At 67.6% G+C, this 57,671-nt stretch carries 52 protein-coding genes and 7 pseudogenes; 28 read left to right on the forward strand and 31 right to left on the reverse strand.

The genetic code is table 11. The features are described 5' to 3' along the window. Positions 1-222: 222 nt before the first annotated feature. Positions 223-651 (reverse strand): hypothetical protein, encoded by a 429-nt coding sequence (locus BFF77_RS38075; RefSeq protein WP_425424349.1) that lies wholly within the window; start codon positions 649-651, stop codon positions 223-225. Between the two features lie 129 nt (positions 652-780). Further along, positions 781-912 carry a hypothetical protein gene (locus BFF77_RS38080; protein ID WP_425424350.1) on the reverse strand — a complete coding sequence of 44 codons (132 nt, stop codon included), beginning with the start codon at positions 910-912 and terminating at the stop codon, positions 781-783. A gap of 8 nt (positions 913-920) precedes the next feature. On the opposite strand from BFF77_RS38080, the gene BFF77_RS38085 reads away from it, so the two are divergent. From BFF77_RS38085 to BFF77_RS07205, 3 genes are read left to right on the forward strand one after another with little or no spacing between them, the layout of a single operon-like run. After that, positions 921-1,196, forward strand: a complete 276-nt coding sequence (locus BFF77_RS38085; protein ID WP_425424351.1) for an ABC-three component system protein — start codon at positions 921-923, stop codon at positions 1,194-1,196. After that, a complete protein-coding gene (locus tag BFF77_RS07200) occupies positions 1,193-1,459 on the forward strand; it encodes an ABC-three component system middle component 6 (RefSeq protein ID WP_066945089.1) in 267 nt (88 codons plus the stop codon). Before BFF77_RS38085 ends, BFF77_RS07200 begins: the two co-directional genes overlap by 4 nt. After that, positions 1,449-3,185 (forward strand): ABC-three component system protein, encoded by a 1,737-nt coding sequence (locus BFF77_RS07205; RefSeq protein WP_245703296.1) that lies wholly within the window; start codon positions 1,449-1,451, stop codon positions 3,183-3,185. The genes BFF77_RS07200 and BFF77_RS07205 overlap by 11 nt, the downstream gene beginning before the upstream one ends. A gap of 458 nt (positions 3,186-3,643) precedes the next feature. Here the strand turns inward: BFF77_RS07205 and BFF77_RS07210 are convergent, their stop codons facing one another. From BFF77_RS07210 to BFF77_RS35090, 4 genes and pseudogenes are all read right to left on the reverse strand, one after another. Further along, entirely contained in the window at positions 3,644-4,876 is a 1,233-nt protein-coding gene (locus tag BFF77_RS07210; RefSeq protein WP_245703297.1) for a hypothetical protein, read from the reverse strand. Between the two features lie 16 nt (positions 4,877-4,892). Beyond that, entirely contained in the window at positions 4,893-5,477 is a 585-nt protein-coding gene (locus tag BFF77_RS36630; protein WP_066945096.1) for a hypothetical protein, read from the reverse strand. A gap of 45 nt (positions 5,478-5,522) precedes the next feature. Then, a pseudogene (locus BFF77_RS38090) lies at positions 5,523-5,891 on the reverse strand (AbiJ-related protein); the annotation flags it as partial. Beyond that, complete coding sequence (locus BFF77_RS35090; protein WP_141698378.1) at positions 5,827-6,138, reverse strand: hypothetical protein; 312 nt, start codon at positions 6,136-6,138, stop codon at positions 5,827-5,829. The pseudogene BFF77_RS38090 and the gene BFF77_RS35090, both read right to left, overlap by 65 nt. A gap of 261 nt (positions 6,139-6,399) precedes the next feature. Here BFF77_RS35090 and BFF77_RS35485 point away from each other — a divergent pair, with 261 nt between their 5' ends. After that, positions 6,400-7,257: a hypothetical protein gene (locus BFF77_RS35485; RefSeq protein ID WP_169922622.1), complete on the forward strand. Its 858-nt coding sequence runs from the start codon at positions 6,400-6,402 to the stop codon at positions 7,255-7,257. A gap of 589 nt (positions 7,258-7,846) precedes the next feature. Here the strand turns inward: BFF77_RS35485 and BFF77_RS07235 are convergent. The 3 genes from BFF77_RS07235 to BFF77_RS07245 form a co-directional block, all read right to left on the reverse strand. After that, the gene (locus BFF77_RS07235; protein WP_066945103.1) at positions 7,847-8,542 is read right to left on the reverse strand and encodes a DUF6308 family protein; all 696 of its coding nucleotides are present in this window, start codon (positions 8,540-8,542) and stop codon (positions 7,847-7,849) included. Position 8,543: 1 nt separating this feature from the next. Continuing rightward, positions 8,544-10,853 (reverse strand): hypothetical protein, encoded by a 2,310-nt coding sequence (locus BFF77_RS36635; RefSeq protein WP_066945105.1) that lies wholly within the window; start codon positions 10,851-10,853, stop codon positions 8,544-8,546. Positions 10,854-11,162: 309 nt separating this feature from the next. After that, complete coding sequence (locus BFF77_RS07245) at positions 11,163-11,972, reverse strand: hypothetical protein (protein ID WP_066945108.1); 810 nt, start codon at positions 11,970-11,972, stop codon at positions 11,163-11,165. A gap of 138 nt (positions 11,973-12,110) precedes the next feature. Between BFF77_RS07245 and BFF77_RS32890 the strand changes: the two are divergent. Then, positions 12,111-12,989: pseudogene (locus BFF77_RS32890) on the forward strand (IS5 family transposase). 57 nt (positions 12,990-13,046) lie between these two features. Then, entirely contained in the window at positions 13,047-13,499 is a 453-nt protein-coding gene (locus BFF77_RS32895) for a VOC family protein (RefSeq protein ID WP_245703298.1), read from the forward strand. An 18-nt stretch (positions 13,500-13,517) separates the two neighbouring features. Here BFF77_RS32895 and BFF77_RS07255 read toward each other — a convergent pair whose 3' ends face one another. Together BFF77_RS07255 and BFF77_RS32900 are read right to left on the reverse strand one after the other, a co-directional pair. After that, entirely contained in the window at positions 13,518-14,351 is an 834-nt protein-coding gene (locus BFF77_RS07255; RefSeq protein WP_066945114.1) for a hypothetical protein, read from the reverse strand. Between the two features lie 618 nt (positions 14,352-14,969). Continuing rightward, positions 14,970-15,781 (reverse strand): annotated as a pseudogene (locus BFF77_RS32900) (IS5 family transposase). Positions 15,782-16,185: 404 nt separating this feature from the next. Between BFF77_RS32900 and BFF77_RS37705 the strand changes: the two are divergent. The 3 genes and pseudogenes from BFF77_RS37705 (at position 16,186) to BFF77_RS36640 (ending at position 17,030) form a co-directional block, all read left to right on the forward strand. Then, positions 16,186-16,320, forward strand: a complete 135-nt coding sequence (locus BFF77_RS37705; protein WP_281196267.1) for a hypothetical protein — start codon at positions 16,186-16,188, stop codon at positions 16,318-16,320. Positions 16,321-16,328: 8 nt separating this feature from the next. Continuing rightward, positions 16,329-16,676, forward strand: a pseudogene (locus BFF77_RS38095) (Crp/Fnr family transcriptional regulator); the annotation flags it as partial. A 36-nt stretch (positions 16,677-16,712) separates the two neighbouring features. Then, positions 16,713-17,030, forward strand: coding sequence for a Crp/Fnr family transcriptional regulator (locus BFF77_RS36640; RefSeq protein WP_245703299.1), 318 nt, complete (start codon positions 16,713-16,715; stop codon positions 17,028-17,030). Positions 17,031-17,273: 243 nt separating this feature from the next. On the opposite strand, the gene BFF77_RS37870 is transcribed toward BFF77_RS36640, so the two are convergent. Then, the gene (locus tag BFF77_RS37870; RefSeq protein WP_169922623.1) at positions 17,274-17,606 is read right to left on the reverse strand and encodes a hypothetical protein; all 333 of its coding nucleotides are present in this window, start codon (positions 17,604-17,606) and stop codon (positions 17,274-17,276) included. 132 nt (positions 17,607-17,738) lie between these two features. Here BFF77_RS37870 and BFF77_RS37875 point away from each other — a divergent pair, with 132 nt between their 5' ends. The 4 genes from BFF77_RS37875 to BFF77_RS07295 all read left to right on the forward strand — a co-directional run bounded on the left by BFF77_RS37875 (position 17,739) and on the right by BFF77_RS07295 (position 24,747). Continuing rightward, on the forward strand, positions 17,739-18,674 hold the full coding sequence (locus BFF77_RS37875) for a hypothetical protein (protein WP_342671205.1): 936 nt from the start codon (positions 17,739-17,741) through the stop codon (positions 18,672-18,674). Between the two features lie 156 nt (positions 18,675-18,830). After that, a complete protein-coding gene (locus BFF77_RS07280) occupies positions 18,831-23,414 on the forward strand; it encodes a 5'-methylthioadenosine/S-adenosylhomocysteine nucleosidase (RefSeq protein ID WP_066945120.1) in 4,584 nt (1,527 codons plus the stop codon). A gap of 211 nt (positions 23,415-23,625) precedes the next feature. After that, positions 23,626-24,455 (forward strand): IS5 family transposase gene (locus BFF77_RS32910; protein WP_425424352.1). Its coding sequence is split into 2 segments (ribosomal slippage): positions 23,626-23,938 and positions 23,938-24,455, totalling 831 coding nucleotides; the frame shifts between segments, so codons are not numbered across the junction. Between the two features lie 34 nt (positions 24,456-24,489). Next, the gene (locus tag BFF77_RS07295; protein ID WP_141698379.1) at positions 24,490-24,747 is read left to right on the forward strand and encodes a DUF6221 family protein; all 258 of its coding nucleotides are present in this window, start codon (positions 24,490-24,492) and stop codon (positions 24,745-24,747) included. Between the two features lie 19 nt (positions 24,748-24,766). On the opposite strand, the gene BFF77_RS07300 is transcribed toward BFF77_RS07295, so the two are convergent. The 5 genes from BFF77_RS07300 to BFF77_RS07310 form a co-directional block, all read right to left on the reverse strand. Continuing rightward, positions 24,767-24,979 carry a hypothetical protein gene (locus BFF77_RS07300; RefSeq protein WP_066945133.1) on the reverse strand — a complete coding sequence of 71 codons (213 nt, stop codon included), beginning with the start codon at positions 24,977-24,979 and terminating at the stop codon, positions 24,767-24,769. Positions 24,980-25,669: 690 nt separating this feature from the next. Then, positions 25,670-26,122 (reverse strand): DUF6188 family protein, encoded by a 453-nt coding sequence (locus BFF77_RS35095; protein WP_141698380.1) that lies wholly within the window; start codon positions 26,120-26,122, stop codon positions 25,670-25,672. A 186-nt stretch (positions 26,123-26,308) separates the two neighbouring features. Beyond that, on the reverse strand, positions 26,309-27,025 hold the full coding sequence (locus BFF77_RS07305; RefSeq protein WP_066945136.1) for an AAA family ATPase: 717 nt from the start codon (positions 27,023-27,025) through the stop codon (positions 26,309-26,311). A gap of 366 nt (positions 27,026-27,391) precedes the next feature. After that, positions 27,392-27,616: a hypothetical protein gene (locus tag BFF77_RS36650; protein ID WP_245703300.1), complete on the reverse strand. Its 225-nt coding sequence runs from the start codon at positions 27,614-27,616 to the stop codon at positions 27,392-27,394. Positions 27,617-27,619: 3 nt separating this feature from the next. Next, positions 27,620-28,345, reverse strand: a complete 726-nt coding sequence (locus BFF77_RS07310; RefSeq protein ID WP_141698381.1) for a DUF6193 family natural product biosynthesis protein — start codon at positions 28,343-28,345, stop codon at positions 27,620-27,622. Between the two features lie 248 nt (positions 28,346-28,593). Between BFF77_RS07310 and BFF77_RS07315 the strand changes: the two genes are divergently transcribed. Next, the gene (locus BFF77_RS07315) at positions 28,594-29,421 is read left to right on the forward strand and encodes a M55 family metallopeptidase (RefSeq protein ID WP_066945139.1); all 828 of its coding nucleotides are present in this window, start codon (positions 28,594-28,596) and stop codon (positions 29,419-29,421) included. Between the two features lie 101 nt (positions 29,422-29,522). Here the strand turns inward: BFF77_RS07315 and BFF77_RS36655 are convergent. The 4 genes and pseudogenes from BFF77_RS36655 to BFF77_RS07330 form a co-directional block, all read right to left on the reverse strand. Beyond that, positions 29,523-29,732: pseudogene (locus BFF77_RS36655) on the reverse strand (ParA family protein); the annotation flags it as partial. Between the two features lie 156 nt (positions 29,733-29,888). After that, a complete protein-coding gene (mobF, locus tag BFF77_RS36660) occupies positions 29,889-30,542 on the reverse strand; it encodes a MobF family relaxase (protein ID WP_066945142.1) in 654 nt (217 codons plus the stop codon). A gap of 490 nt (positions 30,543-31,032) precedes the next feature. Next, the gene (locus BFF77_RS34270; RefSeq protein ID WP_066945145.1) at positions 31,033-33,141 is read right to left on the reverse strand and encodes a tetratricopeptide repeat protein; all 2,109 of its coding nucleotides are present in this window, start codon (positions 33,139-33,141) and stop codon (positions 31,033-31,035) included. 84 nt (positions 33,142-33,225) lie between these two features. Beyond that, entirely contained in the window at positions 33,226-36,009 is a 2,784-nt protein-coding gene (locus BFF77_RS07330) for a CHAT domain-containing protein (protein WP_066945147.1), read from the reverse strand. Positions 36,010-36,052: 43 nt separating this feature from the next. Between BFF77_RS07330 and BFF77_RS34275 the strand changes: the two genes are divergently transcribed. Beyond that, positions 36,053-36,412, forward strand: coding sequence for a hypothetical protein (locus BFF77_RS34275; RefSeq protein ID WP_066945149.1), 360 nt, complete (start codon positions 36,053-36,055; stop codon positions 36,410-36,412). Positions 36,413-36,416: 4 nt separating this feature from the next. Then, complete coding sequence (locus tag BFF77_RS07340) at positions 36,417-37,328, forward strand: hypothetical protein (RefSeq protein ID WP_066945152.1); 912 nt, start codon at positions 36,417-36,419, stop codon at positions 37,326-37,328. A gap of 271 nt (positions 37,329-37,599) precedes the next feature. Here BFF77_RS07340 and BFF77_RS07345 read toward each other — a convergent pair whose 3' ends face one another. The 4 genes from BFF77_RS07345 to BFF77_RS07360 form a co-directional block, all read right to left on the reverse strand. Then, complete coding sequence (locus BFF77_RS07345; RefSeq protein WP_141698382.1) at positions 37,600-38,829, reverse strand: DUF6236 family protein; 1,230 nt, start codon at positions 38,827-38,829, stop codon at positions 37,600-37,602. 49 nt (positions 38,830-38,878) lie between these two features. Beyond that, positions 38,879-40,042 (reverse strand): hypothetical protein, encoded by a 1,164-nt coding sequence (locus BFF77_RS07350; protein ID WP_169922624.1) that lies wholly within the window; start codon positions 40,040-40,042, stop codon positions 38,879-38,881. Between the two features lie 904 nt (positions 40,043-40,946). Beyond that, on the reverse strand, positions 40,947-42,125 hold the full coding sequence (locus BFF77_RS37710) for a sialidase family protein (protein WP_169922625.1): 1,179 nt from the start codon (positions 42,123-42,125) through the stop codon (positions 40,947-40,949). Beyond that, positions 42,122-43,045: an RICIN domain-containing protein gene (locus BFF77_RS07360; RefSeq protein ID WP_079124917.1), complete on the reverse strand. Its 924-nt coding sequence runs from the start codon at positions 43,043-43,045 to the stop codon at positions 42,122-42,124. The genes BFF77_RS37710 and BFF77_RS07360 overlap by 4 nt, the downstream gene beginning before the upstream one ends. A gap of 502 nt (positions 43,046-43,547) precedes the next feature. Here BFF77_RS07360 and BFF77_RS07365 point away from each other — a divergent pair. Beyond that, positions 43,548-43,955 (forward strand): YciI family protein, encoded by a 408-nt coding sequence (locus tag BFF77_RS07365; RefSeq protein ID WP_066945167.1) that lies wholly within the window; start codon positions 43,548-43,550, stop codon positions 43,953-43,955. 39 nt (positions 43,956-43,994) lie between these two features. Further along, entirely contained in the window at positions 43,995-45,140 is a 1,146-nt protein-coding gene (locus tag BFF77_RS07370) for an RNA polymerase sigma factor (RefSeq protein WP_066945171.1), read from the forward strand. Positions 45,141-45,392: 252 nt separating this feature from the next. Here BFF77_RS07370 and BFF77_RS07375 read toward each other — a convergent pair whose 3' ends face one another. After that, complete coding sequence (locus BFF77_RS07375; protein ID WP_245703301.1) at positions 45,393-46,574, reverse strand: glycoside hydrolase family 43 protein; 1,182 nt, start codon at positions 46,572-46,574, stop codon at positions 45,393-45,395. Positions 46,575-46,902: 328 nt separating this feature from the next. On the opposite strand from BFF77_RS07375, the gene BFF77_RS07380 reads away from it, so the two are divergent. Both BFF77_RS07380 and BFF77_RS07385 read left to right on the forward strand, forming a co-directional pair. Continuing rightward, a complete protein-coding gene (locus BFF77_RS07380) occupies positions 46,903-47,463 on the forward strand; it encodes a cysteine hydrolase family protein (RefSeq protein ID WP_066945173.1) in 561 nt (186 codons plus the stop codon). A 60-nt stretch (positions 47,464-47,523) separates the two neighbouring features. Then, positions 47,524-47,769, forward strand: a complete 246-nt coding sequence (locus tag BFF77_RS07385; protein WP_066945176.1) for a hypothetical protein — start codon at positions 47,524-47,526, stop codon at positions 47,767-47,769. A 27-nt stretch (positions 47,770-47,796) separates the two neighbouring features. On the opposite strand, the gene BFF77_RS07390 is transcribed toward BFF77_RS07385, so the two are convergent. Beyond that, entirely contained in the window at positions 47,797-48,036 is a 240-nt protein-coding gene (locus BFF77_RS07390) for a hypothetical protein (protein WP_066945180.1), read from the reverse strand. A gap of 82 nt (positions 48,037-48,118) precedes the next feature. Continuing rightward, positions 48,119-48,820, reverse strand: coding sequence for a 2-phosphosulfolactate phosphatase (locus BFF77_RS07395; protein WP_342671206.1), 702 nt, complete (start codon positions 48,818-48,820; stop codon positions 48,119-48,121). A gap of 208 nt (positions 48,821-49,028) precedes the next feature. On the opposite strand from BFF77_RS07395, the gene BFF77_RS07400 reads away from it, so the two are divergent. From BFF77_RS07400 to BFF77_RS07410, 3 genes are read left to right on the forward strand one after another with little or no spacing between them, the layout of a single operon-like run. Further along, entirely contained in the window at positions 49,029-49,904 is an 876-nt protein-coding gene (locus BFF77_RS07400; protein WP_066945183.1) for an MBL fold metallo-hydrolase, read from the forward strand. Then, positions 49,901-50,374, forward strand: coding sequence for a MarR family winged helix-turn-helix transcriptional regulator (locus tag BFF77_RS07405; RefSeq protein ID WP_066945186.1), 474 nt, complete (start codon positions 49,901-49,903; stop codon positions 50,372-50,374). The genes BFF77_RS07400 and BFF77_RS07405 overlap by 4 nt, the downstream gene beginning before the upstream one ends. Then, entirely contained in the window at positions 50,371-50,805 is a 435-nt protein-coding gene (locus tag BFF77_RS07410) for an SRPBCC family protein (RefSeq protein ID WP_066945189.1), read from the forward strand. The genes BFF77_RS07405 and BFF77_RS07410 overlap by 4 nt, the downstream gene beginning before the upstream one ends. 222 nt (positions 50,806-51,027) lie before the next feature. On the opposite strand, the gene BFF77_RS07415 is transcribed toward BFF77_RS07410, so the two are convergent. Further along, positions 51,028-51,681: a TetR/AcrR family transcriptional regulator gene (locus BFF77_RS07415; protein ID WP_066945192.1), complete on the reverse strand. Its 654-nt coding sequence runs from the start codon at positions 51,679-51,681 to the stop codon at positions 51,028-51,030. Positions 51,682-51,776: 95 nt separating this feature from the next. Between BFF77_RS07415 and BFF77_RS07420 the strand changes: the two genes are divergently transcribed. The 4 genes and pseudogenes from BFF77_RS07420 to BFF77_RS07435 all read left to right on the forward strand — a co-directional run. Continuing rightward, positions 51,777-52,802 (forward strand): glycoside hydrolase family 113 protein, encoded by a 1,026-nt coding sequence (locus tag BFF77_RS07420; protein ID WP_066945195.1) that lies wholly within the window; start codon positions 51,777-51,779, stop codon positions 52,800-52,802. A 352-nt stretch (positions 52,803-53,154) separates the two neighbouring features. Then, positions 53,155-54,114, forward strand: a complete 960-nt coding sequence (locus BFF77_RS07425) for an ADP-ribosylglycohydrolase family protein (RefSeq protein ID WP_066945198.1) — start codon at positions 53,155-53,157, stop codon at positions 54,112-54,114. Between the two features lie 230 nt (positions 54,115-54,344). Next, a complete protein-coding gene (locus tag BFF77_RS07430; protein ID WP_066945249.1) occupies positions 54,345-54,620 on the forward strand; it encodes a hypothetical protein in 276 nt (91 codons plus the stop codon). Positions 54,621-54,900: 280 nt separating this feature from the next. Further along, positions 54,901-55,457, forward strand: a pseudogene (locus BFF77_RS07435) (IS110 family transposase); the annotation flags it as partial. 11 nt (positions 55,458-55,468) lie between these two features. Here BFF77_RS07435 and BFF77_RS07440 read toward each other — a convergent pair. Next, on the reverse strand, positions 55,469-55,996 hold the full coding sequence (locus BFF77_RS07440) for a hypothetical protein (RefSeq protein ID WP_141698385.1): 528 nt from the start codon (positions 55,994-55,996) through the stop codon (positions 55,469-55,471). Between the two features lie 167 nt (positions 55,997-56,163). Here BFF77_RS07440 and istB point away from each other — a divergent pair. Further along, positions 56,164-56,818: pseudogene (istB, locus tag BFF77_RS07445) on the forward strand (IS21-like element helper ATPase IstB); the annotation flags it as partial. A 106-nt stretch (positions 56,819-56,924) separates the two neighbouring features. Here the strand turns inward: istB and BFF77_RS07450 are convergent. After that, positions 56,925-57,443: an HAD domain-containing protein gene (locus BFF77_RS07450; RefSeq protein WP_066945203.1), complete on the reverse strand. Its 519-nt coding sequence runs from the start codon at positions 57,441-57,443 to the stop codon at positions 56,925-56,927. Between the last annotated feature and the right edge of the window lie 228 nt (positions 57,444-57,671).

Genomic DNA, 57,671 nt, shown 5'->3' on the forward strand with positions numbered 1-57,671 from the left:
CCACACCGCCGGCCACGCCTTCCCCGGCACGACCACTAAATGGATCCGCACCCAGCAGCGCGCCTGGAACCAGCTCCACCCCCACCAACAACACCTCCTCACCACCACCGGACTCATCACAGGCTGACCATCCATCACTCGCTCCCCCTTTACAGCGCTGGGAGATGGGCCCGATACGCAGGCCCGCGTGTACGAAACCTTTCCGCACTTGATCGCGCACAGCTACGATGGCGTTCTTTGCGGTGAGGGGGAAGGGTGAAGTTCGAGCAGCGGATGTATGCCCGCCTCAAGTTCCTCGATCTGATGGCCGACCTCTACGAATCCGCGTTCGAGGACTTCTTTCACCGAGTCATGGTCACGCGCTACCCGAGTTTCCTGGATGTCCGGACCCACGGCAATCTCGGCGATCAAGGTGCGGACGGGCTCACCCTCCACAGTCGCAAGCTCTACGCCTGCTACGCCCCGCAGACCGGGGGCGCCTCCGCCGTCAAAACGAAGTTCACCAAAGACCTGGCCAGCGCCGTGCGACAGCGCGATGGACAGTTCGACACCTTCGTCTTCGTCCACAACGACCGGCGAGGGATCCACCCCCAGGTCGCGACCATGCTCTCTACCGCAGACTCCGACCACCCGGCCCTGGATTTCGAGCAAATGGGCACCCGCCACATATGGCAGGAGTGCATGGGCCTCGACCTAGCCCTCGCCGAAGACGTCCTGGGCTGCGAGATCCCGGTCAAGCCCACCGTGTACGGAATGGGCATGGACGACCTGGCACCGCTGCTACAGCACCTCAAGGAACTGCGGGCCGAGGCCGATCCGCTCATGGAACTGCCCCAGGTGCGCGAAGAGAAGCTCGACTTCAACCAACTCCTGGGCGAGTCGCGTGACGCGCTTCTGCGCGGCATGCGTCACACCCCCTGGTGGAGGCCTTCTACGCCGGAGGTATCCGGACTCTGGAACACGACGAGGTCGCACGCGGATTCCGTATTTTCTACGAACAGGTGCGCCAGGAGTATCAGAACCCCGACGACGTGCTGTGGCAGCTGGAAATGTACGTCCTGGGTAATGAGCGCCAGCGGCCCCAGGTGCACCGGGCGGCATGGGTTGTCCTGGCGCACTTCTTCTTCCGCTGCGACATCTTCGAGGCACCTCCCAGCGACTGGAGCCCGGCGGGGCTGGTGAGCGCGCAGCCGTGATCACACCTACCAAAGGGATCGCACCGGACCGCTGCCTGCTCGCGGTAGGCGCCCAGGTCCTCCTTCAGCTGGACCAGCCGCGGACTGTGAGCCAGACCTGGGCGCGGCTGAAGGCATGGCGTCGGGAGCACCACCACTACTCCCCGGTATCGTTCGGCTGGTTCGTCCTGTCCCTGGACGTCCTGTACGGGATCGGTGCGGTCGAACTGCACGACGACCTCCTTGTCGTTAGGAATGCAGATGCTGCGTCGCTTGAGCGCTGACGATTCCCGGTTCAAGGAGATCGCCTTCCAAGGCGGCCTGAACCTGCTGCTCGCCGACAAGACCGAAGCCTCCACGTCCACCGACAGCCGCAACAGCGCCGGCAAGTCCAGCATGGTCGAGCTCGTCCACTTCCTGCTCGGCGCGAGTGGCAGCACCCGCAACCCGTTCGCCAAGCGGGCGCTGCGATCAACCACCTTCGGCTTGGACCTGGACTGGCCAGACGTGACCGAGACGCTGAAGGTACGCCGCAGCGGCGCACGGCCAGCGTTCGTCACCCTCCAACCCGACGTGACCACACCCGACCCGGACTCCCTGTTCGCCCTCGAGACGCAAGGCCAGGCCGAGGTCTCCATCGAGCAGTGGAACCATCTGATCGAGCAGAAGCTGTTCGGACTGCGCGGCGAACACCCCGGCGTCAGCGGCCGGACCCTGCTCTCCTATCTCGCACGCCGGGTCTCGGCCCACGGCTTCAACGAAGCCGGACGCACCTTCTCCCGCCAGCCCGCCGCCGACGCCACCACCAACCTGGCCTACCTGCTCGGCCTGGACTGGCAGCTGGCCGACGGATACCGGCAGCTCGCCGCCCGCGACGCTACCCGCAAACAGCTCCGCAAAGCCGTGAACGACCCCGTATGGGGACAGATCGTCGGCTCCACCGCTGACCTACGTGGCCAGATCGCGCTGGCCGAGGCCCAGGTCGAGCGCCTGCAAGGCCAGGTCGCCGCCTTCCAGGTTGTACCCGAGTACGAGCACCTCAAGGACCAGGCCGACGAGCTCAGTCGCCGCATCAAACAGCTTTCCCAGGACGATGTCATCGAGCAGTACAACCTCGACGAACTGCAACAGGCAGTCATCGAGACAGCCGACGTCGACACCCAGTACCTGCAGCCCGCCTACCGCGAACTCGGCATCGTTCTCAGCGACCAGGTCCGCCGCAGGTTCCAGGAGGTCGAGGCCTTCCACCACTCCATCGTGCGCAACCGGCGCCGCTTCCTGGACGAAGAGATCAGCGAGCTCACCGCACGGCTTGCCGAGCGCCGCACCGAGCGCGCCCGCTTGGGTGAGGAGCAGGCACAACTGCTGCGCCAGCTCGACGAAGGCGGCGCCCTGGAAGCACTGACGTCCCTCCAGCAGGCCCTCGCCCGCGAGCAAGCGGCCCTGGAGGCCTTGCGCCACCGCTACGACGCGGCCCAGACCCTGGAGTCCAGCTCCCGCCAGATCACCGCCAAACGCATCCAGCTCCAGCAGGCCGTCGAGACCGACCTCGACGAACGCGAACAGCAGACCCGCGAAGCCACCCTGCTGTTCTCCCGTTTCGCCCAGGCCCTCTACGGGCCCCGCGAGGCCTTCTTGGCCATCCAGGCCGGACGCGAGAGCCTGACGATCACCCCACGCATCGACAGCGACAACAGCCGCGGCATCGGCAACATGGTCATCTTCTGCTTCGACCTCACCCTTGCTGTCCTCGCCCACCGACACGGACGCGGCCCGGACTTCCTCATCCACGACAGCCACCTGTACGACGGCGTCGACGACCGTCAACTCAAGGCCGCACTGCAACTCACCGCAGACGTCACCCGCGAGGAGAACATGCAGTACATCGCCACCCTCAACACCGACGACCTCGCCAAAGCCACCCGCCTGGGCTTCAACGCCGAGCCATACACCCTCGAAACCATCCTGACGGACGCCCCGACCGGCGGACTCTTCGGCTTCCGCTACTGACCTCCGCCACGCACCACAGCCGAACTCAGCCCCCGGTCCCCCGGGTGCTGCCCAGCTCGGGCCCCGCCACCGACAACAGGGCATCACTTACCAACAATCGTTAGAAGTGAGCAAACCGCAGAACACATAACCAGACCTGATCAATAAGCCTGCGACCTGAACAATCACCAGCTGACACCGCACCACCTCACCATTGACACCCCACCATCCCCAACCGGGGGCCTTACCTCACGGACGAGCTACAACTGATCAGCGCAGGTCCCAGCCACGACCACTGATCAGAAACAACCACCCTGGACAGCCGCACTACGGAAACTGGGCATGCAGTGGGCCTGACTCGGTCTGGCGCTGAGCCGCAGCTCGACAGCCCGGGCCGCAATGACCTGGGCTGTCGAGCTTGTACCTGCTCCGGCTTTGGAGGTGACGGCAGCTTGTATGGCTTCCTTGTGGGGGCGGAGCTATGGAGCCAGCAACTGGTCGAAGAACCCGCTCATCATGAGCTTGGCAGCCTGTGGGTCCACGAACTCGGCTCCGCCAAACCGGTACACCTCGTACCCCTGAAGACGAATCCGCCGATCTTCTCGGACCATGTCAGCGTATCGGTCCGGTGCGACCTTCCCATCACGCGAGTAGTGCTCCTTCCCGTCCAGCTCGAGAACGTATCGGCGACCTCCGGAAGCGAGCATCAGGAAGTCCATCCGCTGCCGCGTCAGCACCTTGCCTTCCGCCCGTTGATTCCGCTGATGCTGCGCCAAGGGGTCGTAATGGAGATACACCTGTGGCAACAGAGCTGGAAAGTCTCCGAAGCCTCGCTGCATCGCGTAATCCCAGTAGGTGTCCAGCAACAGCTGTTCCGGGGCGTTGAGTGACCCCCTCAGCCGCTTCAGGAGCGCCTGCAGCCTGAGATGCTCAGACATCCCGTACATGCCGTCCTGGAGGTGCCACCACTTGCTGAGTTCGCTCCAGGTGAGGCCCGAGGCTCCCACTGGGCGGTCATACAGCAGGCAGTGGTCCTTGTTCTTCGTGATCTCGATGACACCACCCGCGACGTCCCTCCAGACGATCTCTGGCTTCTGCGCGGCGGCGAAGATTAGGTTGCGCAGCTCGCCGCGCAACCCCCGCAAGCCTCCGGTGAAGGTGGTCAGCTCGCGTCGTTCCAGCGCTGCGCGCGCTGGGGCGAAGACCCTGGTCAGGTCAGTAATGAGGCCATTGTTCTGCTCCATCCGGAACGAGTAGTAGCCCTGCTTGTCGTGAAAGGGGACCTCGAACTCGATACCGAGGCGGCGCAGAACGGCCTTGAGACACCGTATGACCGCTCCCGTCTCCGAGTTGTCCATCAGTCCGTCGTGCTCAGGGTCCTGGGGCAAGTCGTCGATCAGTAGGTCGATGAGAGCGTGCGCAGCCTCTTCGTCACCGCCGGCGGACGGGGCGGTGCGAAGCTCGTTGATGGCCGCGCGATTCAGCCTCGTGTATGAGTAGTGGTCACGCTGGACGGTTTCAAAGAAGAGTTTCTGCGGCACCTTGTCCCCCTCAGCCCTCGTCGTCCGGCAGAACCCGAACGCCGGAATGATGATCTCGCAGGCGACTGACATCCAGCAGGAACGGTGACGGACTCTGCACGCCGACACCGGGCGCGTCCCGACCTCTCTCCCACCGATGGTCACCCTCGTCGTCGGCGTCGTCGTGACCACAACCGTGAGACCCATATCAGCCTCGGGCTGACAGCGGCACTTGAGATGGACCGGCGGGTGGGCGGTCAATGAGTTTGGTGAAGAAGCCGGCGAGCAGCGGCTGGGCGCGGTCCCGGTCGCTGAGTTCGTCGTGGCCGAGGCGGAACACCTCGTAGCCGCGGAACTTCAGGTCGCGGTCCCCGGCCATGGTCGCGGCGTATTTCGCACTGTCGGGTTCGGTCCCTTCGTTGCGGGTGTAGTGCTGCATGCCGTCGACTTCCAGCACCACTCGCCGGTTTCCCGGGAGCAGCATAAGGAAGTCCATCCGCAGGTTCTGCATGGCGTGCGCACCGCGTTGGCGAAGGGTCTTGGGGTCCCAGTGCAGCCATATCTCCGGCAGGAGGGCGGGCACGTCGTTCAAGTGGTCCCGGTTGGCGTGGTGGTAGTGCCAGAACAGGTTCTTCTGTCCTGGGGAGTTTGGTGGCAGAGAAGCCTCCATGCGGCTGTAGAGGGCCCGCGCCGCCTGCTCCTTATCAGTGATCTCCCGGGTTTCCTGCCACCAGGCCAGGAGGTCCCGCCAGAGCAGTCCCTCCTTGCCGACGGGGCGGTCGTAGACCAGCACCTCGTCGGCGCGCTCGGCTACCTCGATGTCGTTGTCGAGGGCGCTGGTGAAGCGGATGTCGGGCTTGCCCAGGGTGGCGAAAATGAGGTTACGCGGTCGGCGTGCGGTACCGCGGCCGTGCTCGACGAGCTGGAACTGGGGGTAGCCGTCTGCTTCTCCGTGCTGGCTCAGCTGGGCGCCCGCGGGGTTCAGGTGCCGGTTGGCCAGTTCAACGAAGCGGCGCTGCGCCGGCTCGTCGGGCAGGACGGTGGGGGATGCCAGGCCCTCGAGGAAGTGTCCGAAGCGGGGGTGCGGGGCTTCGAAGGCACCGAGCTGCAGTGCTCGGTCGTCCAGTCGTCCGGGAACCGGATCACGTGGCGCTCGATCTGGCTGCGCAGGCTGTTGGTCGCGGGGTGGTCCATCCGCCGAGTGGATCGTTGTCCAGGTGCCACAGTCGGCCCAGCAGGCCCATGAAGCGGTCCGGGTAGCCTAGGTGGTCGGCTAGTTCGAAGTCTCTGGCCAGCTCGCGCCTGGTCCGGCTCGGAATCTGCACATGGTGACGGTCGAGCCACAGAACATCCTGCAGCGCCATCCGTCCGGCCTGGCCGAGCTCCTCCTGCTCAAGGACCGCCTCGGCGACATCCGGCAGGCGGCCGTCCGGGCAGGCATTCAGGCTGGCCACCAGGCGCTCGTGCTTGGTGCTGCCCTCGCTGGACGCGGAAGACCGAGGCGCTCGCACAACGTCGGCAGTTCCTTCGCGGTGTAGCGCGTGTACAGCGTGAGGAGCACACCGTCAATCAGCCTCCGCAACCGCGCCATGTCCATCGGTTCCCCCATCCCATGATGATGAGCGACGCCCGGGCACGATTCCACCTGTCCGCTCACCTTGCCCAGCAGCCAAACTCGCGGTGCACTCCGTCACCGCCCCTCTACCTTGATGGGCATGTCGCACGAATCGATCCACGAGCACCTGCTGATATCGGCCCGGAAGTGGGCCCGTACGGCTGTCGACGCGTACCTGGAGGAGCCCATCGACCAGGACTTCGCCGTGCACCACATGGCGGTCGCGGTGGAGCACGCGTCCAAGACGTACCTGGCGTCCATCGCTCCCGTGCTCCTCGCGTCGGAGAAACAGCCGAGCGTGGACGACCTCCTGATCCTGAGCGGGAACGAAGACAAAACGAAGAAGGGCCGCGCCGGACTCAAGACCATCGGCGGAGAGGGAGCCATCCTCAGGGCAGCGCAGCTCCTCGGCCCCGAGCACAAGGCGCCTGCCAAGCTCAAGGAACTGCGGGAGTCCCGCAACGGCATCACCCACATGGGGTGGGGCCAGCCCGTGACCGAGTGCCGCGCACTCCTGGCTGCGGGCATCGAGCACATCAACGCGCTCCTGAAGGCCCTGCCGACAGAGCCCGATGGCTTTTGGGGCACGCACCTCGAAGCCTGCACCGCGCTGGTGGCCCAGGCCATGACCGAGATGGAGATCCGGTACCAGGCGAAACTCCGGCAGGCCCCGCGAGCGCTTCGCCGAGACCACCCGGCGCCTGTCCGAAGCCGAGATCGCCGAACTCGTCAGCAGTCTCTCCGCGCTGCCGACTGCCGCTCCGTGGCCGCTGTCGGTACCTGCAGAATGCCCCGCGTGCGGACACACCGGCTTCGCAAGTGGCCGGGACAAATCTGGAGAGTACGGGGAGGTCTGGTTCCTCCCCAGGCTCTTCGGGTGCCGCCTGTGCAGTCTCACACTCACGACGTGGGAACTCGACCTCGCGGGAATCAAGGGCCAGATACTCAACGAAGATGAAGAGCCCGACCCGGACTGGGAACCCGACTTCGAGACGTACTGAAGGCTCAGTCGGACGTCTTTCGGCTGCCGTGGTGCCCCATCACCGAGGAATTCGGACAATGCACGGCGCTGTTGTTCCTCGCGGCAATCTGCTGCGCGAGGACGGCGCGGTCGATGCACGGGGCGACGGCGGCGAAGACCAAGCGCCGGAGCTCGGCCGACTCCAACGCCTCCACCTCACACTGCACCGGGTGCTCGATGTCGAAACCGTAACGGCGGGCGAAGGCCGGCCAACTCGGGTCGCGGCGCTTTCCCTCGGTTGCCGGGTCCCATACGCGCGCATCTGCTCGTAGGTGAGCAGCGCCCGGGTCACCGAGCTCCAGCGGCCCGTGCGCTCCACCCAGTCCCGCTCGATGTTCTCACCCGAGCAGTCGAAGTCGCCGACCACTGCAAGGTGGGCTTCGCGGTGCTCGTGGGCGACAAGGGCGCGGACGACGTCGGCGTAGGACTGGGAGCCGAAACCCACAACACACCAGGCCAACCAGCACCCCACGCACCAGCAAGCCGCCTCCGAGCGTCAGCATTTGACCGTCCCTGCGGTGGGTCCTCAGGGGCAACGGTGGCCCGGGGCAGGGTGGGCCATCCAAACCGCGACATCGGCGACCCGTAGCGCGCTGACCGTCTCGGGCAGGCCCGCACTCTGCCGCAGGCCAAGGAGCCGGTGGTGCAAGGCCGCATCGTCCTCGCGCAGGGCGGTGCGCAGATCGGTCCAGAACGACGGCGGGTGGCCGAGCGCACAGCGCACGACCCGGTCGTAGACCGGCAGCAGCCGCGGCCGCTTACGGGCTAAGAGCTTCCCGGCGATCACCCACCCAATCTTGTACTGGTCCTCCAACAAGCACCAGGCCCGGTACGCTGGCGAGCCGTCCGCGACGATCGAGACATCGGCGTCGGACAGATCGGTGTCGGAAGGGATACTTCGCAGCAGTTCGGACAGTTGGGTGCCCAGCGGGCCTTCCAGCAGGTCAAGGGCGACGGGCGCGGGGACGGTCACCGACAGGGTCTGCACAGCTACCAGGTCCTCTGCGGTGAACCGGTCCGCGACCTGCAGACGGTCACCCCCGCCTGCCAGGTGCTCGAACCGGCCCCCCGTGAACGCTCCGGCGCCCGGGGGCAGGCCGATCCCGAAGTAGCGGCGCAGGTCGTCCACCACCTGCTCCGCATCCAGAACGGCGTGCAGGCGCTGCCTCACCACGGACGGCTCCCCGCCAGAGGAACCAGGCCCCGTGACGAGCTCGTTCATCTCAGACACCTGTGCCCTCATCTGTGTCAGTTATGGCCGGTGGCGTCGGCTGGGCCGCCCATACCTCGCTGATCAGGGTGAAGGATGTAGTAAGCATTCCGGCCCCCCAGTGTGGGGGCATGACGGAATGAGCCCTCTGGCCGTGGGCAATGCGGTTGCGGAGCTTGCGCCCATCGTGGAGGAACTCCGTCTGCCGCTCGGTCAGGAGGCCACTCTCTTTGCCCTGCTTGATGAGGGCGTGGAGCGGCTTCGTGCCGGAGTCGGGGATCTTGGCCCGGAGGACGATCTCCATCGCGATCAGGGCATGCAGGAGGGCCACGGTGGAGAACTCGTAGCAGAAGTAGGAGTGGCGCAGGAGTTCGCGGGAGGTGTGCAGCACTGTTGCCGCGGGCTGCGGGATACCGGAGGGCACTGTCAAGCCGACGACGACGTCGTGCATGTCGGCGTACTGGGTGACGAAGTGATGGGCCCGGGGGTCGGGCACGGGGAATGGCAGGTGCTGATCGGCGGCGGCGCTCCACGGCAGCGGCATCTGCGTGCCGCTGCCGGCAGACCCCGTCCGGGCAGGCGGCTCCTCTCCGAGGAAGAGCACGGCCAGGGCGATCTGGAGCACGAGCGCTGCCTGGTGCCGGGAAGACGTGTCGACCAGGTCGTGCAGGACGTTGTTGCGGAGGTTCATCTGGCCCTCGGCGTTGCCCAGTACCGTCCGGAGGACGAGGGTCCACGGCTCGGGGAAGCCGAGTTCATCCAGCTTGTCGAGGAGGGGGCCAAGCTGGTTGACCTGTCCGATGCTCTCCCCTTGTGCGTGCGTGATCACCGCGATGTCGGTAGCCTGAAGTCGGCGGCGCAGCGTGCCTTCGAGGCGCGGCAGCGCCAGGGCCAGGGCCGTGTCGACATCGCCCTCCCAGAACGCCTCGAACGCGCGGGCGAGACCGCGCATCCGAGTCTCCGGAGCATGCTCCGGGCCGGCGAAGAACGGCACGAGGTCCTCCGCCGTCGGGCGGAACCGGTCGCGGACTCGGTCCAACTGGGTTTCAACGACCAGGCCGTGCATTTCGACGGCGAAGACGTGCTGCCGAAAGAAGAAGCTTTCTCCTCCAGTGCTGTCGCTCGCGACGGTGCGCGTCACGACGGGGCCGTTGGGGTTGATGTACATCGTCGGCAGGGACAGCAGCCCGGGCGGCAGGGCCGCGGAGTCACTCATCGTGGGAGGGGTGGTGGCGATGAAGTGAAGTGCGCGCTCCATGCTGTCGGCGGCGTCGATGGCCGCGCTCGCTGCCTCCAGGTAGCCCGCCGGCAGGGCAAACGGGGTGCCGATGATATCCATGGGAAGTTCATCCAGACCGATCTTCTGCTGCGTTCGGCGCACCTCGTCATGGGCTTCGGTCAGTCCGCTGTCGCGGGCGTGTCGAGCAGCTTCTTCCAAGGCGAGGAGTTTCCGGAGTCCCGTGCTGCTGTCGGCCAGTTCCATACGGGCTCGGTGGATCCGTTCGTCCACGTCGCGGTACTCGTCGACGCCCACCACGCGGCGGAGCTCTTCGAGGAACTCCACCCGGTAGTGGAACTGGCCCTCTCCGCAGTACTCGTCGACGGCACGTTCGAGCAGGGGGCGCACGGCGGACCTGTCGTGCGTGCTGACCACGAGCGGGGCGGTCATGAGGCCGAGCACGCCCGGCGACGGGGGCTTCCAAGCGAGCGCGGCCTGGCCGAGGGCGATCATCTCGCCGACGATGTCGGTACGCTCCGGCTGCCGCGTAGCGGCCACCAGGCCGTAGGCGAGCACCAGGGCATCCGCTGCAGCAAGTCGGGCCACCTCGGCTTCGAAGGGTGCCACCCCTCCCGGCTCCGGAGGGTGGACGAGCGCCTCTAGGTGTTCCTCGGCCTTCGTCAGCAGCGTGCAGGCACCAACCCGGCAGCTGCGCACCGCAGAGCGGAGGTGCTCGATGGGCCGTGTCCCGTGCCGGGCCACCCACAGCAAGTGGTAAAGCCGGGCCCGGACCAGGGGATGGGTCGTCTCGGGGGCGTAGGCCGCCCAGGCCTCAAGGACCGCGGGCGCCATGTCTTTCACGGCCCTCGGAACCAGGTCACCGTTGTCGTCGGTGCTGCGGAACGGTCCGAGGACAACGTCCCAGGTGCCGTCCTGCACCCGGAACTCCATGGCCGCCCACAGGGCCGCGAAGTGCTCGTGCTCCTCCTCGCCCGGGTCCGTGTGCGACCAACCAGCGCGCAGTTCCCGCCCGACCTTGTGCAGCGGTTCGCAGGAATCGACTCCGCTGTTCACCGCGCGGAGAACTGCTGGCTGAGCATCCATCTCGACTCCTGACTCCAGGTATAGCGGTCGAACTCTAGGCGACCGTCCTGGCCAGGAACGAGTGGATTGTGAAGCTGGGTGACCTCTTCTGCATCGACGGCGTGGCTTGCCCGATATGGACTTGGGCTTACCCGCTTCTGCCGGAGGCTTGCCCGCGTCAGCCGCGTAGACGGGAGAACCAGCTGGTGCCCTTCCGCTCGGGCGCGGCCTGGTTACTGGGCAGCCGTCGACGGGCCGCACGAAAGACTCCGTGCGGCCCGTCGAAATGGCCCCATTTACAGGGGGTCCGGTCGGGCCGAAGTTGCAGCTCTAGGAGTTCTCCGCTGGCTCGGGCACAGGATCCTTGGGATGCTGTGGCTCTATAATCTCTGCGGCTGCCCAGAGATTCTCTGAGCTATCTCGATACGCCTTTGCGATGCTCGGCTCCGGTGTGACCATTGCTGTCTCATGCCGCCCAATGCTGTTGATCGATGTGCCGATCAGCTGGACGGACCCATCTGCGGCAACGATGCGACGGTCATGCAGGTTCTTGTCGCCTGTCGCCCGCACCTCGACATTTTGGCCGTTGGGCAGCGTGCCTAGTGCGACGGCGATGATCGGCCGCTCCTTTGCGCTGGCCTTCTTAGAGATCAGCACGCGACGGATAGACGTGGCCTCCAGGATCCACCGCAAGTTCTCAGCCTTGAAGTACGGGTCGACCAGCAGCCCTTCGCCGGCAGCCGCCAAACGGCGGGTGAGCACGGTGTAGACAAGTGGATCATCAGGGCTCAACGCGACGTCGGTCACGACGGGGTCGGACGCTTCGTGCAACTGCTCGTCAGCTCCGCTCAGGCGGAGTACGGCACGCCCCTTGGCGGTGAGCCTCATACCCTCGGGAGCTTCCGTGGCCCACTGAACTGCAAGAAGATACTTTGCCACGGGCTGCGCTCGCCTCGACGGGACGCTGCTGGAGAGGTCGAAGTCCATGAAGGACGTGAGGAACGACCTGTAGACGGCGTCTCGCGGTGGAGGAACGATCGCTATTTGATCAACCTCATCAGGGGTAAGGGCAATGCCTTGTGTAGCCATGGCGTCGATGTACCAGAGCGCGCGCAGAACATGGTCTGAGATGTGATCCACGAATCTGAGACTGCCAGATACGCACTGTCGCGGTCACCTGAGAATTGCTGACCACAGCGCTCGCCTCCGTCGTCGGCCCGCACCTGGTCCCCTAGAGCCTGTTTGAGATGTTGTCCAAGGCCGTGGAACGATCTTGGGATGGCTCGTGGCGATCTGACGGACAAACAGTGGGCGCGGCTGGAGCGGCTGTTGCCGCCAGTCGCGAAGATGGGCCGGCCGCCACGGGATCGGCGGAAGGTCCTCGACGGGATCTGGTGGCGTGCTCGCACTGGCTCGCCTTGGCGGGACATACCCGAGCGGTACAGCCCGTGGGAGACCGCGTACACGCTGTTCCGTCACTGGCAGATCGACGGTGTCTGGGCCCGGCTCTTGAAGGAGCTACAGGTCAAGGCCGATGCTACTGGACACATTGAGTGGGAGGTATCGGTCGATTCCACGATCTGCCGGGCCCACCAGCACGCCGCCGGGGCCCGCAAAAGGGGGCTGCCGACACAGGCCGGACGAGTCCGGACGGGCTGGCGGCCGAGCCCGACGACCACGCACTCGGCCGCTCGCGCGGTGGCCTGACGACCAAGATTCATCTGGCAGTCGACGCCTCCTTTCACGTCCTGGCCACTGTGGTCACCGCTGGACAGCGGGCCGACGCCCTGGTGTTCACCGAGGTCATGGACCGCATCCGCGTTCCGCGGATCGGTGGCGGACGTCCGCGTACCCGCCCAGCTCATGTTCTTGCCGACCGCGCGTACTTCTCTCGAAAGATCCGCGAGTACCTGCGTCGACGGCAGATCCCGCACACCGTTCCGGAGAAGCGCGACCAGGCCGGACATCGCCTTCGTCGGGGGTCGACCGGTGGCCGCCCGCCGGGCTTCGACCGCGAGCGATACAAGGCCAGGCACAAGGTCGAGTGCCGGATATCGGGCTCCTTAGCAGGCCCGAGGCGTCGCTACACGCTACGAGAAGCTCGCCGTCCGCTACGAGGCCACCGTCCAACTCACCTTGATACGCCAGGCGCTGTAACCACATCTCAATCACGACCCAGGTGTCGTCCAACGGCTGCACTAGAGTTGGCCAACCATGCCCGATCTCCTCGGAATCAACCATCTGACCCCATCCACGACCGACCTCGACCGGCTCGTGACGTACTACACGGAGTTGCTCGGAGCGGCGCTCGCATTTGAGCGCGCTGCAACCTCTTCTGATCCTCGGATCGCAGTCCTCAACGTCGGCGGGGACGACCACCGGGTGATCGTGGAAACCGCTACCGCCACCACCACTGATCTCGACCCCCTGAGCAGGGCGGGATGGGGGCTATGCGTGGGAACATACGCGCAACTGTGTGAGGTCCGCGAACATATCCTGAGTGCCGGGTGGCCGGTCGGACAGATCGACACCCTGCCCACGCAGTGGACGATGACAGCTCGCGATCCCGATGGACGCCCGTGGACGTTCGAGCCCATCGCCCCCGCACCGCATCGCCGCCACCCATCACTGGCTAACGGCAACCCGAACTTTCAAAACGCGCTCTAGTAATCGCTAGCGGCTTTGTCAGAGGTGACGGGTTTCTCGCCGTGGCAGATGCGACGCAGGGCGTCGAGTTGGCGCTCGTTGGGCTTGTTGCGGGCCACGGAATCTTCCTGTCGTCGGTGCAGGACGGCGGGGTGTCAGTCGTCGCGCTCGGCATGGCGCAGCGTCTCGAGGGGGATGCCGAAGTTCCCGCTCGAAGCTGTCGGCTGCCCTGGCCTGTCCGGCCCGGCGGAGGCAGCCGATGGCCTGCTCCATGAGTCGGCCGATGCGGACGACTTCATCACGCAGCGCCTTCAGTTCCTCGAAGCTCTCGGCAACGTCCGCGCCGCACCACTGGCGCAGCAGGTCGTAGGCGGGTTGGGAGCTGCGATCGACCTCTGCGCAGATCTCGGGGCTGATGTGTGTGCCGGGATTTTTGCCGCGGCCACGGTAGTAGAGGCCGTAGATCGTGGCTTGCCGTGCCCGGCGTTCGTGCTGGTCCACGACGGCCATGAGGTGGTCGGCCCGGGTGCGGGCCAGGAGCCGTGCCACTTCTACGGTGGTGGGCCAAGGCGCGGTCAGTGCACCATCGGTGTCGGTGATGGCCCGCGGGTCACTGCAGAAGAAGCTTTCGGACACGTAGAGGAGCGCGGCCAGCGCGGGCACATCGTCGACGTACAGCAGGCCCCGGTCACGGTAGTTGACGCCGAAGGACACCAGCCCCTCCCACAAGTGCTCGTCGAACAAGATGACGACTGCCCGAAACACGGTGTCCTCGTCGTCCGGGCTGCCCCGGGTCAGCTCGTTCCACCGTTCCTCGCGGGCCAGCCAGGCGTCTTTGTCCTGCCAGGCCACACGCAGCCGGGCCGGCGGCACCCACTCCTCCTGCCTTCCGCTTCCTCCGCGATGAAGCAAACTTTGACACGCAGCGGGCGTTGCGTGCCCATCTGCAGGACCTCGACTTCCGCGACCGGTCCGTGGTGCGGCGCCACCCGGAGCGCCCACCGCTCCCCCACTTCCACAGGGCCCCCTCTCCTGGCGAACGCCTCGGCACCATCCTGCTCCTGATCGCACGACAGGAGGCTGAGCTCCTTCAGATCTGGCCGCCGTGGCGGTGTCCCCAAGTCCCGGTTCGGAACGGCGTTTCGTTCGTTGACATCGGCCGCTGCTGCTGGGCGCTCCGATTCGGCAGCTGCGGTTGCGGGCAATGCCGGTCGAGGTCATCCTCCGCCAGCATCAGCTGGAACCGACATCGCCCTGGGACTGCGCCGTGCAGGGAAGCCACATGCCGATACCGGCGGACGAGGGAAAGCCACCCCACCGTCACAAGCGCACGATTCGACACGAGGGGCAACGGGGCAACGCTCAGGTCAAGCCTTGGGCGTAGCACAGAATTACGCATAGAGACTGTGTCATCTGACGCAGACAAGCCACGGAGACACCGGCACTCTTTACGGGCTGGGTAAGGGTTCAGCCGATCCCGACTTACAACGGCTAACACAATGAGTCGAGTTGTCGCTGGGTGATCAGACAGCAGGCGAGTTTGAGGAACGCCTCATGGATGTCCGCCCTGCGTTCCCAGCGGATGCGCAGTCGCCGGAAGCCGTGCAGCCAGGCGAAGGTGCGCTCGACCACCCACCGGTAAGTACCCAGCCCAGTGCCGTGCCGGGTGCCACGGCGGGCAATGGCCGGGACGATGCCGCGATCGCGGACCTGGCCGCGGTAGATGTCGTGGTCGTAGCCGCGGTCGGCGAACAGCGAGTCAGGTTTGCGGCGCGGACGACCCACCCGGCCGCGAACGGGCGGGATCGCGTCGAGCAGCGGGATCAGCTGGGTGACGTCGTTGCGGTTGCCGCCGGTCAGCAGGACCGCGAGCGGGGTGCCGTGCCCGTCGGTGATCAAGTGGTGCTTGGAGCCGGCCCGGCCCCGGTCGACCGGCGACGGGCCCGTGTGCTGCCCCCTTTTAGGGCCCTGACGTGGGAGGAGTCGACCACACAGCGGGACCAGTCCAGCCGCAGGGCCGCATTCAGCTCAGCGAGCAGGGCTTCGTGGAGCCGCTGCCACACCCCGGCTTCGTTCCAGTCCCGCAGCCGGCGCCAACAGGTCATGCCCGAGCCGAAACCCAGCTCCTTGGGCAGATACTCCCACTGGATGCCGGTGTGCAACACGTACAGGATTCCGCACAGCACCTCCCGATCCGGCAACAGCTTGCGGCCCGGATACCGGAACCGCCGCTCGCGCTGCGGAAGCAGCGGCTCCAAGCGGTCCCACAGCTCATCCGACACGACCCACGGTGACGTCCCCACATCGGAGCGAACGCTCAACTCCCCTCCAGGACACGGCCATCAAGGACTGATCCACCTCATTGTGCTAGCCGTTGTTAGCCGCAGGGGCAGGACTGCCGGGGTGGTAGCCGGCAGCCCCTGCCTCTCTTCTTCCATTAGCTTGAAATGCCGGATAATCCCACTTGCGAATTTTTCCTCCTTTGTGGTGAAAGTATTTTCGGTGCAAGCGTTTCTGGTGAAGCTCTCGACGTTCCTTGATCGTCTCGCTACGCTCTTTTTCGCGCTCACGTGGCGACGCCTCCTACCAAGGCATCAACATCGCATACGTGCATGCGCTTTCGGGATCAGCGAACAAGTAAAGGAACCCCTGCATGCAATCACCCGATGACTACAAGTGGTTCATCTGAGGCACTGCGCTAGTCGCAGTGACCCTCTTCGTCCTGGGCGCCTACATCGTCCGTAAAATGGGCCGCAAGATGCCGACGGCCGTCCCGGTCGCCTTCATGGCTCTGGCTGGTCTCGTGACCGCGCTTCCGCGTCTCGTCGAAGCGATGCGCTAATAACCCAGATGAGTTCGCTTCACCAGCAGGACGACTGGCCCCCGGGAACATTCCTCGGGGGCCTATCGCCGAGCGCCCATCACGCGCTGACCGCACAAGGGATACAGCGTCGCTTCGAGCCCGGCGAGAGGCTTCTTTTCCAGGGGGACTCATCCGAGCATGTCCTCGTCCTGACAAGCGGGGCCGCAAAGGTCACTGCAACCACCCCCATCGGCCATGAGGTTCTGCTCCGCCTCGCCAGACCTGGAAACACTCTCGGCACCACTAGCGCGCTCGACCATCGCCCCAGGTCGGCAACCGTGACATCGCTCGGTCCGTGCACCACACTCATTCTTTCCGATCCCGCTTTCACGGACTACCTCACCCGCTATCCCGAAGCTTCGGGAGCTCTCATGGTCGAGCTCACCGGAAAACTCAGGGATCCCGACAGCCGCAGGTTGGATCTGTCGTCCGGATCGTTCCTGCACCGGCTGGCTCGTCTGCTGACCACCCTGGCCACCGACTTCGGCCGACCAGAAGAGGACGGATCCGTGGCCATTCCCCTACGCCTGTCACAGCAGGAACTCGCTTCACTGCTTGGCGCCTCGCGGGAAAGCGCCACCCGAGGCCTGCGCCTGCTCAGGGAACAGGGAATCATCAGTACCCGTTACCGCAACATCGTCATCCGCGACGTTTCTGTTCTGCAATACATCGCGGACAACGAGTCATGACCCTCATACGGAGATAGCCCGCGCTTCGGGCCCACCTGTCGTCCTGGAATCCATCAGACAGCAGACTTCCTCACGAAAGATCATCTCACATCGAGCTGGTGAGGCGACACGAAAATCGGCAGATAAAGCGCCGGGCCGGGAAATCAAAGCAACGAGCGAGCCGGGGCCAGGCGTTCGTCTGGAATCCTGCGCGGCGCTCCGTCGGCATGCACACCAAAGAGCTGTCCCTTATAACAAGTCATCTCAATTGGCGAGTAGATGATGGGAAAAGAGTTTGGTCGGGCTGGTGCAACAGAGTTGACTGTCGATGTGGAGAACACCTGTACGCCGGCACATTGAGCGGTAAAGGACGAGGACGCAGCAATTTTGGCTCAGTTGCTGGCCGAAAGAGCCGATCCCGATGAGGTGTGCCACACCATAACGCTCCTTGTGCATGCCATCGACGCAGAAGGCGATGGCGCCGTGCAGAGTGGCAGTCCGCTGACGGTGCATACCACCGCGGTGCTTCTGACCTTCGGCGCTGACCCGCAGCTCCCAGGCCTCGGCGGGCAGACTCCTTTGGACCTTGCCGTTCATTACGGCCATGACCGAGCTCTCAGCAGACCTCTGAGGCTCGAACCGGTTCCGAGAGCGCCGCGTCCGGCTCAAGATGGTCACCGCCGGCGGACAGGGGCACCCGGGCCCCCGGCTCTCGCCGAACGCTGCGACGTGGGCAGCCTGGGCACGCTGCTCAGCGGGCGTCGCCCGTGGTCGGTCGGGCAGTTGCCTTCTGAAGAGCCCGTGCCGGTCATGGTGATCAAGCATGCCCTCATCGTGTCCTGCTTCGTCTTTTGCGGCGCACGGACCGGCGCCCTGGCCCTACGCGCCACGTATGGCCTGCCCGGCAAGGGTGGCAGGGTCGCCACGATGCGGTGGCCTGCGGCATCGGTTGGTCATCGGGGGCATCTGATCGGCTCTGTGGCCGCGAGGAGCGTCGGTGCCAGTCGCGCGATCAGCGAGCCGGGCGGTGAGCCTCAAGCTGAACGGCGCTCGCTGAGCGGCTGCTCGTACTCTGTGTCCCCGTACAGAATGGGTCGCAATCATCACGCGGCGGCGAGGGAGAGCATGGCACCGTCCAGCGACATCACGATCGGCAAGTTGTTGATGGCCGAGTACGACAGAGTGAAGGAGGAACAGAAGACACGGATAGGTTTCCGGGACAACCTGCTCTACGTGACCCTGGCTGCGATGGTCACGGTGCTCTTTGGTGCGGCTCAGGCTCATCACACCGAGTTGCTTCTCGCCCTGCCCGTCGCCACGTGCGTCCTGGGATGGACTTATCTGGCCAACGATCAGAAGATCAGCGCGATCGGACGCTACGTCCGAACCGATCTCGGGCCCCGTCTGGGCGACTTGGCCGGGGAGCCCGGGAGCCCGTTCGGATGGGAGGCGGCACACCGCAGCGACAGCCGCCGCAAACAACGCAAGATCATTCAGTGCGTGGTCGATCTGATCCCCTTCGGGGCGGTCCCGCTGGCCGCCCTGGTCGCCTTCTGGCTCTACGGCGCTGGCGGATTTTGGCCGGTGACCGTGTCCCTCGTGGAGCTGGCGGCGGTTGCGGCCCTTGCCGCACAGATCGTTGTGTACGCCGAGAGCGCGCCGTAGAAGATCACCTCCCTCTCTCCGGTGTCGGCGTCGCGCTCCACCGCGTCTCCTGTGCAGGTGATCTCACGCAGCGCCCCTGCCGGGGTCAGCCTCCGCTCGACGCGGCCACGTAACAAGCATGTCCAGAATTACTGGACATGCTGCTACCGTTGGAGGGTGACGTCGACCGCTGACCAACTCCGCGTCCTGCTGGGCGAGACGGCATTCCTTGCTCTGGAGTCGCTCGCCGCTTCCAGTACCCCGGTGAGCGGTCGCGCCCTGGCGCGCGCTCTGCGGGTCGCGCCCACGACGGCGACGTCCACCCTCCAGCTGTTCCGGAAAGCCGGCTTCGTGGTGTCGAGCACGCAGGGCCGCTCACAGTTGTGGCAGATCGACACGAGCAACCCGATGATGCACAACTGGCTGCATGAGCCGGCCGGGTCTGCGACACAAGAGGAAAACGAGCATCGGCTGCGCCCCCGTCTGACGGTGGTGATTTTCACCGCCCTGCAGCTGGAGTACGAGGCGGTAGTCTCTCACCTGCCCGATCGGGAGCCCGACCGCGTGGGCACGACCCGTTTCGAGGCGGGGAGCTATGCAGGCGATCATGCCGACTGGAAGGTGTACCTAGCGGAGTTGGGCGTGGGCAATACCCGCACGGCCACCGCATCCGCCACCGTGATCGCGGCCCTGAACCCCCACCTGGTGCTGTTCGTGGGGATCGCTGCCTCCGCCAAGCCCGACGACCTGGTCCTCGGTGACGTCGTCGTCGCCGACCGGGTCTACGACCTGCACAGCGGCAAGGACGTCCGGGACGATACACAGGGCTCGGTCCACCGGACGCGGCCGCTGTCCTACCCCGCCGCCAACGGAGTCGTGCAGCTCGCCATGGACGTGCGGCGCAACGACTGGACGGCCGAACTGACCGCCGGCCAGGCCCTCAATGCCCGCGGCGACACACCCTGCGTGGAGATCAAACCGATCGCTGCAGGCTCGGTCCTGCATTCCGACGGCCGCTCGGCACTGATGGACAAGGTGCGCACATCATTCGATGACGTGGCGGCCGTGGACATGGAATCGCTCGGGCTGTACGAGACCGCTCACAGGGAAAGCCTTCCCGCGCTCGCTGTCCGCGGCATCTCCGACTGCGTCGAAAACAAGACGCCCGCCGCCGACCGCGCATGGCAGCCGCGAGCAGCCAACCACGCTGCGGCCTTCGCATTTGCCCTGCTGCGCCGGGCTGCGCCGGAGGATCTGCCGAGGCCGGGCGTTGCGACTGTTCCTGTCGGCAGTCCACCGTCGTCCACCGGGCTGTCGCCTGTCCAGTTGCTCCTGCGCGTCGCTCCTTTGGTGGCACTCGCCTACGAGTGGGCCGAGCCGCTGGCCGGGGCTCGTGCTACGGCGGTCCTCAAGGACCTGGTGGCGCTGGGCAGTCAGCCCGCCACGTGGCTCGGCCGCTTCAGGCACCGGCCGCCTCAGGTCTTCCGCGATGAGCGCAGCGGTGCCTTGTGGGTGCTGGTGGCCGAGTTCGCCTGCGCACATGAGCATCCGGCTGCCTCCTGGTTCTTCGAGCAGGCCGCACAGCGCTGGCAGGGAGACCCGCTGGCGGCGTATCTGCTGTGCAGGGGTGCCGTCACAGCCACGCGGGACGGCGATACGGAACGAAGCCAACTGCTGCTGGCGCGCTCTGAAACGGCCGAGCCCGTCGGCCGCCCGCTGTGGGAGCTCTACCGCACCGGCCTCGGCAGTGACAATGCCGCCATCGCTGCGGCCCTGCTGCCAGTGACGCAAACGCTCAGCCTGCCCCTGCCGAGGCCGGTTCTGGCCGGCCTCGGTGCCACGTCGGCACCCGCCCAGCCGGATGACGCGTTCGTCGCGTTCGTCGAGGAGTTCGCCGAGCTCCACCCGGTCTTCCTCGAATCCATCCGGCTGACCCTCACGTTGACCGCGGCCATGCTCCTTCGTGAGAGCCCGGACCACATCGATACCTCTCACCTCCTGCTGGAGGACATCGCGGCAGGCTTCCCGCCCTACCGCCCCCATCCCGCGAACAGGACAGCGGTTGCGGCACTGACCGGGCCGAGAGCCGCCGCTGTGGAGACGGAACTGGCGAAGACTCTGCTGGCAAAGGCCGCCGGGCCCCTCAGCCGCATCGCAGGCTTCAGCCGGGACGCCGCACTGACCCGCGCCGAGGATCTCGCGCTCAGCGCGCGCGGCCGGCGGCAGGATTGGGGCGGCCCCGCCGTTGAGGCATTGGTGCTCGCCGCGCAGGCACGGGCCCTCAAGGGCGACCCCCACGGCGCCCTGGCGATGCTCCTGCCAGCGCCCGCCGGAACCGCTGAGGCAGCGGAAGCGTCGACCGCTGCCGTGGTGGAGGCAGCAGCGGAAATGGCCGCGCACGTCGGCGACACCGACGTGGCGCTCGAGCTGGCAGCGAAGCTCGAGGACCCCATCGACCGACGGCATGCGACCGCGCTCGCGCTCACCACACGGCCCGAGACCCATCCCGAGGCCGCCGCCGAATTCCGTGCCGCGCTCACCGAGATCGCTTCCAGCGGCCGCGCGGACCAAAAGCTTCGAGTTCTGCTCGGTCTGTCGCTTGTCGCACCCCTGGACGAAGATGAACTGTCCCAGCTTGAAGCGCTCGATCCGGAGAGCGCCGATATGGTCCGCGCCCAGGAGCACCTCTCGGGCGGCAACGTCACCCAGGCACTGATCCTCGCCCGCCGTTATCCCGACTCCGATGCGGCGCTGCACATCCGTGTCCAGGCGCTCATGCACCAGGGCAAGACCGCGGACGCGGTCAGGGCTCTGGAGCGCTTCGCAGTGCGCCACGGTCACGACGAACGCCACCTGCTCGCAGCGGCGCACCTGGCCCTCAGCACCGCAAGCGTGGAGGACGCAGAGCGTTTGGCGTCCGCCCTCGCCGCCAGTACCGATGCCACACGCCGGCGAGCCGCCCGGGAGATCCTCCTCGAGGCAGCGTCGCGCCGAGAGGACTGGAACGCCGTCCTGAACCAGGCACAGCGGCTCATCGCGGACCAAGAGATCGCCGAAGGCGACCCGAACCGGGACGCCAGCCTGACCAAGTACCGGTGGGCCCAGGTGTTCACCCTGCATCAGCTTCGCCGGATGCACGATGCCTACGACGTCATCCGCGCCGAGCCGCGCCTGGAGGCGGCAGACCGCAACCAGGCACGGCTCATCGCCTCGGTACTGCGCGCGATCTCGCCGTCGGTGAGCAAGGAAGGGGAGACGAATAGAGCCGGCGCACCACCGATCACGCAGGCGGAGATCCTGAACACGGCCGCCCAAGCGGCGCAGGCCTTCCCGGACGACGAGGAACTGGTCGCCACCGCCGTCATGACCGGCTTCATGATGCCGTCCGGGGAGGACACCGACTACCACCTGCTGACCCAGACCCGCAGACTGCACCAGCAGTTCTTCGAGCACTTCCCGCACAGCAAACTGATCGAGCAGGTTCCGGTCGACGACGCACTCACAAGCCTGCAGGAGTTCCTCCGAGCTCGCGTGGCACCGGTGTCGGACGCTCTGCAGCAGATGCAGCGAGCGGCCGTTGCCGGGCAGATCCCAATCGGCGCCTGCGCCGGGGCGCTCGGCCGCAGTCACGCGGACATGCTGATCCACAACGCCATCGGCTGCTACGTGATCCGCGATCCGAATGAGGACATCTGCGCCCTGGAGATCGCCGCGGCCCGGCGCGCACTGAACACGTCGGTGGTAGTGGACACCTCGGCCTTGTTCGTCTCCCCCATCGCGCTGGAGCCCACGACACAGCTGACGGCCCACTTCGAGCAACTCCTCGTCGCCGCACCGCAACGCGACGACATCCTGCAGGCCCGTTCCACTCTGAGCATGAAAAGCTCCGGCTGGCTCGGGTGGGACCCGCGAACAGAGCAGCCCACGTTCACCGAGTACTCCGGGGAGCTCACCCGGTCCTGGAGCGATCAGGCTCACGCCCTGGCAACTGCTGTCGACGCGTGTGACGTTCTGCCCGACGTGCCCGGCGACGACGGTGACAAGGACCTGCGAGTGTGGAGCGCGCCTATCCGTCTCGCGCGCGAACTCGGGGTCAGCCTGCTCGCCGACGACGCCGCGTTGCGTGCCTTCGCCCGAAGCCAGGGAGTGTCCGCGTTCGGCAGTCTCCACCTGCTGGAAGCACTCGTCCAGGACGATGCGCTTCCCGCCGACGCCCTCGAACAGTCCCACCGCCGACTCATGGCAATGCCCGTGGCGGAACTACCGGTGCGCGACCAACTGATCACGATCGCCCGCAGCGAGCAGTGGAACCCCAACGGCTACGCGGCCTTCCTCTTCACCCGCCCCTCGACATGGCAGCCCCTGGCAGACGGATGGCGCACCTACACTTCTTTGATCAGAGCACTGCCCGACAACAATCCTCAAAGAGCCGCAGGCTGGTGCCTCACCGCGCTCCGAGGCGTGTGCATGGTCGCCACTGCACCGGCCGTACCCGCCGTCGCCGGCACGCTCGTGGCCTGGACCCTGTTCGAACTGGCCGATGGATCAGCTCTCCCCCTGCTCCTCGAAGAAGCAGAGCACACCGTCCGGCTCGTCGCTCCGGAGGCGGACCTGCTCCAGGAGATCGTGCAGCGTCTGGTGACGACGGTCCGACACATCACCCCCGCCGAACAGGTTGGTCCCATCGTTCTGCGACTGCTGGCCGGCCTGGACGGCGAAACACACGTAAAGGCCCTCAAGATCTTCTTCACCATGCCGTGACCGTGCGAGCCCGCAGCCGGCCGACGCGGACAAAGCCCCTGCTACTCGGTGGCGGCGGCCCACAAGACCATCCAGGAGACGCCGCTCCAATACCGCGGGCCCTTCCCCTGATACCAGCCCCTTCAGCCCCTCATCGCGGACTAGGGCGTGTCTCTTTGATCGGTTGGTCAGTTGATCGGGTGTGTCCGTCCGATTAGTGATCACTGATGCGATGTGGGACCGGATCGAGCCGCTGATGCCGACCGATCCGGTCCGCGGTCGGCGATGGGCGGATCACCGCCGAACCTTGGAGGCCATCGCGTGGAAGTACCGCACCTGCTCGCCCTGGCGGGACCTGCCGGACGAGCTCGGCTCGTTCCAGACCGCTCGCAAACGCCTGATCAGGTGGGCCGTGGACGGCACCTGGGAACGCATCCTTGCCGCAGTTCTGGCAGAGGCCGACGCTGATGCCGACATCGGCTGGACCGTCTCGGTGGACTCCACCGTCTGCCGAGCCCACCAGCACGCCGCCGGAGCCAGGAAAAAGGGGCGCCAGGCCGGGCCGAACCTGACGACCACGCCCTCGGACGCTCCCGAGGTGGCCTGAGCACGAAAGTCCACCTTGCCGGCGACAGCCGTGCACGGCCCCTGGCCCTTCTGGTCACCGCAGGCCAGGCGGGCGACGCCCCGGCCTTCGAGACCGTCATGGCAAGCATTCGGGTTCCGCGAAACGGACCCGGAAGACCGAGGACTCGGCCGGAGGCCGTCCTGGCCGACCGCGCGTATTCATCCCGCGCGATCCGGAATCACCTCCGCCGACGCGGGATCCGCGCTGTCATACCTCAGCCGTCCGACCAGGTCGGCCACCGTTTGCGGCGAGGCCGCGCCGGCGGTCGCCCACCAGCTTTCGACGCCGAGGCGTACAAGCAGCGCAACGCCGTCGAGCGGTGCATCAACCGACTCAAGCAGTGGCGCGGCCTGGCCATGCGAACGGACAAGCTCGCCATCGCCTACCAGGCCGCACTCCACCTCGCCGCCATCCTCATCTGGACAGCCGCGTGACCGCCGAAGCGCCTTGTCCGCGAAGATGGGCCACATGAACGATCTTGTGACGTTCCTCATCGCACGCATCATGGACGACAACCACGCCTATGCCTACGTGGCCGACACCCTGGGCGGCGAGGCTCTTCTCGACAGCCATCTCCCCATGCTCGACCTGACCGAGCAACTGGCGCACGACTACAAGGCCATGGATCCCTCGGACTCTCGCTCGGCCGGCCTGGCATACGGGCTTCGAGTCCTTGCCCAGTCATACGCGGAACACCCCGCCTACCGCCAGGAATGGCGCCCATAGCCTTTCAAAGAGACAAGCCCTAGCGGGCCCGCTGTACGACCAGCGCTCGCATACGGGGCACCGAGGGACGCTGTTCGGATCGGAGCAGGTCCTCGGCTACGACGGCCACGCAGGGCCGTTCCAGGTCAACCCGTACTTCCAGTTCGAGGCGGTGCAGCTTGGCCGACTGGCGCAGGTCGCCAATGACGTTCTGGTCAAGGTGCTGAGTGAGCCGGCAGTGGGCCCGGGCCATAGCTGACCGGATCGGGCCTCGCTCACCCACGTAGAGAAGAAGGAAGAGGAATCTGCATGGTGACCTGCGGGACATGCCATCATCCGGGCTCGCACGCGTCCGTCGACCTTCCTACTCAACAAGGCGTCCGACTAGCCCTGAACAGGGCAAACCTACGACCCTAACCGCGCAGGCATAACCAAATCCTGCAACAATCACCACAAATCCAAACGATCACTACAGTCGCAGTTCAGCGGATCGCCCTAGCACCTCTGCGACATAAATCCCCTGTTCAAGGCAACGTCACGCCGCGGCACAGTATCCCGAAACGATCACTACATTCACAGGCCAGAACACTGTCAACTCAGTGATCAACAGCATATTTGTCACATGGTTCGGCCGGCCAGAAACCTGCCGATCCCGAACGCCACCGACTCAGCGGTCTCCTCCACCTGTCGGTCGAACTTCTTCTGCGCCACGGCCGCGCCCCTTCCGCTGCACGTCCCCACGCCTCACGCCGGGGAGCGGAGGCGACGGTAGGGCGGCGGGCCTGCGGACAGGACCCAGCGGCCGTACGCTGATCCGGCTCTCCCCCGTCGGTGTGACGACGCAGCACAGTCGGCAAATCAGCACGCCTGTTGGCGAACGCCGAGAGCCGGGTCTTCTACATCGCCCATATGACTGTCCCGTCCCACTCCAGTTGGCAGATTCTCAATGCTCTGCAGACCGACCTTGCGGATTCTCATTCGCCGCAGAGGCGGACCAGACGCCGAGGTCGCCTCCCGGCAGGGACACGAACCTCCATCCTCCAGGTCCTGTGATCTGCCACGCCTCGAACGCCGCATCGGTTGGACACGTCAGATGCGTGCCATCCTCGAACACCATCCGAAGCGTGCCGGACTTGAAGGCGACCGCAGAGACGACCCTCGTCCCGAAGATCGGGAGGGCTGCGGCCACGTCCTGGGTCTCCGGTACCAGAAGCACGCCGGGACTGGTGTGGGCCGGCCCGGATGAGAGCTGAGCAGGCGCTTCGAGTACGACTTGCCAACCTTCGTCGAGGGCCGGCGTGAGGCGGTAGTCGACAGTGATCCCAGCAACGCCCCGCCCTCGGAGATTCAAGATCCACCGGTCATCGTGTTCGACCGGTTCTGCTTCGGTGCTCATCACCCCACCATGGTGCACGGCCCAGCCGAGGGCGACGGACGGTCATCAGGGATTCCGCCGAAGCCACGTCTGTTGAGAATCCGGCGAGGTGTGTTCTCGATCCACTTGGCGAACCCGCAGCGCAGGCCAAGATCCAAAGACAGCTCCGATGCGACGGGACAATGACGAAGACTGAGGGGGACCCGCCTACGGTTCGACGATGTGCCGCAGATAGGTGTGCGGGTCGGCGAGATAGCGGCGCCAGTGATCCACGACGCCGAGCTCCCGCCAGGCGACCCTCCGCATACCGTGCTCACCGACCTCGATGATGTCCGCGCCCGGCAGTGCGGTCAGCAACGGGGAGTGCGTGGCACAGATGACCTGGCCGCCCTCCCTGGCCAACCGGTCGATGTGCCCGATCAGCTCGAGGCACGAAGAGAAGGAGAGCGCTGCCTCCGGCTCGTCGAGAACATAGAGCCCGGCGTGAAGGAACTTCCCGCGGAACGCCGCGAGAAAGCCCTCACCATGGCTGACACAGTCCGGCGAGAACCCCTCCCTGCCCAGGGCGTCCAGCGCGGTCTCGGCACGCAGGAAGAAGCCCTTGCGCGCTGACCAGCTGGTGACCATACGGCGCCCGCGCCCCGAGGCGGCATCGAACTTCATACGCTCGCCGAGGGTCGACTTGCCGCGCGGGGAAGCATAGCGCCAGTCGTGGGAGCCGCCGTAGGAGTCCAGGCCGAACCCCTCCGCCAGCGCCTCGACCAAGGTCGACTTCCCCGAGCCGTTCTCACCGACCAGAAAAGTCACCGGTGCGGTGAACCGCAGCCCTTCGTTGAGCAGCTGTCGGACGCAGGGCACCGACCAAGGCCAGGTTTCCTCGTCGTACGAGGAGAAATGGGCATACGCGCGTTCGTAATCACGCAACCAGTGTCGCCCGGACTCGGAAAGCGTCCGTGCACCGTGTGGCCGGCGTCAGGCCTCGCGCTCGTTGTTGCCCGGGCTCCGATCGGTCACGCAGCCGTTCCCATGCGTTGCGAGGCGGTGCCCTCAACACCTCCAAGCTGAACTCTGCGCGCTCGAGTCGGCGGAATGCTCCAACTGTGGCGAGCGGCCACGATGGTGGTCCGGCTTGCCAACCAACCTGCGTTACTTTTGCCAACTACGAAGCGTCACAACCTTCTGACCAGGAAGTCCGGCACCTCCATTTGCCAACTGTGCCGCGTCGTCACACGCCGCAGGCATCGACCGTGACCGTGATGCAGCATCGCCGGCCTCACCCTGCCCTGGAGCTCAGGCGTCGTCGAAGGCCACGTCAACCGGATCAAGATGCTCACACGCCAGATGTTCGGCCGCGCCGGCTTTCGCCTCCTCCGCAAGCGCGTCCTGCTCTACTCGTGAACCGCAGGTCAGACCGTTGTGGGCAGCCAGTTGGATTTCCCCCTCCCCGGCCGTCTGATGAGGAACCAACTGGCCACGGGACCGGTGACGGTCAACGACTTGGTTCGCGCTCGTCATCCATCATGTTCCGCGGGTTCCCGCGACGGCCGGACCGAGATCGGTGGGGAGGTGGCGCACTGCCAGGGCGACGGCTTCCTCGGCTGTGGCGGCCTCGCCGAGAACATCATCGGAGAGCGGATGCCTCTTCACGCGGAAAGGGCTGTCACTGTGTGACGGGACGATGGCCACCTCATCGCGGAACGGGTATCCAGTGCAGGAGCTGAAGCCGAGCGTCCAGTGGCTGGAGAATACATAGAGCTGTCGCAACCGTGGTTCTGCATGAGCCGCTTGCACGAGTTCGCCGAACCCCGTGAAATCCGGTTCCCTGGCCGCCTGCTCCCGCATTGTGCGCCACTGCAGCTCCACCACCGCGGCCGGCCCGCGTTCGTGAGCTTCGGCGCGCTTGCTGGAGCGCAGAAACGACAGCTCCGCCCGCAGCTCCTGCAGGCTCCTGCCCTGCCCCCATGCCGCTCCAGCCCTGACGACATCCGCCAGGTCGAGCGTGGCCCCGGTGATGAGTTCGACTCCGTGACTCCACCCGGAGACACCGAACCAGCGGCTCTCCGCCCCGATGTGAACGGATAGCGGCCTGCGCTCAGGGACCGACGAGGCGATGCCCGCCGAAACGAGTGGGCCCCAATCGCCGGCTACCACCGTGAGATCGGCACCGAGTTCGGCCGCCAGCAGTTCCAGCGCTGCGCCCAGGCCGCCTGCAGCAGCCAGATCAGGGTAAAGGTCGGAGTCCACCTTCATAGTCTGCCGTCGCGACGCCACCAAGAAAACGGCGATCAGACGTCGCAGCGAGGCCGTGGGCACGTGACTCCGACTGTCCGTTGCTCACGGCCAGGGGAGCCATTGACATCACACTCAGTCAGCCCTCCACGGAAAATGAGTCAGAACCCGAGAAATAGCGTCAGCGCGTGGGGGACGGCCTGGCCGACAAGATCAGGGATTCATGCCGGCCCGGTGCACAGAGCACGTAGGCTCCCAAAGCTATGAAGATATTGATCTCCGTTGACATGGAAGGCATCTCGGGGATCGTGCATCCCACCGAGACGAACCCGGATGGCTACGACTACGCACGTGGCCGGGCGTTGATGACTGCTGAGGCGAACGCCGTGATCGCTGGAGTCCTGGACGCCGAACCCACGGCCGAAGTGCGGGTCGCCGACGCACACGGCCCTTTCCGCAACCTGCTGTCCGAGGAACTCGACCGGCGGGCGCACCTGGTCCGTGGCAAGCCGCGGCCCCTGGGCATGCTCGGCGGACTCGACGAACAGACCGACGCGGTCCTGCTCGTCGGCTACCACGCCCGCGCCGGCGACGGACCGGCCGTGCTGGCACACACCATGAACGACGGCATCCTCGACGTGCGCGTGGCCGGACGCTCCATGGGCGAGATCGGCCTCAACGCCGCCATGGCCGGACATCTAAACGTACCGGTCGTGCTGCTCAGTGGCGACGACAGCGCCTGCGACGAACTACAGGATCTGCTCCCGTCCTCAGTCACCGTCGCGGTCAAGCAAGCCCTTGGCCAGGGTGCTGCCATCTCCCTGCACCCCGAAGAAGCGCGAGAGCGGCTGCGCCATGCGGCCACCGAAGCTGTTACCCGGCGCGCTCATGTTCCACCGCTGTCCCTTGTCGGACCGCTCGACGTCGAAGTCGACCTTTACGCGCCGTTCATGGTCGACCTGGCGACACTCGCGCCAGGGGTCTCACGCGGTGAAGGGGGCCGGACAGTCACCTTCACCGCGGCCGACTTTGCCGACGCCTACCGGCTAGTCCTGCTACTTGCTCAGCTCGCCACCATCAAACCTGGCTAGTGGAATCCGGCGGCGCACCTGGTCAAGGGGGTACGCATCAAGTGCACTCCACCTGGTGCGCCGTCACCCTGCGTGTATGCATCGGGTGGAGTGGGCGGGAGTGGCGGCCGCTCCCGTGCGCGTCGTGCGGTGGCCGTGATGGCGGTCTTACCGACTCCGCCTTGCTAGTTGCAGACGATGACCCGGCGGGTAATCGCGGGCCGTTCGATGTCCGGTGCCGGGTTGGTGTCGAGCCAGAGTCGGACGGACTGGGCAAGGCCCCGCATGAGGGAGACTCGCCGGTCGGCGGCGGTCTGCCGGAACTCTTCCCAGCTGATACAGAGTCCCATAGCCGGTCGGGGGATTACGCCGTAATCACCAGGGCACATGCCCCGTCCTCGTGATGTGTAGGCAGTCCCAGAGTTTGTGGGCATGTGCGGCGTCGTCCCGGTCATCTGTAAGCAAGCTCTGGAGTGTTCCGGGGAGCGTCAGCACCGGCTGAGGAGAGAAACATTCTTCGACCACCTCAGGGCTCGCCGTCCGGGTAAGCCGCTGGTAGCAGCGACTCCCTTTGTGCCATCTCCCAACGGCCCTATCGAGACTGACAGAATCTCTCCGGGCAGCCGACCATGCTTCTCCGCGTACTTGTAGGTGAGACCCTCCAGAACGTCCCCGATCCGCCGACGGCGAATGGAAGTCCAGTCGATGAGCTCAGAGTCGACACTCGCGATCTCCATGACGGGGCGCAGGCCCGGTGTCACCTCCCGGGACACCGTCGCCAGCCCCAGCTCTTCACACGCCTCGGTCGTCATCGCGAGGATATAGAGCGTCCCGGCCGCCACCACATTCCGGTAGAGCCGGTAGGTGTCCAGAGCACCCCGCACCGGCTCGCCGTCGGCGTCCAGGCGCTGCACGCGGTTCAGAACCAGGCAGTGGTCATGCAGGAGCGGGAAGCCGTCCCTGTTGTCGAAGTGCCGGAACGCCGCGACCACGACGGCCGAGGTCTTCGCGCGGCCGCGACCGGAGGACCACCGGGTCTCCGTGACCTCGTCCTCCAGCCAGCGCAGCACCTTGGCGATGGCCCGCTCGTGCGCCCGCTCGATGATCCGGCGCGTCCGGTCATCTCCCAGCGCCCACAGCACGATCAGGGACGCCTGCGGCCGGCCGGAAGGTGAAGTCGAGGGCGAGCAGCGGGATCTGTTTACGCACCTCGATCTCCTCGATCGGCTGCCCGAGCACGCTGGCCAGTCGCGCCGTGGCCGGGTGCCGTCGTCCAGGAGACCACGCTCGATGCAGTCGGCGTCCGGATGCCGGCACTGTCCGAACAGCAGCTCTCTGCCGCTCGGACACCTCCGCGCCCTCGGTGAGCCCGAGCGCGGTCAGGCCGCGCCCCAACCGCCTCCCGGGCGGGAGCCCGGCCATCTCCTGGGCGTCCTTCACCACCGGGGCCATGCAAATGCTGCGCGGCAGCAGTCACACTCGCCTCACACACCTCAAAAACACCAAGTAACGACACTGGCGGTATCCAGCGCACCCTCGCGTACCGCCCCCAGCAACAACAGGGGCTTCGTGCTTCCCGAAGGGCCAACTGCCGCCGTACGAGGCAACACCCCGCTTCGGCGGCGCGGCCTCTCAGCGGAGTTTCTTGAGGTTGACCGCGGCGTCGGCGACCCCGGCGTCGGCCGCGGCCTGGAACCAGCGCCGGACCTCCCGGATGTCGGCGTTCCTGCGGTGCAGCAGGAGTGCGTAGTTGTTGGCCCCCTCGGGATTCCCGCTTTCCGCGGCGTCCTTGAACCAGCGTTCCGCCTCCTCGGTCCGGCCGCGTCCGGCGAGCAGTTGGCCGGCCATGTTGGCGGCCGCGCCGTCGCCGAGCCTCGCTGCCCGCTCGAACCAGGACTCGGCCTCGGCGAGTTCACCGCGGCGGCCCAGGGCTCTGCCGTACGCGGCGGCCGGTTCGCCGATCCCTGCCGCCGCTGCCTGCGCGACGAAAGGCCGTGCCTCGCGCAGGCGGTCCTGGTCGATCAGGGCCAGGGCCGCCGCGGTCGCGGCGACGGGACTCCCCGCCCCGGCGGCTCGGCGCAGCCAGGGAAGCGCGTCGGGTACCTTCCCTTCCTCCAGCAGCCACCCCGCCAGGTCGAAGGCGGCCTCCGGGACACCCAGCTCGGCGGCCTCGCGCAGCCGTCGCAGGGCGTCCTGGCGCCGGCCCCGCATGGCGAGCGCGAGGGCAAGGACGTACGCGCACGGCCCGTCGCCCTGGTCGGCGGCCCGGGCGAGAGCCTGGAGGTCGGCCGTGGCGAGCAGCGCCCGCTCCGTGTCATCGGGCTGCCCGACGATCTGCCGGTACAGCCTGTGCCCGGCCTCGGTGGGCGGCACCGGAGGCGGGTCGTCCGCCTCGGCCAGCAGGTCCAGGGCGGCCAGGGCGGCGGTGTCGCCCGCCGCGGCCGGACCGCTGAGCCAGGCGGCCACCGCCTGCGGACCGGGCCCCTCCGATGTGATGTCGGGTTCCGGGACCTTTGTCTCGCCGGCGGCGCGCAACCAGTGCTCGGCCTCCTGGACGCGGCCGGTACGCAGCAGGGTCTCGGCCAGGTTGAGCATGCCGACGGTATTTCCCGCCCGCGCCGACCTGCGGAACAGTTCCTCGGCCCGCTCCCAGTCACCTCGTTCGGTGTGCAGGGCCCCGTAGCTGGCGAGGGCGTCCCCGTTGCCTGCCTCGGCGGCGCGGCGCCACCACTGCTCGGCGGCTGCCACGTCGCCTCGCTGGCGCAGCAGATTGCCGAGGTTGTTCATGGCGCCGGTGTCCCCGGCCTTGATCGCCTGCCGGTAGTACCTCTCCGCGCCGTCGAGGTCACCGCGCTGCCGCAGCAGCACTCCCAGGTTGACCAGCGACTCGGTGTGGCCCGAATCGACCGCCATGCGGTAGTAGCGCTCCGCCCGAGCCGGCTCCCCGCCCTCGGCGAGCAGATGTCCCATGGCGTGCTGGGCCTTGGGGTGGCCCGCGTCGGCCGCCCGGCGGATGTGCTCCTCGGCCCCGCGCAGACCCCGCTCGGCCGCGTACATCCCGGAGATCCAGAACAGTACGTCGGCGTCGCCGGAGCTCACCGCCGCCGCGTACCAGGCCCTCGCCTTCTCGAAGCGGCCCTCCTCCGCCTCCAGCAGTGCCATGGCGAACCGCACATGGGGATGCGAGTGCCCGCCGGGGTGGAGCAGAACCTGCCGCCGCGCCCACTCGATCGCCGTCCCCGGCCCCGGTTCCGCGGCCTCGGCGGGCCGGGCAGGGTCCTGCGCCCGGCCGGTCACGGAGACCGCGGGGGCCTGCGCCGACCCGGTCGCGGAGGCGGCCGCGGCCGCACGGCGGCCCCGCAACTCGGCGAGAGCCAGGCGGGCACCGGTGTTCCCGGTCTCCGCCAACGGCCTGAAGTACCCTTCCGCCCCGTCGAGATCACCCTGGTCCATCCGGATCTCGCCCAGGGCCACCGAGGCCATCGGATCACCGGCGGCCCGTGCTCGCCGGAGCCAGCGCTCGGCCTCCGGCAATGCCTCGCGGTTGGCGAGTCCGATGCCGTGGACCACCATGGCCCGCACACTGCCGGCTTCGGCAGCCTGCCGCGCCACTTCCTCGGGAATGGCGGCACCGTGCAGGTACGCCGCCTCGACCTGCCGCTCCAGGGCAGGGTCCAGACGGCCCGCATCACCCGCCGACCGTCGACCGCCCCGTTTCTTCCGCTTCCACCAGCCGCTCATTCATCCCCCCGCCGCCCACCCTGCCATTGTCACGGCGGAAACCGCCGTGGGGAAGGGCACCGGCGCGCGGTGCGGGGGGGGCGTTCACGGCCCGGCATGGACATGAGCCGCCCACAGCGAGGGCGTCGCGGGATAGCGGTCCCGTGCGGCACGCACCGCCGTGTGCACGGCATACGCCGCACGGTCGGCCACCGGGCGGGGCGCTCCCATCTCCGAGTACACCTGCTCGGCGATCCGTACGGACACCGTGTCGTCAATGGCCCACAGCGTCCCCACCACATGCCGGTACCCGGCGAGTTGGAGCGCGCTCACCAGATGGACCGCCTCATCGGCCAGCGTCAGCCCGGTGCGGGCGGTGGTGCAGGCGGACAGATACGCCAGTTCGGCGTCGCGCAGGCCGAGGCGGGAGATCCCGGCGACGGTGAGGGGATGGTCGAGGTGGTCGTGGACGAGCAGGCGGCTTCCCGAGGGAACGGCCGGCTCCGTGGCGCCGTGGCCGCAGAAGTGCAGCCAGTTGTGGTCGCGGACCGCGGTGACGACCGCCTCGCGGCCGGCCTGTTCCCCGTACAGCAGACGCGCGCCGGGCAGCATGCGGGTGAGCGCCGCCGCCTCGGCCGCGGCGCCGGGAAGCGGCCGGGCCGCCGGCGCCTCCGGTACCGCGACCACGAGGAAGCGTCCGGGATTCGCGGAAGCGGGCCGGCGGGCGTGGGCGAGAGCACGGACCGTGGGTGCGTACGAGGAGACCACCCGGTCCAGCACCGTGCGCCCCGCCCCCTCCCGATGGTGTCCGCAGGCGTGCAGGGGAAGGAAGGCCAGCGGGCCGGTGGGCACCCACCACAGCCGTGGCAGCCGGCCCGCATCGGGCACGGACGGCGCGGGGATGCCCAGCGCGTCGAGTACCGGGGCGGCGACGGTGTCCCACAGCCAGCACAGGACCTCGTCGAGCTCGTCCTCGTACGTCGGCCGCGCCAGCAGATCCGTGCCACCGGGATCGGACAGCCGCTCCAGCGCGGTCAGGAATCCGACCGTCCGATCCAGAACGGTGCGCAGGGTGAGCCGGGGCAGCGGGACGACCCGCAGCCCGTGCGGGGTCAGCGCCAGGGCATCGCAGCGGTAGCGGCTGACATTGACCACGACGACCGGTCCGAGCCGTGCCTGCCGCAACAGCCGGTCCGTGGGCGGGGGTAGCAGGAAGTTCTCGAACCCCGGCAGTGCGCGAATGCGGCCCAGGTGCCGGTCCCACTCCTGGGCGAGAGCGTGCCGGACATCGGAGGGCACGCTCTCGTCGCCGCTGTCCAGCGCCGCCCGAAGCTCCTCGAAGCGCTCGGCCAGCGCGGGTGCGCCGGCGCGCAGTTCGGCCACCTGACCCTGGTGGATCAGCCCCCGGCCGAGCAGCACCCCCCGGCCCAGTTCCAGCAGGGCCGGCGCGCGCTCGGCGTTTCCCGCCTCGATCGCGCAGGCCGCCGCATCACTGGCCACCCCAGGTGCGACGGCCAGCGCGTGCCCGGCGTCGCCGGGGCCGAGACCGCGCGGTGCGAGCTGGGGCAGCAGAACCACCAGCCGCTCGTAGGCGTCGGCGGCCTGCGCCGCGTCCCCGGCGGCCATCGCCGTGACGCCCCAGGCGTAGGAGGCCCGTACCCGGACCTGGGGAGAAGCCGACGGATGCAGGGCGGCAGCACGGTGACAGGCCTGCGCACCGTCCCGGCCGCGGGCCTGAAGCACATGGCCGAGTTGGTTCTGGACCGCCGCGTACACCGGATGCTCCTCGGGCAGCGCCGCGGCGGCCTCGCGCAGCAGGGCCTCCGCACGGCCGGCGTCCGCCCCGTGGCCCGAACGCTCATGACGCTCCATCAGCCCGGCGGCCAGACTCAGAAGCACCGTCGGCCGCGACGGGTCACCCGGCAGAGCAGCCACCACGGCCCGCTCGTGCGCCTCCAGCGACGCGTCGAGGTCGGCCGCCGCGCCGGTCCGGCCGAAGCGCGTGTGCAGCGTATTGCCCAGCCCCTGAAGGAACATCGCACAGCCCGGGTGGCCGGACGGAGTGACCATCACGGCCTCGCGGTGCGCCTGGACCGCGTCGGCCAGATCCTGGAGGGAACCGGTACGTTCGGACATGTGGCGCAGTGCCAGACCGAGGTTGTGCAGTCGCCCGCCGTGGTCGTGGGCCCCTGCCGGGGTCGCAGCCGCCGCGACACGGCCCAGCCGTACCGCTTCCGCCACATCGTCCAGGGCACCGGTGCGCTCGTAGCGCTCACGCAGTGCCACCCCGAGCGCGGAGACGATACCCGGCCGGTCCGGGTGCCCGCGTCCGCCCTCCGACTCGGCCCGGCGCAGTGCCGCGACGGCGTCGTTCAGGTCCCGGAGGCTGCCGGTCCGCTCATGACGCATCCGCAGGACGAGACCCAGATTGGACAGCAGCGGAGCCCGCAGCAAATGAGCGTGCGTCGGTACGGCATCCAGTGCCGCACGGTTCGCCTGCAACGCCTGCTCCAGCAGCACCGGGCCACGGCTGCGCTCGGCGGCCTTGAGCTGGGTGAGGGCCCGCTTGAGCAGCCCGCCCAGGACCCCGTCAGACCCGCCATCGCCGTCCCGCGGTTCCTCGGGCCCGGCAAACCGGTCCAGCGCCTCGGCGATGGCCCGGTCCTGCCGGCCGTCCTCGCCGAGGACCAGCGCTCGGCAGAGATACAGGTCCGCGACGGCCCGCACCGCCTCCGGATCACGAGCCGGGTCGGGCACCCGCCGCATCAGTTCCTGCGCCTGTCGAACCGCCTCGGGGGCCAGCACGGCATCACGCTCCGGTCGCACCCGGAACAGCCGCACCCGTGCCTGAATCGCTCGCACCAGATCGTCACGCCCCGGACCTGCCATACTCATTATCGTACTTATCGGTATCGGGCACGTGGGGGAATACGTGACGGGGGCCGGCACGGCGGCACTTGCACGGCTGTGCGAGCAACTCACCGCCATACGTACGATCGCGGACCGACGAGAAGAGCTCCCGGCGCTGGAGCAGGTGCTCAACGCACTGCGCGACGGCGGTGACGTGGCGCAACTGACCGCGGAGGCCGATGAGCTGCTGCGCCGCTGCGGGATCGCCCGCGGCCTCGGAGATCATCGCGACGGCCGCCCGGGCGCCCTTCCCCGTCTGGGCGCCGGCCATCCCGTGGAGGAGGCCCGCGTCTGCCCGACCGGAGGCTGCGACCGGGTGGTGCTCGACCCCGGCGGAACCTGCGAGATCTTCGCCCGGCCGATGCGTCTGGTAAGGCTCTGACCCGGTGACCGCCCTTCTCACCACCCTCGGCGGCAAGATCCCCGACACCTGGGTCTCCCTGCTCCTCCTCCCCGGCCTGCTCTTCACCTCGGTGGCCACCGCCGGGCGGCTGCTGGGCCACAGCCACCCCTTCGACCTCCACCGGCTGCTCCACCGGATCAACGATCTCGCCGGCGATCCCGCTCTGAGCGCCCCGGGCACAGTGGCCCTGGCAACAGTCCTGGCACTGACCGCGTCAGCGGGCATCAGCCTCCTCGCCGCCTCCCTGGCCGGTACGGTCGAACGCCTCTGGCTCGGCGACTGGCCAAGTCCCCTGGCCGGCACCGCCCGAGCCCTGACCCGCCGGCGCGGACATCGCTGGACCACGGCACAGGAGCGCTACCGCACGGCCCTGACGGCAAGGGCACGCCACGCCGTGTCCGGCGGAACCGGCGCCGCCCCACCCGACACCACCGCCCTCAACGAGGCCCGCAACCGCATCTCCCCGGCCCGCCCGCGCCGCCCCACCTGGATGGGCGACCGGCTCGTCGCGGTCGACACCCGGGTCCACGAGGCGTACGACCTCGACCTCGGCTCGGCCTGGCCACGCCTGTGGCTGCTCCTTCCCGACACCCCTCGCAACGATGTACAGGCAGCCCGTACCGCCCTCACCTCCGCAGCCCGCCAGGCCGCGTGGGGAGTGCTCTACACGGTCCCCGCCCTGTGGTGGTGGCCGGCCGCCCTGATCGCTCCCCTCATCTGCGCCGGCGCCTGGCGCAAAGGCCGCCTCGCTGTCGGGTACTTCGCCGAACTCGTCGAGGCCACCGTCGACATCCACGGCCGCGATCTGGCCACCGCCCTCGGCATCTCCTGCGAAGACCGCCTGACCCGGGAGAACGGCCTGGAGATCACCCGCACCCTTCGCAAGGGCACCTGAAACACGCCGGATACCGCTCCCCCCGCACAGAGACCATGGCGACATCGCCGGACCACGACGAAAGCCCCCGGCGGCAAGCCGGCCGACCTGTCCGCCGCGCTCCCCCGCCGGTGTCCTTTCCCGACCGGCGCGCGCACCGCCTGAGCAAGACCTGTCACCGCTTGCGCGCCCGCCCCCGGCGCCTGCCCACCACCGAAGGCGCGGGCCACCCCTTCTGGCGGTACACCCGGCCCGGCGGCTGCCACGCGGCCCCGCTCGCGAGCACCGGGCGTCAGCCACGCGCCGCCGGGCCCGCGATACCGGTCATCCGGTCCAGGGTGCGGGACAGCAGGCGGCGCTGGCTGAGGGCGTTTCCGGTGTGCAGCAGATACGCTGCCGGGCCCGCGGCGGCAAGGGCCGTACCGCGCGCCTGGCGGGAGGTGTGGCCGATGGCGAGCAGCCCGAACCCGGCGGCGACGGCGCCGGCCACGAGCGGCTGGCCGGCGAGCCAGGCGCCGCCCGCCAGCGTCACACTGGAGGGGAGCTGCGTCTTGACGTTGACGGCGGCCGTCGCGGCGCCGAGATTCATCCCGGCCAGGCACTGGCGTAACTCGTCCAGGGGTATGGCAAAACGGTCGTTGACCTCGTTCCGCAGGTAGGCGTCCAGGGTGCGGCCGTCCGGGATGTCCGCCAGGGACGCCAGCTCGGCGGCGGCCTGGCCCACCGCCTGACGGAAGGCGAGGAATTCCCGGCCGTGGCGCCGGCGCAGCCGTACGATCTGCTCGGCGGACACCCGGTCGATGTCCGCGGGCACCACCAGCCCCAGGGCGAGAATGCCGATGCGCTCGGCCAACGACGGCCCGGCCTGCGCAGCCGCCGCCTTCGTAGCCGCATGCGCGGGCGTCCGCAGCAGATACCCGGCCAGCAGATCGGCCGACCAGCCGTTGGCGAGGGCGAACGCGTGTGGCTGGTCGGTGGTCAGCTCCAGGTGGTTCGCCGAGCCGAACTCCTCCGCGAGGCAGCTCATGTACAGGGACACGAAGCGCTCGCGCAGGACCAGCCAGCGCGCGTCCACCTCCTGGGACAGCGTCAGCCGCCCCCGGACCGCCAATCCCGCCTCCACCAGGGCCCGCGTCAGGTCGGGACGCACCTGGCTCTCGTGGAGCGCGGCCAGGCGAGGACGGTGGGGCGCCGCGGCCGAGGTGCCCGACGCGGAGTGGTCGAAGGCGGCCATGTCGCGCTGCTGTACGCGCAGCCCGGACCGCAGGGCATCCTCGTGACCCGTGAGCAGTTCGAGGAAGCGCGGCGCGATGGCGTCCACCGCGACCGCGGGGTCGACGTTCTCGATGAAGCCGGCCTGGTCGGCCAGGACGCGCACGGTCCGCGAGTCACGGACCGCGTAGTCCTCCGGGACGATGCGCACGATGGCCGGCCAGTACAGCGCGGACATCTTCAGCCATCGCTCGTCGCGGACGTGGAAGTACGGGTAGTAGAGGCCGAGGCCGGATGCGGGGCCTGGCACGGTGACGGTCAATCGTCGTCCTCTGGTCTGCGAACCGCGGGGGCCGGTGTTACACGGCCGCCGCGAGCCGGTCGAATTCGGCCCTGTTCCTGTCGAGCTGTGCACGGTAGACGCCGGCGTCCACGTCGAATCCGCGGGTGCGCGCGTACTCCAGGCAGAGCCCCGCGCGGTGCAGGGTCACGACCGTGCGGAAGAGGTCCCTGGCCCGGCGGTCCTCCCCCTCGTCCGAGGCGATCGTGGTGACGTGGTCGCGATTGCTGTTGAGCATGACAGCCTCGATGGTGTGCATCGGCCCGCGACCCGGGCCCGCGGCGCTGTCCTCCGTCATGCCGAGGATCTGGAAGAAGGGGCCGCGCAGCAGCACCTCCTTCTCGTACGCGTACTCCGACAGTCCGTCCACGGGCACGGCGCACATCGACGTGACCGTGCTCGCCGGGAAGGCGGAGCGGTAAGCACCCAGGAGTTCCGGCGGCAGCCCGGCGACATCGATGCTCCAGAGCAGCGGGCGGCGGTCGGGAAAGCGCCTGGCGGTCTCCCAGGCGAAGGCCGTCGCCTTCTCCCGGCTGCGGCTGGCCGACATCATGGCCAGAGGCACCGAGAGATAGCGCTGCTCGACCGGACCCGCGGCGGCCCGGGTGAAGGCCGCCAGCTCCTCGGCGGTGACCGCCATGCCCCGGTAGACGGTGCCCTGGAAATTGTCGGCCGCGCGGTGCGTGTGGCGGTAGTTGAACAGGTCGATGCTCAAAAGCTCCACGAGGAACGCGGCGCTGCGCAGGGCGACGGGATCGCCGGTCAACGACACGGTGCGGAAAGCAGTGTTGATGGTGCTGAAGATACGCTGGTATCCGGCGTCCGAAGTGTAGAGACGGACCGCGCTGTAGTCCTCCGGCTGCGGACCGCCGTCCGCCCGGCGGTCGGCCCAGTCCTTGGTACTGGCGAAAAGTTCCGCCAACTGGCCGTCCAGTTCGGGATCGGCCGCTTCCCCGGAATCCGGATTGACCCGCTCCATATAGGCGCGCAGTTCCGCCATGAAATCGGGATAGCGGTCCCAGTGGATGCGGATGTCGTTGATCGCCCGCCGTACCTCGGACATCCGGCTCTGCACATTCGTCCCGGAAAAGAACGGGCGCCGGTCCTCCAGCATTCCGCTGGTGCACAACGGCTGGAGCTCCGACCACCCGGAAAACCTGCTGAGACTGCGTTCCGCTGCCACGGTCCCTCCCCTCCCGGCCATGCGCTGACCGGCCGCGCGGCTTCGGCCCCCATGGTAGAGGCCGCACCCCGGCAAGGGTGTCGGTATTCGTCCACGCCGAAGGTCCGCCCGTGGCGCATATGACGGAGGCACGAATTCCCAGGGAATGGTGTTCCCGAAAACAGCGGGCGGACGGATTACGACGGCGGTGCTCCCGGCCGGTGTCCCCGCTCGCCGCGGCACTGAGCTTCCGGACGGCCCTGACATCGGCTCCCTCCCTGACCCGGAGCTGACCGGGATGACCGTCCACAACCGGAGGCTCCGGTCCGCGCATTGACCCCGGCGCCGGCACAATGACGCGCGCGGACCTGGCCCGAGCGGGGTGACGCACCACCTGTTCTGGCGAGAGTGAGCGGTCCTCGGGGCAGTCCCGGACAGCTGTTTTGCTTACCGGGGCTGTCCTGAGGCCGACCGTGAGTCGCGCCTCAGGCGGTCAGCCGGCCTCGGCGAACAGCAGCTCGGCGGTCTCCAGCCGGACACGGCTCAGCCCAGCACCTGGGCGGGGGGGGGCGACTTCAGGTGGCCGTAGCGGATCTCGCTCCGAAGAACATGACCCAGCGTGCGAAGCACGTGACGTGCCCCTCGAAAGAGTGCGCCCCGGCCGCAGAGAGCGAAGACTCCTCCCTGCGCCGTCGAGGGTGCCTGAGCGGATCCTTGGCCGGCAGTGCCACTGCACGCTGGAGCTCCGGATGCGCGGCATCGAGGGCATGCAGCAGGCCGCTGTCGAAGCGGAGCAGGCCGCGGACATTGCTCGGCCGTATGCCTGCCACGGACAAGACCGCCCGAAGTCCTCACACCCTGCGGGAACGGCCCCTTTCCCCGCCGGTGCGCCGACGGGAAAAGGGGCCGTTCCGACAGGCGGGTGTCAGGGTGTGTCGGAGATGTCGAGCTTGTTCACCTTGATGCGAGTGGTGTCGTACTCCCAGACGGCCCAGAACTTGCCCGGGGCGTACTCGTCGGCCATGGGGTAGTTGTCCCAGCCTTCGCCGTCGTCGTCGGGCTGATCCGTGTCGCTCTTGCCGTTGGCGAAGGCTTTGCCGGTGCTCCAGGTCCCGAGGCGGCGTTTGGTCTTGTAGTTGAGGATGTCACGGGTGGTACCGGTGTTGTAGATGTAGAGGTATTGGCCGCTGCTGTCGCTGGTGAAGTAGTTCCTGGCGATGTTGTTGCTCGGCAGGTCGGTGTCCGCTATGAAATCGGTCCAGGACTCGCCGCCGTCGCTGCTCACGGACGTCGCGGCGCCGGCCGGAGCATCGCGGGCCACCATGTACAGCAGGTCCTTCGGACGCTCGGCGTCCGACGGCCCTTGGAAGAAGCCGATCTGGTTCTCTCCCGCCGTGAGCGGCCTCCCGTCGATGTGGCCGCCGAGCCGCCAGTTCTGCAGGTCCTCGGAGATCAGCGTCCCGTTCTCCCGCCCCGACGACCAGTACGGCATGACGTACTTCCCGTCCTGCCGCTTGAGCGGACGGCCGGAGAAGACGAGGTTTCTCTTGTCCGGCACGGTGAGGGGGATCTCCTGCCAGGTGTGGCCCTGGTCGGTGCTGCGCTTGAGGATGGTGCCGTTGATCGGAAGACCGTTGTTGTTGATCCCGTCACCGTCGGACTCGGGATCGGTCGAGTCCATGATCGGGGTGCGGCCGAGATAGGCGTACAGCGTGCCACCGGCCTTGTAGAGAATGACGTAGTGCCAGGCCCACTGGTCGGTCTCCTGGGCCAGCGTCTTGGGGCGGCTCCAGGTGATTCCGCCGTCGCTCGTGTACGAGTACCGCATGTAGCCCATGTCCCGGTTGCCGGGCCTGAGACCTTCCCGCCAGACCACGACCGCGTTGTTCTCGCTCGTGCTGATGATGTCGGGGGTACGCGTACCGTCGCCCTTGCTCGCGTGGTTCGTGTAGACGGTCTGCTCGTTCTCCTCGCAGATGCTCTTGGCGCAGGCAGAGGCTGACGCTGAGGCGGCCCCGGAGGCCGAGCCGGGCAGGAGCAGGCCGGCCAGTACGGCCAGCACCACCACGGTCAGTGGAACGGGCCGTGCCCGTCGGCGCGTCACCACAGCCACTGCTCGTTCACGTTGTCCGTGCAGGTCCACTGAATGGCCTCCGTGCCGGCGGTCGGGTTGCTGCTGGGGATGGCGAGGCAGTAGTCGCTCCGTACGTTCCGCAGCCGGTCCCAGCTGTCGTGGATCCAGACCTGGTCGTTGCCGAAGCCGCAGGGCGCCTGTGCGGCCTTCGCGCCCAGGGCCGTGCTGCTGTTCAGGGGGGTGAGGCACTTGCCGCTCGCCTTGTTGATCACCCGGTAGCCGCCGTCCACGGCTTGGAGCGTCCAGTAGTTGCTGTCGCTGTTGCTGCACGCCCACTGGATCATCACGGCGTTGTTGGCCGTGTCGGAGTTGGCGTCGGCCAGGCACAGGCCGGTGGCCATGTTGTAGAGGCGGGCGGAGACGGCCTCGTGGTCGTACCAGGTCCAGCGCTGGTCGAAGCTGTCCGAGCAGGTCCACTGGACGACCTCGGCGCCATTGGCGGTGCTGGAGTCGGGCATGGCCAGGCATCTGTCACTGTGCACGTTCCGCAGCCGGTTCCAGCTGTCGTAGATCCAGATCTGTTCGTCGCTGTTGCTGCACGGCCACTGAATGGCCTGGGTGCCGTTGGCCACGCTGGCGTTGGGCATGGCGAGGCACATCAGGCTGAAGCGGTTGACGACCTGGTAGCGCTCTTCGCCCGGCATCTTGACGAGCGTCCAGTCCTGGTCCGCGCTTTCGCTGCACGTCCACTGGATCAGGCCGGTGCCGCCCGTCGTGCTGGACTTGGGCACGGCCAGGCATCTGCCCGAGTTGAGGTTGTTGAGGTTTCTCCAGTCGTCCTCCGCACTCGCCGGCGTGGAGGACACCAGCGTCCACACCATCGCGGCGGCGAGTACGCACAACGCCATGGCGGCGTTCACGAAGACGCGATTCAGTTTCTTCAGGGGCATGACATCGAGCACCCTTCCGGCTTCACTGCGCATGCGCGGGCTTCGAGTGACAGTCCGAGTGACAAGTGGAAGCGCATGGGGTGACGTGCCAGGGAACACGCAGTCACGGTCGAGCGGTGGGGCGGTGAACCTCTCTGACGCCCGTGTCTCCCGGGTGGGGAGAAAAGTTCGCCGCCGGACAGCCCTCAGGGAGCTGTGGCCGGTGGCACGGGCGGCCAGGATGTATGCGCGGCCTCGGGTCGCACCGCGGGCGCATGCGCCCGTCTCGGCGTCGTTGTCCGGGTCGCCGGGCGGGAGCGACTTGTCCAGGCGTGTACGTTGCCGGTCGATGAGAAACTGGACACGGGCGTGCGGGGTGCGGCGGGTCCGGCGGAGCCGGCAGTTCTCACTCCTACGGCGAGATCCAAAGAATTCGGACGCCGATGTCGAGAACCCGTGGCCGGCTCCGTCCCCGCAGTGAACGCGGCCACAAGGGGCCGCATCAGCACCAAGGAGAAACACGATGGCCAAGTACTTGCTGCTCAAGCACTACCGCGGCGCCCCGGCCTCGGTCAACGACGTACCCATGGACCAGTGGACGCCGGAGGAGATCTCCGCGCACGTGCAGTACATGAACGACTTCGCGGCCCGGCTGGAGAAGACCGGCGAGTTCGTCGACAGCCAGGCACTCGCCCCCGAGGGGACATGGGTCCGCTACGACGGTGAGGGGCGCCCGCCGGTGACCGACGGGCCGTTCGCCGAGACCAAGGATCTCATCGCCGGCTGGATGGTGATCGACGTCGACAGCTACGAGCGCGCCATCGAGCTGGCCGGGGAACTGTCGGCCGAGCCCGGGGCGGGCGGGAAGCCGATCCACGAGTGGCTCGAGGTACGTCCGTTCCTGACCGCGTCGCCCACCATCACGGAGTGACCTCGAAGTGACCACGGAGTGACCGGAGTGACCTCATCGATGGACGGGGCCCTGCTGAGAAGCCTCACGCCGAGCGTGCTCACCGTCCTCGTCCGCCGCGGAGCCGACTTCGCGGCGGCCGAGGACGCCGTGCAGGACGCGCTGGTCGAGGCGGTCCGTGTCTGGCCGGCCGATCAGCCGCGGGACCCGAAGGGCTGGCTGGTCACCGTGGCCTGGCGCAGGTTCCTCGACGCCACCCGGGCCGACACCGCCCGCCGCCGGCGCGAGGACCTGGTCGACGAGGAGCCGGCGCCCGGGCCCGCGCCCGCGGTGGACGACACGCTCCAGCTCTACTTCCTGTGCGCCCACCCGTCGCTGACGCCCGCGTCCGCGGTCGCGCTCACCCTGCGCGCCGTCGGCGGCCTCACCACCCGCCAGATCGCCCGGGCCTACCTCGTACCCGAGGCGACCATGGCGCAGCGCATCAGCCGGGCCAAGCGCACCGTCTCCGGCGTGCGGTTCGACCGGCCGGGCGATGTCGCCACCGTGCTGCGCGTCCTCTACCTGGTCTTCAACGAGGGCTACTCCGGCGACGTCGACCTCGCCGCCGAGGCCATCCGGCTCACCCGGCAGCTCGCGGCCCGGGTCGACCACCCCGAGGCGGCGGGACTGCTCGCTCTCATGCTGCTCCACCACGCGCGCCGCGCCGCCCGGACCGCGCCCGACGGCAGTCTGGTGCCGCTCGCCGAGCAGGACCGCCGCCGGTGGGACACCCGGTTGATCGCCGAGGGCGTGGCGATCCTGCAGGCGGCCCTCGCGCGCGACCGGCTGGGCGAGTACCAGGCCCAGGCAGCCATCGCGGCGCTCCACGCCGACGCGCCCACCGCAGGGGAGACCGACTGGGTGCAGATCGTCGAGTGGTACGACGAGCTCGCCCGTCTGACCGGCAGCCCGGTCGTCCGGCTCAACCGCGCGGTCGCGGTCGGCGAGGCCGACGGACCGCGCGCAGGCCTGGCCGCGCTCGCGGCGCTGGACACCTCGCTGCCCCGCCACACCGCGGTGGCGGCCTATCTCCACGAACGCGACGGGGACCTGGCGACGGCGGCACGCCTCTATGCCGAGGCGGCCCGAAAGGCACCCAACCTCGCCGAGCGCGACCACCTGACGCGCCAGGCAGCCCGGCTCAACACCCGCCGGCTTCACTGACGGGCTCGCCCGACTTCCCGCGGTACCTGACGCGGCCCCGTTGCCCGAGCGGTCGCAACGGGGTCCGGACCTTCTTTGCCGGCGCCTGCATTGCCTGCGCTACTGCGGTGCCTGACATGACGTCAGGCCCGTCGGACCGACACCGCCCGGCCCCTGGCCGGGCCGCATCACGTCGGGGAAAGACCCGGGGTTCGAGAGGCAACCTCTCAGACGCCACCCGGAGGACAACCCTGACAAGTTCCGGGGCGTCTGTCACTCGAAGAACTTGAGGCTGAACCCGACGCTGGTGGTGGCGCCGGGGACGTTCGCCCGGCGGTAAGTGGTGTTGCCCCACCACACGGCCGTGCCGGTGTACCAGTAGCGATTGGACCACGAATACGGTGTGCCCTTGGCGACCGCGTGGAACATGGTCGGGAACCGGTTGCCGGACGGCGGGCCGGCGGCGGCGTCGCCTCGTGGCAGGACGAACGTGTGATGGCCGGGACCGTCGACATTCAGTGTGGGGTCCCAGCCCGGCATCATGGTCGGGGCGTGCGAGCCGAACAGGCACCCGTTGCTCTTGTACCAGTCCCACACGTACGTGGGATCGCCGCCGGACCGCAGCCGCAGGTCGGCGATGCAGTACTGGCTGCTCCAGCTGCCGTTCGCGGAGTACACGATGTGCAACTGCCCGCTGGGGTCGACGATCGGCTGGGGTGCCTCGTTGATGTAGGGGTTGCCGACGACCCGTTCCCACGGCTCGCGCGGCTGCGATATGACGTAACGTCCGCCAGTGGTCGTGGTGGGGCTGCTCATCCGGGCGATGTACAGGTTCTGCTCGACATTGGTGTCGCCGGACCAGCCGGACCACACGAACCAGCGCTGGCCGCCGAAGGTGAACGGCACTCCGTCGATCGCCCACTTGTCATCGGGCAGGGCGACCTTGACGGCGGCGGAATAGCCGGTGTCGGGGCTGGCCGAGCTGATGTGGTACGTCCGGTGGGCCGCACCACGGCCGGCCGCGAAGTAGATGCGGTACTGACCGTCGTGGTGCACGATCTCCGGGGCCCAGACCTCGCCGAGGTTGCCGGTGTCCTGCCACACCTGGTGCTTGGGCGCGGTGGCGACGCCCTCCAGGGTGGACGCCGACCGCACCGCGATGCCGCCGTCCACGGACTTGGCGGAGACATAGAGGTCGCCGACCTTGATGACGCTCGGGTCGGCGCCGCCGACGAGGGGGCGGCCGAGCGTGGACGGCTGATCCGCCGTCACCGCCGTGTCTCTCACCGCCGTGTCCCTCACCGCCGTCTCCCTCACCGCCGTGTCCCTCACCATGGTGACGGCTTCGGCGGGGCCGGCGGTGGTCACGTGCCCGAAGACGAGCGCACCGACGAGTCCGAAGGGGACGGCGCCGGCGAGCCATCGTGCAGGGAACATCAGGTTCCTCTCGATCATGTCCACGACTGAGAGCGCTCTCAGATAATCGTCACACGGTGAGCGGCCGTCAATAGAGGAGCGGTCTCGGGGTGTTGTCTCATGACGTCGGTCCCACGAAGAGGCGCCGCCGTACTTGTCGCCGAACGGCAGGAACATCGAGCCGGCGGGCTTGAGAACGTGCTCGAACCAGCGGAAGGAGCCGGCGCCCGTCCACTGGCCACACCGAAGCCCGCCGGTCGGAACCGGTCCGGCTTACCAAAGGCACGGGTGCCACGGCGGCCAAGACCTGTGCGGGGCGGTCGACAGCGTCGCGTCGCTGCCCAAAGAGGGCCGCTACTGTGAGCCCATGTCACACGCTTCCGCGCTCCTCGTCATCGACATGCAGAACAATCCGGTGGCCATCGCCTACCGGGCCGCCGAGACCGTCGCCGTGATCGCCGGATTGCGCGAACGCGCGAAAGCCGCCGGCGTACCGGTAGTTACGGTCCAGGACCAGGGGGCCGGGATGGAAGCCGGGACCGAGGGCTGGCGCATCGTGCCCGAACTCGCGCCCGCCGCCGACGAAGTTGTCGTCCACAAGACCACCCCGGACAGCTTCCTGGACACCGATCTCGACAAGGTCCTGAAGACGCTGGGAATCACCGAGGTGGTCGTCACCGGATTCGCGACCGAGATCTGCGTGGACACCACCGCGCGGCAGGCGCTGAGCCACCGGTACGACCTGGTGCTGGTCGCCGACGGGCACACCACGTCCGTCCGGCCCGACAGTGGCGAGTACGCCTCGCCGGGGCAGTCGATCGCGCACCACAACGAGATCTTCCGGCACATCGGCTTCCCGGGGCGGAGCATCCGGGTGCTGCCCGCGTCCGAAGTGACCTTCGCCGCAGGTGAGAAGCCATGCGGGTAGGTGTGTGCCGCGAGCGACGGTTGGGGTGCCGGTCCCGGCCGAGTCGCCGTAGTACTCGCAGTGAGGTGGGGGGGCCGCGCGGCCCTCGCCGATGTGCCCGAGCAGATGGCCGAGTTCGAGGCCGGGACCGGAGGGACTCCCGCTTTCGAGCCGACCCGGACGCCGGTCATGTGGGCACTGCCGCCCGGGACGTGGATGGGGACCGACTGGCGGTGCGACCGGTTGGCCGCCGGCGCCCTCTCCGGGAGCGTCCTGCGGGAAGACCCGGAGGGCCCGGACAACGCGTCCGGGCCGGAGGTGATGTGAGCCGCCACTACGCGACCCACACGGCTGCTAATTGCCCGAGTGGTCGATGACGTTGCCGTTGGAGCAGTTGTTCTTGTGGTTCCCGGTCCAGTCGCTGAGCGCGGGCACCACGGCGAGTTCCTGAACGCACACGTCGGCGGCCGTGAAGTTCCAGTTGTTGGCGGCGTTGACGCCGCTGCCGAAGTTCGAGTCGTTGTCGGCGTGGGCGGGTGCGGCCGTACCCAGAGCGGCAAGCACGAGAACCGCGGTGGTGATCATCTTTTCCATGACCAGGAAAACGACTGTCCTGGACCGAGGACACGGACGGTTCGCTTGGGCGCCACCGACGGCAAATGGCGGTGACCGGCGATCAGATCGGGGCGTCGTCGGTCGGCGAAGGCACAACACACGAACGCAGGACCATGAGTGGGCCTTCCAAGGCCGCCACCATGGCAAAGGGAAACCGGTCGAGCTCAAGACAGAGTGCGACGTCATCGGGATGGACTCCTTGACGTACCCCCTCCGCGAGTTCGGCGGCGGCACGCGACTCGGCAGCGCGGCGCAGGAACCCAGCAGCGTCCGTCCCAGGCTCGGTGGCCCTCCGGGCGATGTATTGGGCGCACGCCAGATCTTCATCGGCCTGTCCATCGTCGCCAGTGACCACGAACGTGACACTGCCGCTCTTCCGCGTCCGCAAGACCCGGGCCGTTGCCTCCGCCACCACGAAGCCGGCGCACAGCACCAGCGACGCCTCCTTGACCGAAAGCGCGCCGACCGTCCCTGCCGTCGTCTTCTGCACAACGGTTCGTCCGCCAAGGTCAACAGACCGCAGCAAGCCTGGTGAGTTGACCATGTCGAACCCGGGCGCGGGCGGTCCGTCCTTGAGCGCCGTCCAATCCGGGTGGCGGACCTTGAGCGCCAGGGCTTCGTCCAGCGACTCGGCGAGAACGATCTTTTCCGCTCCTTGGGCAAAGGCCCAGGCAGCCACGGTGAAGGCGCGCATGACGTCGACCACGACCGCCACGGACGGGGCTTCGGCCAGCTCAGTGATACCAAGGAAACGGGCGTCCATTCTCATCATGATCACGCATGTCCGGCCCGATGCACTCAGAGAGTGATACGTGTCATATCGATGGTCTCGGCAGAACTGGCCTGAGCAACCACGGCCACCGTCTTCTTGTCACTTGGGCCCCATTGGCGCTTGACAGAGGTGCCCCGTCAACTTCTAATAGGTGTCACGACATGCATGTCGTGACACCTAAATCTTCGAGGAGCGCATCGTGAACCTGGTCAAACGGGTCTCGGCCGTCAGCACCGGCACCGTCCAGATCCGTCCGGAGCATGTCGAGACCAACGGCACCCCTCTGCTGTGGTGGGTCAACACATCTCGCCGGTGGACCGCTCCGCGTCCGATCAACGTGTACGTGATCGAACACGACAAGGGGCTGGTGCTGTTCGACACCGGCCAGGACCGCCGCTCGGTCACCGATCCCGGGTACTTCCCCGGCGGTCCGGCCGGACACGTCTACCGGCGGCTCGCCAAGTTCGACATTCCCTCGGATGCCACCTTGACCGGCCGCCTTCGCGATCAGGGTTACGACATCGCGGACGTGCGCGTGGCGATCGTCTCCCACCTGCATCAGGACCACATCGGCGGCTTGCGGGAACTGCCGAGGTCGGCGCAGGTGTTGGTCAGCGCGGCGGAACTCGCCGAGGTCGACAAGAGGTTCGCGGTGTTCGCCGGTCTCCTGCGTGAGCACATTCACGTTCCGGGCGTGAACTGGACGACTGTCACACCGCAGCCCGTCGAGGACCCCGCGCTCGGCCCGTTCACCCACGCCCACGATGTCATGGGGGACGGGTCATTGCTGCTGCTGCCGACTCCTGGGCACACGCCGGGCTCGATCTCGCTGCTGCTGCGCAGTGAGGGACTGCCGCCGATGATGTTCGTCGGCGACCTCACCTACGACGTACGGCTGTTGGCGGCCGATCGCGTCCCCGGAGTCGGCGACACGGCGCGACTGCACGACACGACCCGGCAGGTCAACCAACTGGCCGCACTGCACCCGGGCATGCCCGTCCTGGCCGCCCACGACCCGGAGGCCGCCTCGCTCCTTACGACGGCGTTGCAGCGGCACGGGAGCGAACTGGGATGAGAACAGTTGAGCAGCTTCGCTACCTCATCCTCGCGGCGCAACGAGAAGGCAACCGTCAACTGACCGCGACGCTGTCCGAGATCGGCGTAACGCCCGCGCAGTCAGAGGCATTGCGCATCATCGCCGACCACGGCCCGCTGGCCCTCAGGGAACTCGGCGACATGATCGTGTGCGACACGGGCACGAGCCCAAGCCGGATCGTGGACCGACTCGTCGCCGCGGGCCTCGTCCAGAGAACTCCTGACGAGCACGACCGGCGACAGGTGAGGCTCACGCTCACGCCGCAGGGCCGCGACAAGGCGGACCGCGTCGCCGAGATCGAGAACCAGCTCTACGACCTGCTCGACCGTGCCACTGAGGGTACGGACATCGACGCTTTGATCACGTTCCTCCACGCGTTCACTCAGCGATCACCGGCCGGACTCGCCCTGGCGAACCGTCTCGCCGCCGAGGAAAGGAAAACACCATGACCTTCGAACTGAGCCTCGACGTCACCGCCCCGCCGGCCGGGGTGTTCGCGTTCATCGCCGACTTCACGACCATGCCGAGGTGGTACTCCGCGGTACAGCGTGTTCGGCGCTTCGAGGGCACGGGCGGTCTCGGAACGAGATACGAGGTGCACCGGGACCTGCCCGGCGGAGCCGTCCTCAACGAGGTGGCGATCACCGGCTATTCGGACGGCGACGAGGTCACCTTCACGTCGCTGAGCGGGCCGACCCCGTTCGTCTACCGCTATCGCGTCCGGCCCCTCCAGGATGCGACGCGACTCATCTTCGAGGGCACGATCAGCGCGGCCGGGCTCCCGGGCCCGGCCGGGTATCTCGGGCCACTGGCCGAGGGAATCTTCAAGCACGGGATGCGGGACAACCTCCGCACCCTGAAGAGAATCCTGGAGCACTAACGGAGCTGGGTTTGGTTGATATGGGTTCTGGTGTGTCGCGGTGACAGGCAGGGGGGCACTGTTCCTGACCGCGAGGAGTGAACGCAGTTCGCGGTCAGCCGCGGGGAGCAGCGCAGGTGGGCCTCCGGAGGACCGTGTGTTCCACAGGCGACCACCTGTGGAACCCAGCCACCGTTCGTTCGCCGGCACCGCTGCGGCGCGGAAGTTGCCGGCGGAGCGGACTCAATGGCGCGACGACTGTTGCGCCTGTTCTTCGGCGGCATCAAGCGCGGGCGCCAGTGCGGCGAGCGCGGAGCGGAGCAGGTCGGGTAGCGAGCCGGCCGGCACGACAAGCCCACCGGTCGTGAGGGATGCTGCCGAAGGCTGGAGCCACTGCTGGAGCGCGACCCGTACCCCGGCGGTCACGCTCGCCGCGAGCACGCGGGTGGCGGTCGCGGGCGCGCCGGTGTCGCCGAGGCGCTGGTCGATCGCGGCGGCGAGGGGGTGTTCGATCGCTGCGGCGGCGTCGAGGAACGCGTCACGCAGCGTGGGACTGGCGGTGATCAGCAGCAGTTCGTCGTGATCACGTGGTTCGGTGTACTGCTCCACGATCGCTTCGGTCACGGCGTCGGCGAGGCGGACGCGGGCGGGCCTGGCCGCCACCGCCGCGGCGATCCGTGATTCCCGTTCGGCGGTGACGGCGGCGACGATCGCTTGCTCGCGACTGGAGAAGTAGTTGTTGTAGGTCCTCGGCGAGACCCCGGCGGCCTCCGCGATGTCGTCGACGCGGACATTGTCGGGCCCATTCCTGAGAGCCAGCCGGAGCGCCGCCTCACGCAATGCCACTCGGGTGGCTTGCTTCTTCTGCTCGCGCAGTCCGGTCCGCCTCGTCGTCACCCCCGCAGCATCTCACGCTTAAATGCGCGTACGCAAACTTGCGTGCACGCAATATTTGCTCTTAGTCTCAAGGCCCCGACAGAAGGGTCAGAGGCATGCGAGCCAAAGGCATCTGCTACGACACCGGCTTCATCCGCGACGGCGACAGCTCCCGGGAGCGTTTCGACCCCGAGCTGGTGCGGAAGGAGCTGACCATCATCCGCGACGACCTCCACTGCAACGCCGTCCACATCACCGGCGGCGACCCGGATCGCCTGGAGCTCGCGGGCCGCTACGCCGCCGAGCTCGGACTGGAGATCTGGTTCTCGCCCTACCCGTTGGAGCTGGAGACCGACGAGATCCTCACCCTGTTCGCCGACTGCGCGGAGCGGGCCGAGCGGCTCCGTACGCAGGGAGCCGAGGTCGTATTCGTCACAGGCGTCGAGCTGAGCGTCATGAACCGAGGGTTCCTCGAAGGCGACAGCACCGAAGAGCGACTCGGCCGGCTGCTGAGCGACCCGGCCCGTCGGCCCGAGAGGCTGGCCGCGGTCGGCACTCGACTGAACGTCTTCCTCCGCGAGGCCGTGGCTGTCGTCCGCGAGCGCTTCCACGGCAAGGTCACCTACGCCGCCATCCAGTTCGAAGGCGTTGACTGGGACCTGTTCGACTTCACGACTTTCGAACTCATCCGGTCCGCAGAAGTGGCCGACCGGTTCCAAGCCGCGGTACGGAGCCTCGTCGCACAGCCCAAGCCGGTCGCCATCACCGGCTTCGGCACCGCTACCTGGCGCGGCGCAGGTGACATGGCACCCCGCAGCATGGAAATCCTTCAAAACGACGAAGTCACCGGCGCGCCGATCCGGTTGAACGGGGTATACGAACGCGACGAGGCCGGCCAGGCGGCATACCTGAGCGAGCTGCTCGAGATCTTCGACAGCGAGGGGGTCGACAGCACCTTCGTGTTCCTCTTCGCGCTGTACAACCTGCCCCACCGCCCCGACGGTGATCCCCGCGACGACCTTGACCTCGCCAGCCTCGGCATCGTGAAGGTCCTCGAAGACCGCTCCGGCGATACCTACTCCGACCTGCCCTGGGAGCCCAAGGCCGCCTTCATAGCGATCGCCGACCACTACCGCGACTGAGACCGCCCGGAAAAGTTCTTCGTCGTATCTCCGTGTGTCTCCGTGTGTCTCCGTGTGCCTCCGTCGTCGATCGGACGGCGGAGTCCGCCGGGTTCGGGATGTCCCGCCGGGGTGCGCGGTGCCGTACGACAGCGAGCGGCTCCAGGGCGAGGCGCTTGTACCCGGCTCCGTTGTGTCGAGCCGGAGTGGGTTGACGTCCTTGACCACCTGGTCGTGCTGCTGCCCGATCAGTTCCCGGCGGATCGGCCTCCTCGGTGAGATCCCGAGGGCGTGCCGGCCGGGCGGGGAGCCGGAGAGCCGGAGCGGGAACATTGCCACGCGGCCTCCGAAACGGCACAGATAGCCTGCGCGAATGAAGCGGATTCAGCGGGCCGCCGGCGCGGTCATCGGCTCAGCGGTGGGTGACGCCCTGGGCGGCCCCTTCGAGTTCGGGCCCCCGGGAGCGTTCTCTGCGCGGTTTCCCGTGCCTGGTACTGGTGTCGAGATGAGAGGAGGCGGCGGCTGGGACCCGGGCGAGGCCACCGACGACACGCAGATGGCCGTCCTGGTAGCGGAGTCCCTGCTGGAGCGGGGCGGACTGGATCTGCCGGACATCTTCGCCCGCTTCCAGCGATGGGCGGCATCAGAACCCAAGGACATCGGCTTGCAGACCGAAGACGTCCTCACCAGTGGCATGACCTGGGACCTCGCCGCCGCGATCCATTTCCAGGTCAACCAGCACGCTGCTGGAAACGGCTCCTTGATGCGGGCATCGACATCCGCAGTGCACTTCGCTCCCGCCGGCCAAGAGGCCACCATGGACGCGGCCCGCCGCATCGCCGCCCTCACCCACGGCGACCGCGCGGCCTGGGAAGGCACCGCGATCTTCCACGAACTCTTCCGCGTCACGTTCGAAGACACCGACCCCCTCACCGCGCTCCCGGACATCCTGGCTCTTGTCCATCCCGACCACCGCGGGCGCTACGGCACAGTTCTCGCGCCCGACTGGCACCCCGATCAGGCAACCGAGTTCAACGGTGCCGTCTGGCCCTGCCTCGGCTCTGCCGTCTGGGCCCTGCGCACCACCGCCAGCTTCGAAGATGCGATACGCGCGGCCATCGACCTTGGTGGTGACACGGACACCGTCGCCGCGGTGACTGGAGGCCTCGCCGGGGCGTATTACGGGCTGGACGCGATCCCCGCCCGCTGGACCCGGCCGCTCCACGTCCCCCTCCCAGGATTCGACGGACGGGTACTACACCTGGCGGATCTGCTCCACCTTGCGCACCGTCTCGGAGCTGAACCGGGTCTTGCTCATCGATCGACTGATTGACAAGCAAGATCGGGAAGTGACTGCGCGCGGCCCGATCGGCGCCGAATCATGCCTATGAAGAGGCTGTGGAGCGTCAGCAGCATCCCCCGACGGCTCGTCGCTGGTGTGGTTGGCTTTATTCACGAGTAGTGGTTCTGGCACACATTCCGTGATGGGCTGACTGACCGTGATGTCAGCGGTGTGTGGTGGGATGGCCGGGCTCTTCGTTGATCTGCTGGGAGACCGTGTTGATGCCAGTGTTCCCGTCTTTGACCCGTGCCCTGACCGAGGCTCTGGTCGATGTCTTGTGGTTCATCGAAGGCAGTGAAGACGAGCAGATGGATCCGGACGACGCCGTCAAGGTGCTGGACGGCGTAGCCCACCTGGTCAGCAAGTTGTCGAGTGACCAGCGGGGCGAGTTGATCGACCTGCTCGGGACAATGGCCGAAGCAGAGACCGATCCAGCTCGGCGCGAGTTCCTGAGAGCGTTCCCGGAGGGTTTCGGGCTCTTGGAGGATGCGGCCTGACCTGTGCTCCGTTCACGTCCTTCGACAGCGCGTCACTCACCGCGCCGGATCACGGAATGTGTGCCAGAACCCGAGTAGTGCCGTCGGTTGTTCACGGGTTTGGGAGGCACCCAGATCCACGGTCGGGTGATGTTCACGAGTTTTGACAGCATCGGGGTACTTGCCAGGGCAGCATCGGGATGCTTCTGGTGAAAGGCCCTGGTCATGCCGCAGATGTCGAAGGTCGAGCTGTACGCGGCGATCCGGCGTGATCACCGTGCCGGTATGAAGATGCGTGAGCTGGGCTCACCAACCTCAGCTGGTTGAAGATGCCCTTGGCAGGCAGATGCTCGCCCTCCTGCTTCAGCTGGAAGCCGCCTCCAAGGCTGCCGACGACCTCGAAGAGGCGGGGGATGAAGCGTTCCCTGAGCACCCGGATGCTGAGATCATCCTCAGCTTTCCCGGCCTCGGCATCCAGCTCGGCGCCCGGGTGCTCGCCGAGATCGGAGACGACCGCCAGCGCTTCGCAGACGCCCGCGGTCTGAAGGCATACGCCGGCGCCTCACCCATCACCCGCGCCTCAGGCAAAAAATCGAGCGTCACCCGGCGGTGGGTGAAAACGACCGACTGAACCACGTCGGCTATCTCTGGGCCTTCTCCGCCCCTAACGCCTCGCCTGGAGCCAAAATGCACTACCGCAGGCGTCGCGACGATCACGGAGACTGGCACGCATCCGCCCAGCGCAACCTCTTCAATCGCCTGCTCGGACAGCTCTACCACTGTCTCCAGCACGGCCGCCGATTCGACGAAGCCGTGGCTTTTCCTGCCCCAGTCTCTGCGGTCGCGCGGGTGGCCTGAACGCGGGAATCTCACAGAAGTCCGGCGGCCTGCCGAAGCTTCGCCCGGCTGTCCGGGGTGATCAGTCCTTCCGGCAGCATCGCCACCACACTCGCGTGTTGCTCGAACACGTCCCTGCACTGCACGCGCTCGGGGTGATCGTTGTCGTTGCCGAACCACAGCGTCATGGCTTCGTTGCCGGAATCGATCGGCTCGGAGTAGTCGGCGACAGTGACCAGACGGTCCAGTAGTCCGGACCGCTCAGGAACCTGCGGGTCGCCTGCGAGACGAAGCAGGAACGGTAGGACTTCCGGCATGGCCGGATTCATCTCGGCGATGCTGAACATGGTGTTGGTGAGCACACGCTGGGCCTCGGCCGCGGCAGCCTGATCGAGCAGGCCGTACAACAGGATTGGGATCGCGGCAGGGCACCCGGAAAACTCTGACCAGCGGACCTCCTCACACCCATGGAGGGCAGGATGCCCACGGCCGGCATCAGCTGCCTGTGGATACTCATGGAGAAATCGAGCGATCGCCGCCTCCTTGACGGCCACATCCATCCTGCACACCTGTCTGTCCCCCGTCCCGCTGCCATGAGCCCTGAGCTCTGCGTCAACCGCACTCTTGCCCGACCGGAGATCCGCACGCAAGCCAAGACAGCGAGCCGACTTCGATTCCCCAGGCACCCACAGCTGCTCGGCTTGACGAGTTAGGCGCCTGAGGTGTCTACCGCGGCTTCCTCGCCGAACTGCTGATGACCGAGTGCGACGACCGGGCCCGCCGTCGCTCGGAGCGGCGGATCAAAGCCGCTGGCTTCCCCACGGGAGAAGTCTCTGCGAGCGTTCGACTTCGACGCCAACCCGAACGTCGACGCGGCGACCATCCACACCCTCGCCAGCTGCGAATGAACCAAGAAGAGCCAGCCGCTCTGCCTGATCGGCGACTCCGGCACAGGCAAGTCCCACATGCTCATCGCCCTGGCCACCGAGGCCGCCATGAAGGGCTACCGCGTCCGCTACACGCTCGCCACGAAGCTGGTCAACGAACTGGTCGAGGCTGCTGACGAGAAGCAGCTCAACAAGACCATCGCCGGTTACGGCCGCGTCGACCTCCTCTGCATCGACGAGCTCGGCTACATGGAACTCCGCCACGGCGCCGAACTCCTCTTCCAAGTGCTGACCGAACGCGAGGAGAAGAACAGCGTCGCCATCGCCTCCAACGAATCCTTCGGTGGCTGGACCAAGACCTTCACCGACCCCCGCCTCTGCGGGGCCATCGTCGACCGCCTCACCTTCCACGGCACCATCATCGAAACCGGCACCGACTCCTACCGCCTCGCCAGCACCCGAGCCCGAGCCGAAGAACCGGCCACGGCCAGCTGACTCCTGCGGGTTCCCTCTCGACCGCTCGCCGTCCTCACGGGTGGCAAGCCGTCCCACACAGCGTCACCAGGTCGTTTCTGCGGCCTCTTCACGTTCTCCAGCCGTGTCAGACCAGCTGCCTCAGCCACGAGTCGAGAGCCATATAGTCACCGTCAGTCAGGCCATGACGAGGATCGACACAATGGAGCAGGGCTTGCCCCTGATGATGGGCAGCGACCCAGGACCGATCGTTGTCGGTCACCTCGTCGTCGACCCAAGCGAACGGGCGTCCCGCAGCCCATTCGACAAGGGCACGGGTCTTCCAGTGCAGTCCGTTTCGTTCGTCCTGGTCGTCGATGTCGGACGGCTCCGGCCAGACCACCACTGCCAGCTGCGGCAGACCGATGCGAGGCGCGATGCACTCATTCGCGTCCGCCATCCATGTCGTCGCCCAGACCACCTCGCACGGGAGTGCCGCCAGCCGAGGTCCGTGCTCGGGATTGATCCTGCTCAGTAGCGGATTCGTGTCGGCACCACGCAGTTCAGGGCCCGTCGCATAGGTCGGATACGGCTGGGACACTGCGCCGAACGGGATGAGTGGCCCATCGACATCAAGAAACAGCAGACGCTGCACGGAACCAGTCACGGAAGCACGATAGCGGCGGATCCCATCAGTGACCGCCTCAATGACCCAGGCCCGACAACCGGCCGTCGCCCCGCCTGTTGCTATTTCGCGTGAACATCCACGGACCCCAAGATCCGCAACTGCTGCTCAAAACAGCAGACAAACGCTGCTGCTAGAAGTGATCGAAGCCATGTGGTTGTCGCCGTTCCTGATGACATCATCCGCGCGGTCCGGGCACCGCTGTCCGGG

The organism is Streptomyces lushanensis, assembly GCF_001700515.1.
GTDB lineage: Bacteria > Actinomycetota > Actinomycetes > Streptomycetales > Streptomycetaceae > Streptomyces > Streptomyces lushanensis.

Excerpts from the sequence above, each read along its gene's own strand:
- BFF77_RS07315 (WP_066945139.1), top strand. The coding sequence starts at position 28,594 with ATGAAGATATTGATCTCCGTTGACATGGAAGGCATCTCGGGGATCGTG.
- BFF77_RS07360 (WP_079124917.1), bottom strand. The coding sequence starts at position 43,045 with ATGCCCCTGAAGAAACTGAATCGCGTCTTCGTGAACGCCGCCATGGCG.
- BFF77_RS07430 (WP_066945249.1), top strand. The coding sequence starts at position 54,345 with ATGCCAGTGTTCCCGTCTTTGACCCGTGCCCTGACCGAGGCTCTGGTC.
- BFF77_RS07390 (WP_066945180.1), bottom strand. The coding sequence starts at position 48,036 with ATGGAAAAGATGATCACCACCGCGGTTCTCGTGCTTGCCGCTCTGGGT.
- BFF77_RS07410 (WP_066945189.1), top strand. The coding sequence starts at position 50,371 with ATGACCTTCGAACTGAGCCTCGACGTCACCGCCCCGCCGGCCGGGGTG.
- BFF77_RS07300 (WP_066945133.1), bottom strand. The coding sequence starts at position 24,979 with ATGGCCCGGGCCCACTGCCGGCTCACTCAGCACCTTGACCAGAACGTC.
- BFF77_RS07425 (WP_066945198.1), top strand. The coding sequence starts at position 53,155 with ATGAAGCGGATTCAGCGGGCCGCCGGCGCGGTCATCGGCTCAGCGGTG.
- BFF77_RS07380 (WP_066945173.1), top strand. The coding sequence starts at position 46,903 with ATGTCACACGCTTCCGCGCTCCTCGTCATCGACATGCAGAACAATCCG.
- BFF77_RS07330 (WP_066945147.1), bottom strand. The coding sequence starts at position 36,009 with ATGGCAGGTCCGGGGCGTGACGATCTGGTGCGAGCGATTCAGGCACGG.
- BFF77_RS35095 (WP_141698380.1), bottom strand. The coding sequence starts at position 26,122 with ATGAGCACCGAAGCAGAACCGGTCGAACACGATGACCGGTGGATCTTG.
- BFF77_RS07295 (WP_141698379.1), top strand. The coding sequence starts at position 24,490 with ATGAACGATCTTGTGACGTTCCTCATCGCACGCATCATGGACGACAAC.
- BFF77_RS07235 (WP_066945103.1), bottom strand. The coding sequence starts at position 8,542 with ATGAACGAGCTCGTCACGGGGCCTGGTTCCTCTGGCGGGGAGCCGTCC.
- BFF77_RS07440 (WP_141698385.1), bottom strand. The coding sequence starts at position 55,996 with ATGGATGTGGCCGTCAAGGAGGCGGCGATCGCTCGATTTCTCCATGAG.
- BFF77_RS07420 (WP_066945195.1), top strand. The coding sequence starts at position 51,777 with ATGCGAGCCAAAGGCATCTGCTACGACACCGGCTTCATCCGCGACGGC.
- BFF77_RS07365 (WP_066945167.1), top strand. The coding sequence starts at position 43,548 with ATGGCCAAGTACTTGCTGCTCAAGCACTACCGCGGCGCCCCGGCCTCG.
- BFF77_RS36635 (WP_066945105.1), bottom strand. The coding sequence starts at position 10,853 with ATGGATGCTCAGCCAGCAGTTCTCCGCGCGGTGAACAGCGGAGTCGAT.
- BFF77_RS34270 (WP_066945145.1), bottom strand. The coding sequence starts at position 33,141 with ATGAGCGGCTGGTGGAAGCGGAAGAAACGGGGCGGTCGACGGTCGGCG.
- BFF77_RS07405 (WP_066945186.1), top strand. The coding sequence starts at position 49,901 with ATGAGAACAGTTGAGCAGCTTCGCTACCTCATCCTCGCGGCGCAACGA.
- BFF77_RS07370 (WP_066945171.1), top strand. The coding sequence starts at position 43,995 with ATGGACGGGGCCCTGCTGAGAAGCCTCACGCCGAGCGTGCTCACCGTC.
- BFF77_RS35485 (WP_169922622.1), top strand. The coding sequence starts at position 6,400 with ATGTCGCACGAATCGATCCACGAGCACCTGCTGATATCGGCCCGGAAG.
- BFF77_RS36640 (WP_245703299.1), top strand. The coding sequence starts at position 16,713 with ATGGTCGAGCTCACCGGAAAACTCAGGGATCCCGACAGCCGCAGGTTG.
- BFF77_RS37870 (WP_169922623.1), bottom strand. The coding sequence starts at position 17,606 with ATGAACGGCAAGGTCCAAAGGAGTCTGCCCGCCGAGGCCTGGGAGCTG.
- BFF77_RS07375 (WP_245703301.1), bottom strand. The coding sequence starts at position 46,574 with ATGATCGAGAGGAACCTGATGTTCCCTGCACGATGGCTCGCCGGCGCC.
- BFF77_RS36650 (WP_245703300.1), bottom strand. The coding sequence starts at position 27,616 with ATGACGAGCGCGAACCAAGTCGTTGACCGTCACCGGTCCCGTGGCCAG.
- BFF77_RS07395 (WP_342671206.1), bottom strand. The coding sequence starts at position 48,820 with ATGGACGCCCGTTTCCTTGGTATCACTGAGCTGGCCGAAGCCCCGTCC.
- BFF77_RS32895 (WP_245703298.1), top strand. The coding sequence starts at position 13,047 with ATGCCCGATCTCCTCGGAATCAACCATCTGACCCCATCCACGACCGAC.